The sequence below is a fragment of the Silvimonas terrae genome (genome assembly GCF_014202765.1).
In the GTDB taxonomy this organism is placed as follows: Bacteria; Pseudomonadota; Gammaproteobacteria; order Burkholderiales; family Chitinibacteraceae; genus Silvimonas; species Silvimonas terrae.
This window is the reverse complement of the sequence record NZ_JACHHN010000003.1, coordinates 515,024-571,900: the sequence shown is the minus strand read 5'-3', so window position 1 is coordinate 571,900 and position 56,877 is coordinate 515,024. Positions and strand designations below refer to the sequence as shown.

At 58.7% G+C, this 56,877-nt stretch carries 56 protein-coding genes (2 of these 56 only partly in view); 33 read left to right on the top strand and 23 right to left on the bottom strand.

Annotation, left to right across the window (positions count from 1 at the left end):
* Positions 1-649, top strand: partial view of an Asp-tRNA(Asn)/Glu-tRNA(Gln) amidotransferase subunit GatB gene (gene gatB, locus HNQ50_RS09890; protein WP_184100042.1) — the 3' portion only. The gene continues 779 nt to the left of window position 1, outside the view; only the last 649 of its 1,428 coding nucleotides appear in the window; its start codon lies beyond the left edge, outside the window; its stop codon occupies positions 647-649.
* A 545-nt stretch (positions 650-1,194) separates the two neighbouring features.
* Here gatB and HNQ50_RS09885 read toward each other — a convergent pair.
* From HNQ50_RS09885 to HNQ50_RS09870, 4 genes are read right to left on the bottom strand one after another with little or no spacing between them, the layout of a single operon-like run.
* Positions 1,195-2,487, bottom strand: coding sequence for a dihydroorotase (locus HNQ50_RS09885; protein ID WP_184100040.1), 1,293 nt, complete (start codon positions 2,485-2,487; stop codon positions 1,195-1,197).
* Between the two features lie 11 nt (positions 2,488-2,498).
* Positions 2,499-3,461, bottom strand: coding sequence for an aspartate carbamoyltransferase catalytic subunit (locus HNQ50_RS09880; RefSeq protein WP_184100038.1), 963 nt, complete (start codon positions 3,459-3,461; stop codon positions 2,499-2,501).
* Between the two features lie 31 nt (positions 3,462-3,492).
* The gene (gene ruvX, locus HNQ50_RS09875; protein WP_184100036.1) at positions 3,493-3,942 is read right to left on the bottom strand and encodes a Holliday junction resolvase RuvX; all 450 of its coding nucleotides are present in this window, start codon (positions 3,940-3,942) and stop codon (positions 3,493-3,495) included.
* A 21-nt stretch (positions 3,943-3,963) separates the two neighbouring features.
* A complete protein-coding gene (locus HNQ50_RS09870; RefSeq protein WP_373282228.1) occupies positions 3,964-4,515 on the bottom strand; it encodes a YqgE/AlgH family protein in 552 nt (183 codons plus the stop codon).
* 141 nt (positions 4,516-4,656) lie between these two features.
* On the opposite strand from HNQ50_RS09870, the gene HNQ50_RS09865 reads away from it, so the two are divergent.
* The 3 genes from HNQ50_RS09865 (at position 4,657) to argS (ending at position 10,637) form a co-directional block, all read left to right on the top strand.
* Positions 4,657-6,060 carry a cryptochrome/photolyase family protein gene (locus HNQ50_RS09865; RefSeq protein ID WP_184100032.1) on the top strand — a complete coding sequence of 468 codons (1,404 nt, stop codon included), beginning with the start codon at positions 4,657-4,659 and terminating at the stop codon, positions 6,058-6,060.
* Between the two features lie 194 nt (positions 6,061-6,254).
* The gene (locus HNQ50_RS09860) at positions 6,255-8,759 is read left to right on the top strand and encodes an ATP-binding protein (RefSeq protein WP_184100030.1); all 2,505 of its coding nucleotides are present in this window, start codon (positions 6,255-6,257) and stop codon (positions 8,757-8,759) included.
* Between the two features lie 159 nt (positions 8,760-8,918).
* Entirely contained in the window at positions 8,919-10,637 is a 1,719-nt protein-coding gene (argS, locus tag HNQ50_RS09855) for an arginine--tRNA ligase (RefSeq protein WP_184100028.1), read from the top strand.
* Between the two features lie 66 nt (positions 10,638-10,703).
* On the opposite strand, the gene HNQ50_RS09850 is transcribed toward argS, so the two are convergent.
* The 6 genes from HNQ50_RS09850 to xapA form a co-directional block, all read right to left on the bottom strand.
* A complete protein-coding gene (locus HNQ50_RS09850) occupies positions 10,704-11,957 on the bottom strand; it encodes a nucleoside deaminase (RefSeq protein WP_184100026.1) in 1,254 nt (417 codons plus the stop codon).
* Between the two features lie 72 nt (positions 11,958-12,029).
* Positions 12,030-13,235: an MFS transporter TsgA gene (gene tsgA / locus HNQ50_RS09845; protein WP_184100024.1), complete on the bottom strand. Its 1,206-nt coding sequence runs from the start codon at positions 13,233-13,235 to the stop codon at positions 12,030-12,032.
* A gap of 20 nt (positions 13,236-13,255) precedes the next feature.
* Positions 13,256-14,005: an outer membrane protein OmpK gene (locus tag HNQ50_RS09840; protein WP_184100022.1), complete on the bottom strand. Its 750-nt coding sequence runs from the start codon at positions 14,003-14,005 to the stop codon at positions 13,256-13,258.
* Between the two features lie 78 nt (positions 14,006-14,083).
* Positions 14,084-15,271, bottom strand: coding sequence for a phosphopentomutase (locus HNQ50_RS09835; RefSeq protein WP_184100020.1), 1,188 nt, complete (start codon positions 15,269-15,271; stop codon positions 14,084-14,086).
* A gap of 10 nt (positions 15,272-15,281) precedes the next feature.
* Positions 15,282-16,034 (bottom strand): deoxyribose-phosphate aldolase, encoded by a 753-nt coding sequence (deoC, locus tag HNQ50_RS09830; protein ID WP_184100018.1) that lies wholly within the window; start codon positions 16,032-16,034, stop codon positions 15,282-15,284.
* Between the two features lie 81 nt (positions 16,035-16,115).
* Positions 16,116-16,943 carry a xanthosine phosphorylase gene (gene xapA / locus HNQ50_RS09825; protein WP_184100016.1) on the bottom strand — a complete coding sequence of 276 codons (828 nt, stop codon included), beginning with the start codon at positions 16,941-16,943 and terminating at the stop codon, positions 16,116-16,118.
* Positions 16,944-17,075: 132 nt separating this feature from the next.
* On the opposite strand from xapA, the gene HNQ50_RS09820 reads away from it, so the two are divergent.
* Positions 17,076-17,999 carry a LysR family transcriptional regulator gene (locus HNQ50_RS09820; RefSeq protein ID WP_184100014.1) on the top strand — a complete coding sequence of 308 codons (924 nt, stop codon included), beginning with the start codon at positions 17,076-17,078 and terminating at the stop codon, positions 17,997-17,999.
* Between the two features lie 46 nt (positions 18,000-18,045).
* On the opposite strand, the gene HNQ50_RS09815 is transcribed toward HNQ50_RS09820, so the two are convergent.
* Positions 18,046-18,786: an LOG family protein gene (locus HNQ50_RS09815; RefSeq protein WP_184100012.1), complete on the bottom strand. Its 741-nt coding sequence runs from the start codon at positions 18,784-18,786 to the stop codon at positions 18,046-18,048.
* Between the two features lie 187 nt (positions 18,787-18,973).
* Between HNQ50_RS09815 and HNQ50_RS09810 the strand changes: the two genes are divergently transcribed.
* Positions 18,974-19,690: a hypothetical protein gene (locus tag HNQ50_RS09810; RefSeq protein ID WP_184100010.1), complete on the top strand. Its 717-nt coding sequence runs from the start codon at positions 18,974-18,976 to the stop codon at positions 19,688-19,690.
* A 128-nt stretch (positions 19,691-19,818) separates the two neighbouring features.
* Positions 19,819-20,313: a Fur family transcriptional regulator gene (locus HNQ50_RS09805; protein ID WP_184100008.1), complete on the top strand. Its 495-nt coding sequence runs from the start codon at positions 19,819-19,821 to the stop codon at positions 20,311-20,313.
* 24 nt (positions 20,314-20,337) lie between these two features.
* On the opposite strand, the gene HNQ50_RS09800 is transcribed toward HNQ50_RS09805, so the two are convergent.
* The gene (locus HNQ50_RS09800; RefSeq protein WP_184100005.1) at positions 20,338-20,670 is read right to left on the bottom strand and encodes a YnfA family protein; all 333 of its coding nucleotides are present in this window, start codon (positions 20,668-20,670) and stop codon (positions 20,338-20,340) included.
* 185 nt (positions 20,671-20,855) lie between these two features.
* On the opposite strand from HNQ50_RS09800, the gene HNQ50_RS09795 reads away from it, so the two are divergent.
* The 24 genes from HNQ50_RS09795 (at position 20,856) to HNQ50_RS09680 (ending at position 42,813) form a co-directional block, all read left to right on the top strand.
* Positions 20,856-21,950 (top strand): UDP-glucose--hexose-1-phosphate uridylyltransferase, encoded by a 1,095-nt coding sequence (locus HNQ50_RS09795; RefSeq protein WP_246428648.1) that lies wholly within the window; start codon positions 20,856-20,858, stop codon positions 21,948-21,950.
* Between the two features lie 20 nt (positions 21,951-21,970).
* Entirely contained in the window at positions 21,971-23,101 is a 1,131-nt protein-coding gene (gene galK, locus HNQ50_RS09790) for a galactokinase (RefSeq protein ID WP_308419150.1), read from the top strand.
* Positions 23,064-24,083 carry an aldo/keto reductase gene (locus HNQ50_RS09785; protein WP_281386166.1) on the top strand — a complete coding sequence of 340 codons (1,020 nt, stop codon included), beginning with the start codon at positions 23,064-23,066 and terminating at the stop codon, positions 24,081-24,083. The genes galK and HNQ50_RS09785 overlap by 38 nt, the downstream gene beginning before the upstream one ends.
* Before the next feature lie 131 nt (positions 24,084-24,214).
* Positions 24,215-25,459, top strand: coding sequence for a cation:proton antiporter (locus HNQ50_RS09780; RefSeq protein WP_184100001.1), 1,245 nt, complete (start codon positions 24,215-24,217; stop codon positions 25,457-25,459).
* Positions 25,460-25,581: 122 nt separating this feature from the next.
* Entirely contained in the window at positions 25,582-26,298 is a 717-nt protein-coding gene (locus HNQ50_RS09775) for a beta-ketoacyl synthase chain length factor (RefSeq protein ID WP_184099999.1), read from the top strand.
* Positions 26,295-27,074 (top strand): lysophospholipid acyltransferase family protein, encoded by a 780-nt coding sequence (locus HNQ50_RS09770; RefSeq protein WP_184099998.1) that lies wholly within the window; start codon positions 26,295-26,297, stop codon positions 27,072-27,074. Before HNQ50_RS09775 ends, HNQ50_RS09770 begins: the two co-directional genes overlap by 4 nt.
* The gene (locus tag HNQ50_RS09765) at positions 27,055-27,315 is read left to right on the top strand and encodes a phosphopantetheine-binding protein (protein WP_184099996.1); all 261 of its coding nucleotides are present in this window, start codon (positions 27,055-27,057) and stop codon (positions 27,313-27,315) included. Before HNQ50_RS09770 ends, HNQ50_RS09765 begins: the two co-directional genes overlap by 20 nt.
* A 53-nt stretch (positions 27,316-27,368) precedes the next feature.
* The gene (locus tag HNQ50_RS09760; RefSeq protein WP_184099994.1) at positions 27,369-27,614 is read left to right on the top strand and encodes an acyl carrier protein; all 246 of its coding nucleotides are present in this window, start codon (positions 27,369-27,371) and stop codon (positions 27,612-27,614) included.
* 17 nt (positions 27,615-27,631) lie between these two features.
* Positions 27,632-28,162, top strand: a complete 531-nt coding sequence (locus HNQ50_RS09755; protein WP_246428647.1) for a COG4648 family protein — start codon at positions 27,632-27,634, stop codon at positions 28,160-28,162.
* Positions 28,155-29,849: an ApeI family dehydratase gene (locus HNQ50_RS09750; protein WP_184099992.1), complete on the top strand. Its 1,695-nt coding sequence runs from the start codon at positions 28,155-28,157 to the stop codon at positions 29,847-29,849. The genes HNQ50_RS09755 and HNQ50_RS09750 overlap by 8 nt, the downstream gene beginning before the upstream one ends.
* Positions 29,846-30,598 (top strand): glycosyltransferase family 2 protein, encoded by a 753-nt coding sequence (locus tag HNQ50_RS09745; protein ID WP_184099990.1) that lies wholly within the window; start codon positions 29,846-29,848, stop codon positions 30,596-30,598. Before HNQ50_RS09750 ends, HNQ50_RS09745 begins: the two co-directional genes overlap by 4 nt.
* A complete protein-coding gene (locus tag HNQ50_RS09740) occupies positions 30,595-31,536 on the top strand; it encodes a lysophospholipid acyltransferase family protein (RefSeq protein WP_246428646.1) in 942 nt (313 codons plus the stop codon). The genes HNQ50_RS09745 and HNQ50_RS09740 overlap by 4 nt, the downstream gene beginning before the upstream one ends.
* On the top strand, positions 31,536-33,083 hold the full coding sequence (locus HNQ50_RS09735; protein WP_184099988.1) for an HAL/PAL/TAL family ammonia-lyase: 1,548 nt from the start codon (positions 31,536-31,538) through the stop codon (positions 33,081-33,083). The genes HNQ50_RS09740 and HNQ50_RS09735 overlap by 1 nt, the downstream gene beginning before the upstream one ends.
* Positions 33,064-33,486 (top strand): acyl-CoA thioesterase, encoded by a 423-nt coding sequence (locus HNQ50_RS09730; protein ID WP_184099986.1) that lies wholly within the window; start codon positions 33,064-33,066, stop codon positions 33,484-33,486. Before HNQ50_RS09735 ends, HNQ50_RS09730 begins: the two co-directional genes overlap by 20 nt.
* Positions 33,483-34,085, top strand: coding sequence for a LolA family protein (locus tag HNQ50_RS09725; protein ID WP_184099984.1), 603 nt, complete (start codon positions 33,483-33,485; stop codon positions 34,083-34,085). Before HNQ50_RS09730 ends, HNQ50_RS09725 begins: the two co-directional genes overlap by 4 nt.
* A 30-nt stretch (positions 34,086-34,115) precedes the next feature.
* On the top strand, positions 34,116-36,428 hold the full coding sequence (locus HNQ50_RS09720; protein WP_184099982.1) for an MMPL family transporter: 2,313 nt from the start codon (positions 34,116-34,118) through the stop codon (positions 36,426-36,428).
* 2 nt (positions 36,429-36,430) lie between these two features.
* Positions 36,431-37,672, top strand: a complete 1,242-nt coding sequence (locus HNQ50_RS09715; RefSeq protein ID WP_184099980.1) for an NAD(P)/FAD-dependent oxidoreductase — start codon at positions 36,431-36,433, stop codon at positions 37,670-37,672.
* Entirely contained in the window at positions 37,672-38,202 is a 531-nt protein-coding gene (locus HNQ50_RS09710) for a DUF3261 domain-containing protein (RefSeq protein ID WP_184099977.1), read from the top strand. The genes HNQ50_RS09715 and HNQ50_RS09710 overlap by 1 nt, the downstream gene beginning before the upstream one ends.
* On the top strand, positions 38,199-39,362 hold the full coding sequence (locus HNQ50_RS09705) for a beta-ketoacyl-ACP synthase (protein WP_184099975.1): 1,164 nt from the start codon (positions 38,199-38,201) through the stop codon (positions 39,360-39,362). Before HNQ50_RS09710 ends, HNQ50_RS09705 begins: the two co-directional genes overlap by 4 nt.
* Positions 39,359-39,817, top strand: coding sequence for a hotdog family protein (locus HNQ50_RS09700; RefSeq protein WP_184099973.1), 459 nt, complete (start codon positions 39,359-39,361; stop codon positions 39,815-39,817). The genes HNQ50_RS09705 and HNQ50_RS09700 overlap by 4 nt, the downstream gene beginning before the upstream one ends.
* The gene (fabG, locus tag HNQ50_RS09695; protein ID WP_184099971.1) at positions 39,814-40,536 is read left to right on the top strand and encodes a 3-oxoacyl-ACP reductase FabG; all 723 of its coding nucleotides are present in this window, start codon (positions 39,814-39,816) and stop codon (positions 40,534-40,536) included. Before HNQ50_RS09700 ends, fabG begins: the two co-directional genes overlap by 4 nt.
* Positions 40,533-41,771: a beta-ketoacyl-ACP synthase gene (locus tag HNQ50_RS09690; RefSeq protein WP_184099969.1), complete on the top strand. Its 1,239-nt coding sequence runs from the start codon at positions 40,533-40,535 to the stop codon at positions 41,769-41,771. The genes fabG and HNQ50_RS09690 overlap by 4 nt, the downstream gene beginning before the upstream one ends.
* Before the next feature lie 32 nt (positions 41,772-41,803).
* Entirely contained in the window at positions 41,804-42,232 is a 429-nt protein-coding gene (locus HNQ50_RS09685) for an excinuclease ATPase subunit (protein ID WP_184099966.1), read from the top strand.
* 155 nt (positions 42,233-42,387) lie between these two features.
* Positions 42,388-42,813, top strand: coding sequence for an OsmC family protein (locus tag HNQ50_RS09680; protein ID WP_184099964.1), 426 nt, complete (start codon positions 42,388-42,390; stop codon positions 42,811-42,813).
* Positions 42,814-42,928: 115 nt separating this feature from the next.
* Here the strand turns inward: HNQ50_RS09680 and HNQ50_RS09675 are convergent, their stop codons facing one another.
* Complete coding sequence (locus HNQ50_RS09675; RefSeq protein ID WP_184099962.1) at positions 42,929-43,222, bottom strand: hypothetical protein; 294 nt, start codon at positions 43,220-43,222, stop codon at positions 42,929-42,931.
* Between the two features lie 30 nt (positions 43,223-43,252).
* Between HNQ50_RS09675 and HNQ50_RS09670 the strand changes: the two genes are divergently transcribed.
* A complete protein-coding gene (locus HNQ50_RS09670; protein WP_184099960.1) occupies positions 43,253-43,558 on the top strand; it encodes a hypothetical protein in 306 nt (101 codons plus the stop codon).
* 109 nt (positions 43,559-43,667) lie between these two features.
* Here HNQ50_RS09670 and HNQ50_RS09665 read toward each other — a convergent pair whose 3' ends face one another.
* From HNQ50_RS09665 to HNQ50_RS21915, 7 genes are all read right to left on the bottom strand, one after another.
* Positions 43,668-44,732 (bottom strand): porin, encoded by a 1,065-nt coding sequence (locus HNQ50_RS09665; RefSeq protein ID WP_184099958.1) that lies wholly within the window; start codon positions 44,730-44,732, stop codon positions 43,668-43,670.
* Positions 44,733-45,058: 326 nt separating this feature from the next.
* On the bottom strand, positions 45,059-45,220 hold the full coding sequence (locus HNQ50_RS09660) for a hypothetical protein (protein WP_184099956.1): 162 nt from the start codon (positions 45,218-45,220) through the stop codon (positions 45,059-45,061).
* Positions 45,221-46,052: 832 nt separating this feature from the next.
* Positions 46,053-47,066, bottom strand: a complete 1,014-nt coding sequence (locus tag HNQ50_RS09655) for a hypothetical protein (protein ID WP_184099954.1) — start codon at positions 47,064-47,066, stop codon at positions 46,053-46,055.
* Positions 47,067-47,570: 504 nt separating this feature from the next.
* Positions 47,571-48,278, bottom strand: coding sequence for a hypothetical protein (locus tag HNQ50_RS09650; protein ID WP_184099952.1), 708 nt, complete (start codon positions 48,276-48,278; stop codon positions 47,571-47,573).
* A 366-nt stretch (positions 48,279-48,644) separates the two neighbouring features.
* A complete protein-coding gene (locus HNQ50_RS09645; RefSeq protein ID WP_184099950.1) occupies positions 48,645-48,947 on the bottom strand; it encodes a hypothetical protein in 303 nt (100 codons plus the stop codon).
* A 1,156-nt stretch (positions 48,948-50,103) separates the two neighbouring features.
* Positions 50,104-50,706 (bottom strand): TonB-dependent receptor plug domain-containing protein, encoded by a 603-nt coding sequence (locus HNQ50_RS22095; protein WP_308419151.1) that lies wholly within the window; start codon positions 50,704-50,706, stop codon positions 50,104-50,106.
* The gene (locus HNQ50_RS21915) at positions 50,598-51,734 is read right to left on the bottom strand and encodes an ABC transporter transmembrane domain-containing protein (RefSeq protein ID WP_221303105.1); all 1,137 of its coding nucleotides are present in this window, start codon (positions 51,732-51,734) and stop codon (positions 50,598-50,600) included. Before HNQ50_RS21915 ends, HNQ50_RS22095 begins: the two co-directional genes overlap by 109 nt.
* Before the next feature lie 434 nt (positions 51,735-52,168).
* Here HNQ50_RS21915 and HNQ50_RS09635 point away from each other — a divergent pair, with 434 nt between their 5' ends.
* A complete protein-coding gene (locus HNQ50_RS09635; RefSeq protein WP_184099948.1) occupies positions 52,169-52,909 on the top strand; it encodes an AraC family transcriptional regulator in 741 nt (246 codons plus the stop codon).
* A gap of 130 nt (positions 52,910-53,039) precedes the next feature.
* Here the strand turns inward: HNQ50_RS09635 and HNQ50_RS09630 are convergent, their stop codons facing one another.
* The 3 genes from HNQ50_RS09630 to HNQ50_RS09620 all read right to left on the bottom strand — a co-directional run.
* Entirely contained in the window at positions 53,040-54,017 is a 978-nt protein-coding gene (locus HNQ50_RS09630) for a tyrosine-type recombinase/integrase (protein WP_184099946.1), read from the bottom strand.
* 132 nt (positions 54,018-54,149) lie between these two features.
* Positions 54,150-54,674, bottom strand: a complete 525-nt coding sequence (ssb, locus tag HNQ50_RS09625) for a single-stranded DNA-binding protein (protein ID WP_184099944.1) — start codon at positions 54,672-54,674, stop codon at positions 54,150-54,152.
* A 236-nt stretch (positions 54,675-54,910) separates the two neighbouring features.
* Positions 54,911-56,877 carry the 3' portion of a glycoside hydrolase family 31 protein gene (locus tag HNQ50_RS09620; RefSeq protein WP_184099942.1) on the bottom strand. The gene runs 475 nt beyond the window's last position, so 1,967 of the gene's 2,442 nt are visible here — the last part of the coding sequence; the start codon falls outside the window, past its right edge; its stop codon occupies positions 54,911-54,913.

Below are 56,877 nucleotides of genomic sequence, written 5' to 3'. Positions count from 1 at the left end.
GCGCACCAAGGAAGACGCGCATGATTACCGTTACTTCCCCGATCCGGATCTGCCGCCGCTGGTGATCTCTGAGGACTGGATCAGCCGCGTGCAGGCCGAATTGCCGGAACTGCCGGCCGCCATGCGTGCGCGGTTTGAGTCGCAGTACGGCATTCCGGCGTATGACGCTGGCACGCTGACCGCCAGCAAGGATATGGCTGCGTTCTACGAAGCGACCGTTGCCGCTGGCGCAGATGCCAAGCTGGCTTCCAACTGGATCATGGGTGATATCAGCGCGACGCTGAACCGCGAAGAAAAAGACATCGCCCAAAGCCCGGTATCGGCAGCGGCGCTGGCCGGTTTGATCCGTCGCGTATCAGACAACACCATCAACAATAAAACCGCCAAAGACGTGCTCAAAAAGATGTGGGAGTCTGGCGATGCCGCCGACGCCATCATCGAGCGTGAAGGTCTCAAGCAAGAGACCGACACCGGCGCGCTGGAAGCCATTGTGGATGAGGTGATTGCCAACAACGCCAAGTCGGTTGAAGAGTACAAGGCCGGCAAGGAAAAGGCGCTGAATGCGCTGGTAGGTCAGTGTATGAAGGCCAGCAAGGGCAAGGGTAACCCGGGGGTGTTGACGGAGTTGCTGAAGCAGAAACTGGCATAAGCTGGTTTTGCTTTGCGGGTAAAAAAACGCCGGTGTTGAACCGGCGTTTTTTATTTTATGGAAGTGGATTACCAGTGCCACAAGCGATCTTTGTGGCTAGTCGTCGCTTGTAGCCCGTGGAGGCCGAAGGCCGGGAATCCGGGGGCGATATGTGCCGGATTGTTATTGTAGGCCAGGGTTTGAGACGGCAAGACAGCGATATTGCTTGCGGCGCAACCCCGGATTCTCGCTTTGCTTCATCCGGGCTACGAGCGACGGCGGGGTGTTTGCCCCAGATCGCGGGCGGCGTACTGGCTGATTTTGTTGCGGGACCTAGGGTGGATTCGGCGCGGCAGCGACAATCCACCATTGCGATGCGTGGATTCATTCCCGCGAAAGCGGAAATCCAGCTGCGTCACTGGATTTCGCGTTGCAGCCAGGCCCTTCCGGGAGTCGGGTACCAATGAAAGGGTGAGTTCAAAGTTTATGCAAACATTGCAACTGGATTCCCGCTTTCGCGGGAATGACGAATCAGTGTGCGGGAGGTGTCCCCCCATTTCACCAGTTCAATGCGCCAGCATCGGCACTGCCGTATACACCAGCTTACCCTTCACCAGCGTAAACACCACCTTGCCGCGCATCTCATAGCCGGTAAATGGCGTGTTCTTGCCCTGGCTCTTGAGTGCTTCCGGCGTGACCTGCCAGGTGGCCTTGGGATCAAAGATCGCCAGGTCAGCCCGACTCCCCACAGACAAGCCTGCGGTAAAGCCCAGCATGCTGGCCGGGGCGCTGGTGATCTTGGTCAGCGCCATGGCCAGCGGGATATGCGCTTTCTCAGCCCACGCCAGTGTCAGTGGCAATAACAATTCCATGCCGGTCGCGCCGGGTTCGGCTTCGGCAAAGGGTAATAGCTTGGCGTCGTCATCCACCGGGCTGTGATCGGAGCAGATGGCATCCACGGTGCCATCGACCAATGCAGTCTGGATGGCTTCCCGGTCACGGATACTGCGCAGCGGCGGGGTGACGCGGAACAGGCTGTTAAAGAAGCCAATGTCGATATCCGCCAGATGCACATGGTTGATCGACACATCGCAGGTTAGCGACAAACCTTCACGGCGGGCGGTGCGGATCATGGCCAGGCCGGCCGCGCTGGACACCCGGCACAAATGCACGCGGGCGCCGGTGGCGCGCATCAGCTCCACAATGGTGGCAATGGCGACGGTTTCGGCAATGACCGGAATCCCGGTCAGGCCAAGGCGCGCGGCATATTCACCGTCATGCGCCACGCCGTGACCGGCCAGCGTGGCATCCTGTGCGCGCAAACGCAGCGGAATATCAAACGTGGCGGCGTATTGCATGGCGCGGAACAAGACTTGCAGATCGGTAATCGGATGTTCGGCCTGGGAAAACGCCACGCAACCGGCATCACGCAACTCAGCCAGTTCGGTCAGGTCTTTACCGTTCAGGCCGCGGGTCAGCGCGCCCACGGGGTAAAGGCGGGCCAGATCAAGCTGGCGTGCGCGCTGGCGCAGCATGGTTACAAGGCCGGGTTCATCCAGCGCCGGATCAGTATCGGGCGGGCAGACAATGCTGGTCACACCGCCGGCAACAGCCGCGTTCATTTCCGAGGCCAGCGTGGCTTTGTATTCAAAACCCGGCTCACGCAGGCGGGCGGACAGATCAACCAGCCCCGGGATGACGATCAGGCCGGTCGCATCGATGGTCTGATCAATCTTGAAGCCTTCCGGCTCAGTATCGACGGCGACAATCTTGCCGTGGTCCAGAAAAAGGTCCCCGACTTTATCGGTGCCATGTGCCGGGTCGATCAGGCGGCCATTGCGAATAGCGATTCTTTTCATTGTGGTGATCCTTAGCCGTTCAATGCCTGGTTTTCTGCCACCAGCGCCATCACCGCCATGCGCACGGCAATGCCAAATGTCACTTGCGGCAAGATCACGGCTTGATTGCCGTCTGCCACCGCAGAGTCAATCTCGACGCCCCGATTCATCGGGCCCGGGTGCATGACAATGGCGTCGGGCTTGGCCAGTGCCAGCTTCTCCGGGGTCAGACCGTAGTACTTGAAGAATTCCTGGGTGGACGGCAGATAGGCCCCGGCCATGCGCTCATTTTGCAGGCGCAGCATGGCGACCACATCCACACCTTTCAGCCCTTCGGCCATGTCGTGATAGACATGTACACCCAGTTGTTCCACGCCGACCGGCAACAGCGTCTTGGGGGCGATCACGCGGATTTCCGGGCAGCCCAGAGTAGAGAGCGCGTGAATCTGCGAGCGCGCCACGCGAGAATGCAGCACGTCGCCGACAATGGCGACGGTCAACCCCGTGAAATCGCCCTTGAAGTGGCGGATGGTGTACATGTCCAGCAGCGCCTGCGTTGGGTGCGCGTGGCGCCCGTCGCCCGCGTTGACGACGGCGATACCTGGCTTGACGTGCTCCGCAATCAGATGTGCCGCGCCCGATTGCGCATGGCGCACCACGAACATGTCCGCACCCATGGCTTCCAGGTTATGGATGGTATCGAGCAGCGTTTCACCCTTGGCGGTGGAGGACGCGTTGATATTCAGGTTGATCACATCCGCTGACAGCCGCTTGGCCGCAATCTCGAAGGTGGTGCGGGTGCGGGTGGAATTCTCGAAAAACAGGTTGAACACCGACTTGCCGGTCAGTACCGGAAACTTTTTGTGGCCGGCTTCCATTTCCGCCACGTAGATGGCTGCGCGATCCAGAATCTGCGTCAGGATGGGGCGGGGCAGACCTTCAGTGGTCAACAGGTGGATCAGCGCTTTGTTTTTGTTCAGTTGCGGATTGTGCATGCGCGGTGGGTCCTGGCAGAGGTATTCGGGGTCAGTCTGGCTGGCCGGGCGGATCGGCCGGCGGCTCAATGATGGCGCCATCAAACCAGCCTTGCAGGATTTGCATGGCGGCCACCTGATCGAGCGCGGTTTTTTGCTTGCGGCCTTTTACGCCGGTTTCGTTCAAAGCTTGACTGGCAGCGGCGGAACTGAAGCGTTCATCAACATACACCACCGGCAGATTGAACCGGCCATAGAGGCGCTGGCCGAATTTGCGGGCCAGAAAACTGACCTTGTGCGGCTCGCCATCCAGCGAGAGCGGCATGCCGACGACCAGCACGTCTGGCTGCCATTCTTTGATGACGGCGGCAATGCGGGCAAAGCGGGTGTCGTTATCCACCGCCGCAATGGTGCAGACCGGGTGGGGAATGCCCAACTCGGACGAGCCTGTGGCGACGCCGATGCGGGCCTCGCCAAAGTCAAACGCCAACGCACTCGTCACGGCTGCACCATGGTGCGCTGATCAGGCATGGCCGGCTTCTTTGCTCAGCATGGCCATGTCGATGCCCATCAGCGCCAGCGCGGCTTCATAGCGCTCTTCTGGCGGCAGATCAAAAATGATCTTGGGGTCGGCCTGGACAGAAATCCAGGCGTTCTGACTGATTTCGTTTTCCAGTTGGCCGGCTTCCCACCCGGCATAGCCCAGAGTGACAAATAATTGTTCCGGCCCGGCGCCTTCACCGACAGCCAGCAAAATGTCTTTGGACGTGGTCAGACCGATTTCGTCAGATACCGTGAGGGTGGACTGCCACTCGCCCAGGGGCTGGTGCAGCACAAAACCACGGTCGGTCTGGACCGGGCCGCCAAAATAAACCGGCAGTTCGATCACATCCGGACGATGCAGTTCGACGTCAATCTGTTCAAACAAGGCAGACAACGGCATGCCCAGCGGTCGGTTCACGATCACGCCCATGGCGCCACGTTCGTTGTGGTCGCAGATGTAGGCCAGCGTGCGTTCAAAAACCGGATCAACCAGATTGGGCATGGCAATCAGGAAATGGCGCGTGAGATTCATGTTCATGCTTCCAATTATCGCACAAAGCGGGCGAATCACTTCGCTTGCGCCCCGTGCTTATTTCAAGACGATGTTCATGACGGTGTATTAAAGCGCTGTGCCTCTCGTACAATAGCCTGCATTCGTCCCCGGAAAATCCTGATGGTTCAACGGACGCTCATCTGGTTTCGCCGCGACCTGCGCCTGTTTGACCAGGCCGCGCTGTACCACGCCCTGAAAGATTCACGTGAAGTGGTGCCCGTGTTCATTTTCGACCGGGACATTCTTGATGATTTACCCGCGCAAGACCGGCGCGTGGCCTTCATTCACGGCAGCATTCTGGAACTGCAACTGGCCTTGCGCCAGGCCGGCGGTGAGCTGGTGGTGCGGCACGCCAGCGCGCCGACGGCCATCGTGCAACTGGCGCGGGAGTTCGGCGTCGACGCGGTCTATACCAATCACGACTACGAACCCGCCGCCGTGGCGCGTGATGAAATGGTCAGAGGCGCACTGGAACAAGCTGGCGTCAGTTTTGCCACGTTCAAGGATCAGGTGATTTTTGAGCGTGATGAAATCCTGACCCAGGCGCGCGGCATGTTCAGCGTGTTCACGCCTTACAAGCGTGCCTGGCTGGCAAAGCTGGATGCTTTTTATTTACGCGCCTACCCGGTGCAGCGCTATATCGGCAGTCTGGCACGGCTGCCACCCCAAACCGTGCCCACGCTAACCCAACTGGGCTTTGCTGAAGATACGCTGGCAGGGTTGCCGATTACACCGGGCATGACCGGCGGTGAATTCCTGGTGGAGGATTTTCGCCAGCGCATCAACCGCTACCACGAAACCCGGGATTTTCCCGGCGTGAAAGGGCCATCTTATCTATCCGTGCATCTGCGCTTTGGCACGGTGTCGATTCGTGAACTGGCCGCGTTTGCTCACGCCCAAGGGGGTATCGGCGCCCAAACCTGGTTGTCCGAGCTGATCTGGAGAGAGTTCTATCAGCAGATCCTCTGGCACCGGCCAGAGGTGGTGTCGCATGCGTTTAAAGCGGAATACGATGCCTTGCCGTTTCCGAACAAGCCGGACTGGTTTGCCGCCTGGTGTGAAGGCCGTACCGGCTACCCGATTGTTGATGCCGCCATGCGCCAGCTTAACCAGACTGGTTATATGCATAACCGCCTGCGCATGATCGCCGCCAGTTTTCTGGTGAAAGACCTGTTGATCGACTGGCGCTGGGGTGAGCGCTATTTTGCGGAAAAACTTATCGATTTTGATCTGGCCGCCAATAACGGCGGCTGGCAATGGGCCGCCAGCACGGGTTGCGATGCCCAGCCGTATTTCCGCATCTTCAACCCGGTAACCCAGTCGCAAAAATTTGATCCGCAAGGGCGCTTTATCCGCCGCTATTGCCCGGAACTGGCGGCGCTCAGTGACAAGGATATTCACGCCCCGTGGCAAGCGCGCGCGGGCGTGTCAGCCGGTAACTACCCTGCACCGTTGGTGGATCACGCGGTACAGCGTGAAGCCGCCCTGGCCTTGTTCAACATCGCCCGCGTGGCCGGACACTGACGGGATTGGCAGTTGTCAGACCAGTCAGGCCGGCTAAATGTGGAAAATGACGTAGATTGAAATAACACGCCTGGCTAAACCGGGGGGATGTCCTTGCGTCGGCTAATGACGCGGGCATAATCTGCCAGCACAAGCACCCGTTACGCCAAATCAAAAACAATCCGCCCTCGCAGGCCGGTTTCACGCAGGACAACATGCCGCAGCAGCCGGTTCGCACATCGCTTGCCCGCCGCGCCCTCACCAGAATGGGGCTGCGCATTGCCGCCGTCATCGTGCTGATCACGCTGGCGGCCTACTGGCATTTCTATCACAGCCTGGAAGAAACCATCGACGAGGGCCTGCGCAACTACGTGCAGGCGCGCGCAGATGGCGAAAGCGAACATTTTCTGCTGGCGGAAACCCAGACCCGCATGCTGGCTGACGAAATGGTGCGCCGGCTCAAACAAGCCGGCGATGAGGACTACAGCGCCCGCTTTGATGCCCTGTTTGCGCCAGGCAAAGATGGCGTGATCCGCATGCGGCCAGAAGTCAGCGATTACCGGCACAAGGCCACCGTGTTCATCCGCAACGATGTGCCGCTGACGCCTGATTTCAAACGCCGTATTGTGGTCGGCTGGGATTTGTTGACGGCCTGGGGGCCGCTGACGACCAACCGGTTTCTGGACAGTTTTATGAACATGCCCGAACAAATGTCGCTGAATTACGCGCCATTTGTAGACTGGAGCCTGTCCGCCACCCCCAAAACCAATATCTACGAATACGAAACCGTGTGGCGTTCCACGCCGCAAAGCAATCCGCTGCGCGCTCCCTTCTGGACCACCGTGTACTTTGACGACGGCGCCCGCAAATGGATGGTGTCGCACGTGACGCCGGCCGATCTGAACGGGCGCTGGGTGGCCACCGCCGGCCAGGATATCGTGATTGACGACCTGGTGCGACGCACTGCCAACGATCACCTGACCGGTACCTACAACCTGATTGTGCGGGCCGACGGCCAACTGATTGCCCACCCGCGCCTGAGCCGCGAAATCCAGCTGGCGGGCGGCAATCTGGATGTCTCCCATCTGCATGATGCGCAACTGGAAACCATTGTGCATACCGCGCTCAAAGTGGGCGATATGGCGGACGTGGTCGAAACACCTGACGAAGCCTTTCACCTGGGGGTCGGGCGCATTCACGGGCCAGACTGGCGCCTGATTGTGGTCTATCCCAGTTCGCACATTGCCGCCGTAGCCCGCGCCAGTGCCCGCTACGTGCTGATTCTGGGGGCAATCTCGCTGCTGCTGGAACTGCTGATCTTGTGGAGCGTACTTAAAAAGCTGGTGTCCGAACCACTGCATGAACTGGTCGAGGCCGAGGCCCGTGTGGGCGATGGCAATTACGATGTTCTGCTGGCAAGCGCCCACCGCCCGGATGAACTGGGCCGGCTGGCGCATGGTTTTGAATTGATGGCGCGGCGCGTGGGCGAGCGGGATCGGCAACTGGTGCAAGCCGCCGGAGAACTCGCGCGCGAGGCGGAAACCGCCCGGATCAATGCCGCCCGGTTGGCGGCCTTGTCGCAAATCCTGCCCGACCCGGTGTTTGTCGTGGCGGCAGATAGCCGGGTGTGCGATGCCTTTGGCAATACCTCGCGCCTGTTTGAAGGTAACCCGACCGGACACTCCATTTTTCATACCATGCCGCCTTCGGTGGTTGACGGCGGCCGCATGGCGCTGGATATCGCCGTGCAATCCGGTCTGGCGCAGCGCATGGTATACGACGCAGAACTCACGGAAGGCGTGCGCTGGTTTGAAGCGCTGATCTTGCCTTTGCCACCGCAAGACACAGAAGGCCCGCAGGTACTGTGGCTGGTGCGGGATATCACGGCGCTCAAGCTGACTGAGGGTGAACTCAGAGACGCACGCGATCATTTACAGGACATTGTCGCCGCGCAGACCGCTGACCTGCGTGGTGCGCGCGATCGCGCCAACGATGCCAACCGCGCCAAAACGCAATTTGTTTCCAATATCTCGCACGAGCTGCGTACGCCCATGCACGCCATCCTCTCCTTTGCCCGCATCGGGCTGGACAAGGTGGAGAGCGCGCGGCCGGACAAGCTCAAGCGTTATTTCGAGAACATCATCATGTCGGGCGAGCGTTTGCTGGGCATGGTCAATGACTTGCTGGATATCGCCAAGCTGGAATCCGGCAAGATGGATTACCACCTGGCCCAACACCGCCTGGGCCGGATTGTGGATGGCGTGGCCTCTGAACTGGAGGCGCTGGCTACCCGCAAACAGGTGACGCTGGCGCGCCAGATTGTCAGCGATGATGAACTGGATTGCGACGCCACGCGCGTGGCGCAGGTGCTGCGTAATCTGATCTCCAACGCCATTCGCTTCAGCCCGGATGCGGGCGTGATCACGATCACGGTCTGGCATGAAGAACCCATGCTGGTGGTGACCGTAGAAAACGATGGCCCGCCGATTGCCTCGGAAGACCTGGAGCGGATTTTTGAAAAATTTGTGCAAGGTAGCGGCCTGAATCCGCCAGGCAGTTCTGGTCTGGGGCTGGCGATCTGTCGGGAGATTGTTGAAGCCCATGGCGGACAGATCAGCGCGGCCAACCGTGAGGGTAGCGGGGCGGTGTTCCGCTTTACCTTGCCGCGGCGGCAGCCGGTGTTGCCTGGGGGGGATTTGTTTGGCGGGGGCGCGGGGTAAGGCGGTGATGGCGTTGTAGCCCGGATGAAGCGAAGCGGGAATCCGGGGTGACGCTGGCGGCAAGTATGGTTGGCCCCACCCACCAGCCCATTCCCGGCAGATCACCGCAGTTTGCTACAATACGACGTTTCGCATTTCATCTTCCCCGGAATCAGCTCCATGACCTTGCTTCAGCTTCTCGCGCAGCGTGCCGCTGCTGCGTTTGCCGCCATTGGCGCGCCAGACGCGCAACCGGCCGTGCAACCGGCTTCCCGGCCGGAATTTGGCGACTACCAGATCAACGGTGTGATGGCCGTTGCCAAGGCCCGGAAAGCCAATCCGCGAGAACTGGCCGCCAGTGTACTGGCGCATCTGGACCTGGCCGGCATTGCCAGCAAGCTGGAGATCGCCGGCCCTGGTTTTATCAACGTCACCCTCTCTGATGAATTTCTGGCTACCCGTGTGATTGCCGGTCAGCAAGATGTTCGTCTGGGCACGGGCGTCGCCCACCCGCAAACCGTGGTGGTGGATTTGTCCTCGCCCAATCTGGCCAAGGAAATGCACGTTGGCCATCTGCGTTCGACCATCATTGGCGATGCGCTGGCACGTGTGCTGGAGTTCATGGGTAACAAGGTGGTGCGCCAGAACCACGTGGGCGACTGGGGCACGCAGTTTGGCATGCTGACCGCCTACCTGTTCGAGCAAGAGTCCAGCAAACCGGCCGAGATGGCGCTGCACGATCTGGAAACCTTCTACCGCGAAGCCAAAACCCGCTTTGATGAAGACCCGGCCTTTGCCGATACCGCGCGCGATTACGTGGTGCGTTTGCAAGCGGGCGACACGCGCGTGCTGGCGCTGTGGGAGCGCTTCCGTGAAATCTCCCTGGCGCATTGCGCCGCCGTGTATGAACAACTGGGCGTCAAGCTGACGGCTGACGACGTGATGGGTGAGTCCGCCTATAACGATGACCTACCCAAAGTCATTGCCGACTTGAAAGCGCAAAACCTGCTGACCACCAGCGAAGGCGCGCAAGTGGTGTTCCTGGAAGAATTCCGCAACAAGGAAGGCGAGCCCGCCGCGTATATTGTCCAGAAACAGGACGGCGGGTATCTGTATTCCACCACCGACCTTGCCGCCGTGCGTTACCGCAATAACGTGCTGCACGCCGACCGCGTGCTGTACGTGGTCGATGCCCGTCAGGGTCTGCATTTCCAGCAAGTGTTTACCGTCTCCCGCAAGGCTGGTTTTGCCCGGCCGGAAATGCAGATGGAACACGTGGCGTTCGGCACCATGATGGGCAAGGACAACAAGCCCTTCAAGACGCGCTCTGGCGGCACCGTCAAACTGGTCGAACTGCTGGAGGAAGCCGAAACCCGCGCTTTTGATCTGGTTAGCAGTAAAAACGCCGACCTGCCCGAAGCCCAGCGTCGCAAGATCGCCCATGCTGTTGGTATTGGCGCAGTACGTTATGCCGATCTGGCCAAACACCGTACCAGTGATTACGTGTTTGACTGGGATAGCATGCTGAGCTTTGAGGGCAATACCGCCCCGTATCTGCAATACGCCTACACGCGGATCGCCAGCATCTTCCGGCAGGCGGGTGAGGTGGACAGCAACGCCGCGCTGCATTTGGCGGACCCGGCGGAGCACGCGCTGGCGCTGGCGCTGGCCCAGTTCCCGGAACTCTTGCAACAGGTAGCCCAGGAAACCGCGCCGCATTTCCTGTGCGCGTATCTGTATACGCTGGCTACCCGTTTCAGCCGCTTTTACGACGCCTGCCCGGTGCTCAAGTCCGAAGGCGCTACCCGCAGCAGCCGCCTGCGTTTGTGTGCCGCCACCGCGCGCACGCTGCAGACCGGTTTGTCGCTGCTGGGTATTGAGGTGCTGGAAGAAATGTAAACGGTTGTCCGTTGCGTTAAAAAAGCCCCGGGCGTGCCTGGGGCTTTTTTGCGGCTGAACATCATCTCAAAGCGTGGGCGTCATTGCTGCGATCAACGCCTGGCTTTGCACCTGCAACGGATTCACCACCACGCAACGACTGTAGAACGGCGGTAATTGCTGGCACCAGGCGGTCAAGGCCGTGGGTGACATGCCGGGTACCACATACTGCAAGGGCACGGGGTTTTCTGAGGGCACGGCACCTTCCATGGTCGAGCCAAAAGCACCCAGCTCCATCAGGCTGCGGGCAGAGTCGTCCGGCCCTTTGGCAAATACCCATGTGCCATGTTTGGGGTGGCCCAGGTAGCGGCGGGTTTTTTCCGCGCCGATCGCCGGGTTGTTGATCAATTGTTCGCGTAACGCAGCATAACTGCGGGTGAGGCGCATAAAGGCTGTTTGTAGCGGGGATACGTGTTCATGGCCCGGCATGCAAAGCAACAGATTGCCGAACGGGTCCAGCAATGCCACCGCATTGCCGCTACCGCCCTGGGTCAAGTCCACTCGTGCAGCAGCTTGCAAATGTGGAGCCAGACCGGCATCGGGCAGGCCCCGTGCAGGGGCGCGGTAGGTGAGTGCGGCGGGGTCTATGGCTTTGAGAGCGAGGATCAACGGGTCATCCGCTGGCAGCGTGGCCGGATCGTGTAATTGGTCCGCAGCTAAATCAGTATTGATGGTGTTTTTGACCTGGTTCACGGTGGCCTGAAAGAGCGCCTGGCACAAGGCGACATCGGCCTGATCCACGGTCTGCCCGGCGGCAAAGGGTGCGCTCAGTGCCGTGCCTGTGGCGGGTCTGGCAAATCCCCGGGCGCTGCCGGTGACGGCCGGATAGGCGTAACGGGTCTGCGCCTGGCGGCGCAAGCCGGGCGAGAGGGATGGAAAGCTGGCCTGCCGGTTGTAGTTGATGCCGGCAAAGTCATCAAAGGCGCCGGACACCACTTTGAAGCCCGCCGCCAGGATGGCGCCCGTACACATACAGCACGGATCCAGCGACGTCACGATGGTCATCTCGGCCGGTGGGGGCAGGGTGATGCCCTGGGCCAGTTGGGCGTAGTACCAGTCAATCAACTGGCGCTCGCCATGGGCGGTCGGGTCATGGGTTAGCCCATTCACCACCACGTTGTTATGGATGGCTTTCAGTTCATTGCCCAAGGGGTCCAGCAGCGTGCCACCGACGCTAAAGGTGCCCTGACCATATGCCTGAGTCGCCATATCGGCGGCCCGCGCTACGGCGTGTGTGACCTGGGTATAAACCGGTCGGGCCGGGAGAGACGAAGAATTCATGTTGAGTACACTCTGGCAGTGAGATGAAAAGCGCCCGACCAGAAAGGCCGGGCGAGAACTGCTTGTGATTTCTCAAGCGCCGTGGATTCTCACCGGAACCCCCAGCTTTTCTGCCTTGCTGGTGATACAGGCCGCAACCAGACTGACCAGCAGCAACACATAGGCCACCGTGGCGGTATTGAGCGCCCAGTGCAGACCCCACTGGCTGTAGACAAAGGCAGACAGGGAGGAGAACACCAGCGTGCCGATCGTGCCGATGGTCAGTAGCGCGGACGTCAGCGTTGGCGGCGAGTTGCGCACTTGCAGGCTGCCGTAGCTCATCAGGCCGGAGAACAAACCAGAGTTACAGAAGCCGAACAGCCCGGCGCAAACCAGAATCAAACCGGGCGCGGCGCTGTTGGCGGCCAGAACAAGGCTGAAGAGGCCGACCACGGTGGAGGCCAGCAGATAGGTACGCAGTTTGATAAAGCGGACCGTGAACTGGTTGACGAACAGGCCAATGGATTTCACCGTCCAGTAGGTGGTGATGTAATACGCAGCCTGATCCGGCGCCATGCCAAACTGTTCTTTCAGCCAGGTGGGCAACCACATGGTGAACACCGGCTCGGCCAGCAAGAAACAGAACAGGGCAAAACAAAGTATCCAGGCCGCAATGCCCCAGGGTTCTTGAGTGCCGCTCACCGGCATATCGCTGGCGGTCTGTTTGACGATGGGAAACTTGACGCCCAGACACAGGATGATCATCAGCACGCTGAGGATACCCATTGCGCCATACATGGCCAGCCAGCTGGCGCCGTGCTTGAACAGATAACCCAACACCAGCGACAGCACCACCCCGGCCAGGGCAAAGAAGAAGTCGGTAAAAATCAGGTTGGCAGAACGGGCTTTGGCGTCATCGTTAATCCGGACCACCAGATAGCTGCCGATCGCCATCATGATGCCGGACGCCGCACCAATCAGAAAAACACCCACACCAAAGGCGGTGATGTTGGCCGGAAAGATAAACAGGGCGGCACAGGTCAGCGCCGAGATCGCGGAGCCCACGATCAACTGCGTGCCCAGGTGGACGTGGCGCATCAGCATGCCGCTGACCATGATGGGTAAGAACAGGCCAATGTTCATCAGCGTAAACATCTGCCCGATAAAAGCCGGGGTTTTGCCAAAGGCCTGGGAGACCGGGAACAAAACAATACCCAGGGTGGAGACGAGCGAGCCGGTAAAGAAATAGCTCAGCCACGAGATCATGTTGATCCGCAGCCGGTTTCTGGCGTTATCCATGATGAGTTCTCTGTGCGCTGTTAGAAGTTGTATTTGGCGGTGGCGATATACGCATCGGTCAGGCCATCAGCCCCAAGCGTATTGACCGCATAGTTGTACTGGCCGCCCACCGACCAGTGCGGGGTAACGTTCCACCACAACGCCAGCACGCCATAGAAGCTCTGCCTTGAGCTGCCCTGGGGGATGTAGGCTTCTTTGCGGTTGAAGTCGAATTCGCTCCAGTTGGTCAGCGCAAAAGACTGGCTTCCCAGGTTGAAGGGCACCCACGCCGCCCAGCCCAACTCATAACCGTTCCAGCCCGCAAAATAAGTGCTGTTGGTGTAATGCGCGCCGATAAAGGGCGTGAAAGAAGCATTGTTCAGCGCCACGTTGTAGCCGACGCCAACCACCTGGTTGAACTCGTGAAAGTTGTGATCGGCCACGATCTTGCTCTGGAAAAAAGCATTCCAGCCGGCGCCGTGGCGTTCGTCGCCCAGGTAATAGCGCAACTGGCCCTTGGCGAACATGCCGTATTCATCACTGGCCTTGTTGAAGTGATTCCAGTCGGTAAAACCGTATAACTCGCCCCAGGTGTACTGACCGCCGCCTTCCAGCTCCAGGTAAGCATCGTTGCTGCGGCCGTTGCTCATGCCGGGCGTATGGTTCCAGTCCAGGTAGTTCACGCTGACGTCGCCAAAACCACCGGTTTGCTCGGCATGGGCCGTGCTCGCGGCCAGCAGGGTGGCCAGAACGCAGGCCCCGGCCAGACTCTTTTTGATTGTTGAACGCATATCGAACTCCTCCTTGTTGTGAATTTCATGCATGCAGCCCGTTGTTCTGTTTTGTTCGGGCGTATCTCCAGGAGGTGTTCAAGCCAGCATGTTGTGACCGTGATCCAGTGCGGCCAGGCCCAGCCATGCCGCCGCAGTCTGGCCCAGGTCGGCAAAGGTGGGGCGCACGCCCAGACTGCGCGGACTAACTGTCGCGCCGTAGAGCAGGATCGGCACGTATTCACGCGTGTGATCGCTGCCGTGCCAGGTGGGGTCGCAACCGTGATCCGCAGTCAGCATCAATAGATCGTCGGAGCGCAGGCCGGCTAGCAGGTTGGGCAGCAGACCGTCCAGTAATTCCAGTTCCTGCGCATAGCCGGTGGCATCACGGCGGTGGCCAAAGCTTTGGTCAAAATCGACCAGATTGGTCATGACAATGCTGTTGTCTGGCGCACTGCGCACTTGTTCGTACGTGGCGGCCATCAGATCGACCGTGCCATGTGCGGCCACGGCCTGACTGATGCCCTGGTGGGCGAAAATGTCAGCAATCTTGCCGATGGAAACCACTGTGCCGCCGGCTTTGACCTGCCGCTCCAGCAGTGTGGGAAAGGGGGGCGGCATGGTGTAGTCATGCCGGTTGGCGGTGCGTTTGAAGCTGGCGGCATCCGCGCCCGCAAACGGTCGCGCAATCACCCGGCCTATACGCAGCGGATCGATTTCTTCCCGGATAATGCGGCACAGGTCATACAGCCGTTCCAGCCCAAAGGCTGTTTCATGACAGGCCACCTGGAAAACAGAATCGGCCGAGGTATAAAAGATGGGCCAGCCGGTCTCGATATGGCGTTCACCCAGACGGGTAATGATATCGGTGCCGGATGCATGGCAATCCCCCAGCCAGCCACTCACCCCGGCCCGTTCGGTAATACGCTGCAACAGGTCCGCTGGAAAACAATGACCATCCGCCTGTTGCGGGAACATGCCCCAAGGCGTCGTGACCGGTACGCCCGCCATTTCCCGATGGCCCGACGGCGTGTCTTTGCCTGCGCTCACTTCCCTGGCGGCAGCCCAGGCGCCGATTGCGGGCGCTTCTTCAATACCCGGCAGCGATTGCCCACACGCTAAGGCCAGGGCCCGGCCCAGACCCAGTTGTCGCAAGACCGGAATCCGTAGCGGTCCGTGCTGGGCGATATGCAACAAGGTATTGGCCCCGCTATCGCCAAAGCGATCTGCATCCGGTAACGCGCCAATACCCAGCGAGTCAATCACCACAATAAATACACGTGTCATGGTGCTGTGCTCAGTAACCGGTTACGGGGGCGCCGGCCAGCAAATTGTTCAGCAGGCTGGAGGTGCCAAAGCGGAAATGGGCAGGCGTCACCCAATCGGCCCCCAGGATGTCTTCCGCCAGGGCCAGATAGATTTCGGCTTCGGCCTGGTTGCGCACGCCGCCAGCCGCCTTGAAGCCGCAGTCGCGATTTCGCTCTGCGATCACTTGCAACATGATGGCGGCGGCCTCCGGGGTGGCGTTGACGGGCACCTTGCCGGTAGAGGTCTTGATGAAGTCCGCCCCGGCATCAATGGCAATTTCGCTGGCGTGGCGGATCAAAGCCGCACTGTGCAATTCACCACTTTCGATGATCACTTTCAGTACCTTGTTGCCACACGCTTGTTTGCAGGCGGCGACCAACTGTGCCCCCACGAGTGGATCACCGGCTTGCAAGGCACGCCACGGGAACACGACATCGACTTCGTCGGCACCCAGGGCAATGGCGCTGGCGGTCTGGGCCTGGGCTTGCGCGATGTCGGCTTCGCCCAGCGGGAAGTTGGTGACAGTGGCAATCTTGACCTGGGGCAGGTTCAGGTTCAGTAACCGGGCGCGGGCACTTTCAATAAATTGCGGGTAGATGCAGAGTGCGGCTGGCGGCGACAGGCTGGCTTGCTCACACAGGGCGGCAATGCTGGCGTGGCTGTCGTTATCCTGGAGCGAGGTCAAATCCATCAGCGAAATAATGCGGGCAACGCCAGGGGCAAGCATGGGGGTAGCGGTCATCGTGAAACTCCGGCAAAAGTAAGCCCCTCGCCCCAGAGGGGCGCCAGGCGAAAAACGGAAGGAGGCGCGCGGTGGTGCGGTTTAACGCGCTACGCGTTGTGCAAAGAAGGCGCGCAGCAAGCGCATGAAATCTTCTGCCGCCATGGCGGCGCACCGCAGGGTTTGCTCGTGCGAGAGCGGAGTGTCAGACAGCCCCTCGGCGTAGTTGGTCATGGCCGATACCGCCAGCACTTTCAGGCCGCAATGCCGCGCAGCCAGAACCTCCGGCACAATGGACATGCCCACCACATCACAGCCCAGCGTCTGCATCATGCGGATTTCAGCGGGGGTTTCGAAATTGGGGCCGGTGTAGCCGGCAAACACGCCCTCGGCCAGATCAATATCCAGGCTCGTGGCGACCGCCGCCAGCTCTGCCCGCAATTCACGGTCATAGGCGTTGGCCAGGCTGAAAAAGCGCGGCCCGAAGCGGTCATCATTGGGCCCGACCAACGGGGATTCCGGCATGAAGTTAATGTGATCTGTCAACGCCACCAGCCGGCCAGGGCCGACTTCTTTGCGCATGGAACCGGCGGCGTTGGTCGCGAGCAGAAACTCACAACCCAGGAGCTTGAAGGCGCGCACGGCGGTCATCATCACCGGCATGCCGCGCCCCTCGTAAAAATGGCCGCGCCCCTTCATGCACAGCACCGGTACCCCCTCCAGCCAACCGGCGACCAGCTGCCCGGCATGGCCGACCACGCTGCTGACCGGAAATCCAGGCAGCTCGGTGTAGTCAATGGATACCGCATGGGTCATGGTGTCGGCCAGTGCGCCCAGGCCAGAGCCAAGAATCAGGGCGGCGTGGGGCTGAAAACCGGGCATACGCTGGCGAATCAGCTCGGCGGCGGCATACGGGGCTTGATCAAGCATGGAGCGGTTCCTGGTGGGTCATTAAAAGTAGTGCTCATCGTAGCGACTACATAAATAGTCAGTCCAATACAATAACTGGCTTAATTGATAGCCATTAATGTATAAATGGCGTGCCGACGACGAGCCCCATTCATGAAGACACCTGATCTGATTCATCCCGATTTCGCCCGTATTAATTTCCGGCTGTTGCACTATTTTCGGGTGGTGGCGCAGGAGTTGAGCTTTAGCAAGGCGGCCCAGCGGCTGAATATGTCGCAGCCGCCGCTCAGCTTGCACGTCAAGGAGCTGGAAGCCACGCTGGACACCCAGTTGTTTGTGCGGACCACGCGTTCAGTGGCGCTGACCCCTGCCGGGCGGGCGCTGCTGCGTGATGTGGAAAAGCTGCTGGATCAGGCCAGTAGTTCGCTCTGGCACGTGCGCCAGCTTGGGCGCGGCGCGGCGGGGCATATGGTCATCGGTGCGGTGGGTACGGCGGTGTGGGGCGCCTTGTTGCCCTCGCTCCGGCATTTTGTCGCGCAAGTACCCGGCGCAACGTGGTCATTGAATGAACTCTCACCCACCCGCCAGATTGAAGCTTTGCAACAGCACCGCATTGACCTGGGCATCTGGCGAGAGGCCCAGAGCGGCTTGCCGCCCGATCTGTCCTGCCAGTTGCTGGGTAAAGAAAATATTGTGCTGGCGGTGTCCAGCGAACACCCGCTGGCACAAACGCCCCATGTGCCGCTGGCTACCCTGGCACAAGAAGACATGGTGCTGTTACCCGCCCAGGCCTCCAGCCTGGGCGCTTACCTGCACAATGCCTGCCGCCAGCAGGGGTTTGTACCGCGGATCAGCCATCAGGTGAATGAACCGCAGACCGCGCTGGCGCTGGTGGCCGATGGTTATGGCGTGACGCTGTTACCAGAAAGTTGTGCCCGCATCGCCTGGCCGGGCGTGTCCTTTTGCGCGCTGGCAGAACCGCTCCCGGCCAATTTGTACGCGGTGTATGACGCCCACACGGTGACGCCGGTGGTGCAGGGCTTTCTGGATATGCTCAGGGATGAGCAGGGCGCATAAAAAAACGGCCGGGTGATCCGGCCGTTTTTGGGGCGTAGCGGAAGGCTCAAGGCGTATGTGCCGAGATCGGTTCCAGCGCCTTGCCCACTTCCTGCCAGTTGGCGTGGTGTTCGCGAATCAGTTGTACGGCATCTTCAATGCTGTCGACCACCACCGGAATCTGCATGTCCCGCTCACCCGCCAGGCCCGCGCCGTTGTTCACCATGTTCAGATTGGCCCAATCCACCAGGCCGTGCCACATGTCGCCGATCAGGATCAGCGGGGTGTCGTACAGCTTGCGTACCTGCAAGAGCTGCCAGACCATGGAGAGTTCCAGCAGGGTACCGATGCCGCCTTCGGTCACAATAAAGGCGTTGGAGCGCGCAACAAAGTGATGCAGGCGTGAGAAAAACGTCTTGTGTTCATACACACGGCCGACAAAGTCATTCACGTGCTGTTCAAAATCCAGATCCACACGGATGCCCACCGAGGCGTCCGGATCATCCGGTTTGGCCTGACGCGCGCCTTCGTTGGCGGCCTGCATCAGGCCCGGGCCACCACCTGTCACAATACGGCAGCCCATGGCGGCCAGTTGCGAGGCCAGTTGTTTGACGGCCTCATACGAGGGGGTGTCTTCCTGAATACGGGCCGAGCCAAAAATGGTGACGTGGTATTGATCCGTATGGGCCGGGCGCAGACGGGAGAGGTCGTCCACCGTGTCCCACAGCTTGAGCACGGCGTCCGACACAATGCGCAAGGCTTCGGCGTCATCGACCACGCCGACGGGTTTGTTGTTGGGATTAATCATGATGTCCTGTAACGATCTGCGCCGGCGTCACCCGGTCTGTTGACCTGCGGGCGGATACCGGCAGGGAAGGGGCAGTCTAGCGGCATCGGCCCGGCTTTCAAAGGGCTTTCAAGGTCGGCCGTGGTGTCTCGGGAAAATGTCACCATTTTTGCAAATGGGTTTAGCGATATCTGCGCGATACAATGACATGACAATAACCGCTCTGACGAGACTGACCATGAAGATCCGCCCGCTGTGTGTCTTGCCTTTTTTGTTGTTGCCTCTGGCCGCGCAGGCCGCAGATGTGGGGGTACAGCGCCTGCGTTGCGATGTACTCAACCCGGATAAATCGCCCCGGACCAGTTATCTGACGGTACAAACCGTGGACCTGGGCAATTACTGGTTCTGGCGTGCCGATGGAGATTGCGCCACGTTCCTGTTTGACAGCCCGCGCTCCAGCACCACCGCGCCAACGTTGTTCCCCAAAGTGCTGCCGGGCGACGACTGGAAAGACAAACTGGTCGTCAACTTCAGTGGCAAGGATGGCTATGGTGTTGGCCCCGCCCAGTTCCGCTATCACGCCATGCCACAAGGCAGGACATCGGGTGGGCAGGATATGGATGTCGATATCAAGATCAAACACCAGGTGACCGGTGCGCAAAGCGCGAACGAGTATGAGGAAGAATCGGCGCTGACTTATGTCCCGGCCACGGGCGCACTCTTGCGCATGAGCGGCAAGGTCAAAGGCGTGGATAAAAACCGCAATTCCTTTACCTTGATCAACTGCAATATCGAGGGGGTCAATTGCCCCGGCGGCGCGCCTTCTGCTGCGGCGACACCGGCAGAATCAGCCGCGGCATCCGAGCCGGTGTATGACAAGGGCGGCGGCGCGGCGGACGTACAGATCAAGCCGCTGGCGCAATAAGCGTCGCGCCTTGTCAAAGTAATGCGCAAGCCGGGCCGCATGCGGTGGCGGCCCGGTTTGGCTGCAACCTGGGTTAGAATCAAGCTTCAACAGGCGTACCGGTGCGCCTGTTCTGGTCTGGCAGGCTTATGAATACACAAGAATTTCTGGATTTTGCTGAGGCGCAGTGCCGCGTGCATGGCACCCGGCTGACCACCATTCGCCGTCAGGTGCTGGAGCATATTGCCGAGCAGCCTGGCTACAGCAAGGCCTATGACGTGCTTGAGGCATTGCGCCCGGAGACCGCGTCGCTTACGCCGCCCACCATTTACCGCGCGCTGGAGTTCCTGGAAGCCGAGGGCTTTGTCCACCGGCTGGAAGTGGTCAATGGTTACGTGGCTTGCCAGCAGCACGATCACGCGCACGAAACGCTGTTTATCATTTGTCCGTGTTGCGGCAAGGTGGCCGAAGCCAAGGGCGACAAGTACGCCTATTTCTTTAAGGATATCCTGGGGGAAAACGGCTTTGGCGCAGTCCCGCAGCACCTTGAAGTCAAAGCGTATTGCAATGAGTGCCAGGCCACTGGCGCCACTTGCGTGCATGAAAACATGGCCTCATCCCACCGCCATCAGCACGACCACTAAGCCAGGATTTGCAGCCCGACCGCGCTACGCGGTGCGCGGAGCAAAAAAGATGATGGCCATGCCGGCCAGTGTCACCAGTGCGCCGATGACGTCCCAGCGATCCGGGCGCACGCCTTCTACCGCCCACATCCAGCCAAGCGCCACGCTCACATACACGCCGCCGTAAGCGGCGTAGGTGCGTCCTGCGCCGGTCGGGTGCAGGGTGAGTAACCACGCAAACAGGGCCAGACTCAACAGCGCGGGCAAGTACAGCCATGCGCTGGCGCCTTTGCGCAGCACCAGCCAGGGGAGATAGCAACCGGCAATCTCCGCCAGTGCCGTGAGCACGAACAGGCCCAGCGTTTTCAGTACCAACATGACGATCTTGTCCCGGTGGGGGTATGGTTTATGAGCATGTAAACCGGTTTGGTACATTTGGTTGTAGCCATTTTATCCATATATGCGCATGACCGTATCCATACGCGCACTAATTTATTAGTAATAATATCAATGACGGTCTGGAAGGCGCTACAATGCCAGTCCGGTCATGCCCCGAGCATGGCATGATGAATGATTCTGCCGTGATCCGCCTGGCGGTGCCGGCAGCCCAAAGCTCAGGAGTGTTGATGTTTGATCCCGTCGATCACCCGCACCGTCGTTTTAATCCGCTGACCGGGCGGTGGGTGCTGGTTTCCCCTCATCGCGCCAAACGGCCCTGGCAGGGCCAGATGGACGCCCCGGTGACCCAGGCGCAACCCGCGCATGATCCCACATGTTATCTGTGCGCCGGCAATCAGCGCGTGTCTGGTGAACATAACCCGGACTACCCGCACACCTGGGTGTTTGGTAACGATTTTGCCGCGTTGCTGAGCGATACCCCGGCCCCGCCAGAAAACCACGACCCGCTGTTTCGCGCCAGTACCGCACGCGGGCTGGCGCGGGTGATCTGTTTTTCGCCAGATCACAGCAAGACGCTGCCGCAGCTCTCGCTGCAAGACCTGGCGTATGTGGTGGACACCTGGTGCGACCAGGTGGCAGAACTCTCCAAAGACTGGGCGTGGGTGCAGGTCTTTGAGAACAAGGGCGCGGTGATGGGGTGCTCCAACCCGCATCCGCATGGCCAGTTGTGGGCCAGCAATTTCCTGCCGACCGAAGTCGCGGCGGAAGACGAACACCAGGCCGCGTATTTTGCCGAGCACGGCCGGCCCATGCTGACCGACTATATTGCGCGCGAACAGGCCGATGGCGCGCGCACCGTGGTCGAGACAGAACACTGGATTGCCGTGGTGCCGTACTGGGCGGCCTGGCCGTTTGAGACACTCTTGACGCCCAAGGCGCATGTCACGCACCTGGACAAGCTCTCCGCCGCACAAAAAACCGATCTTGCGCTGATCATCAAAAAGCTGACCACGCGTTACGACAACCTGTTTCAGACCTCTTTCCCGTATTCCATGGGCTGGCACGGTGCGGATGACCCGCACTGGCAACTGCACGCCCATTTCTACCCGCCCTTGCTGCGCTCGGCCTCCGTGCGCAAATTCATGGTCGGCTACGAAATGATGGCGGAAACCCAGCGGGACATTACCCCTGAACAAGCGGCTGCACGCTTGCAGCAATTATCTGAAGTGCACTATCTGCAAAATGAGAAGGGGCTGTGATGTCGGGTCCGGATACACGAGTGAATGCACGCTTTATTGATACCTTTGGGGTGCTGCCGCGACACATTGTGCAAGCGCCTGGGCGCGTCAACCTGATTGGCGAACACACCGATTACAACGACGGTTTTGTGCTGCCGTGCGCCATCAATCACTTTACGGCGATTGCCTGCACCCCGCGGGATGACAACACCGTGCGCGTGGTGGCGGCTGATTACGACAACCAGGTGGATATTTTCTCGCTGGATGGCGAGGTCGAGCCCAACAAAGACATGCTCTGGGCCACCTACGTGCGTGGCGCGGTGGTGTACCTGAAAAAGCTGGGCCATCAGTTTGGTGGCATGGATATGGTGATCGGTGGCGATATCCCGCAAGGCGCCGGTTTGTCGTCATCGGCTTCTTTGATGGTCGCAGTGGGTCAGGCGTTCAAGACGGCGTATGCACTGTCGTTGTCTCCGGCCGACAATGCGCTCAACGCGCAAAAGGCCGAGAACGAGTTTGTGGGTTGCCATTGCGGCATCATGGATCAACTGATCTCCGCCAGCGGCCAGCCGGATCACGCGCTGCTGATTGATTGCCGCTCGCTGGAAACCCGCTCGGTGTCCATGCCCGCCGGCTACACCGTGCTGATTCTGAATTCCCGCATCCAGCGTGGTCTGGTGGGCAGTGAATACAACACCCGCCGCCGCCAGTGCGAAGAAGCCGCCGCGTTCTTTGGCGTAAAAGCGCTGCGGGATGTCACCTTGCCGCAATTGCAGGCGGCCGTCGGCAAGCTGGACCCGGTGGTATTCCGCCGCGCCCACCACATCGTCACGGAAAACCAGCGCACGCTGGATGCCGCCGAGGCCCTGGCCAGCGGTGACATGGCGCGTATGGCGGTACTGATGGCGCAATCGCATGTCTCCATGCGGGATGACTTTGAAATCACCGTGCCGCTGATCGATGAACTGGTCGATATCGTCAAACTGGTCGTGGGCCCGGCTGGCGGTGTACGCATGACCGGTGGCGGCTTTGGTGGCTGCGTGGTCTCGCTGGTGCCCGATGCCATGGTTGAAGACGTCAAAGCCGCCGTGGCGGAGCACTATCGCAATGCCCATGGTGAACAGGCCGAGCCGTATGTCTGCCACGCCAGCGCTGGCGCAGGCGAACTGTGAGCCGGTCATGAGCGCAAGCCCGGAACTGTTGTACCGGCGCTGTGGCGCCAGTGGCGTCAAGCTGCCTGCCATCTCGCTAGGGTTGTGGCACAACTTTGGCGATAACCGCGCCATGGTCGATATCCGGGCCATGCTGCACCGCGCGCTTGATCTGGGCGTGGTGCATTTTGACCTCGCCAATAACTATGGCCCGCCGCCGGGCAGCGCGGAAACCCGCTTTGGCGATGTACTGGCGACCAGCCTGCGGGGTCATCGGCACGAACTGTTTATCAGCAGCAAGGCGGGCTATGTGATGTGGCCCGGCCCGTATGGTAACTGGGGCAGCCGCAAGAGCGTGCTGGCTAGCCTGGATCAAAGCCTCAAGCGCATGCGGCTGGACCACGTTGACCTGTTCTATTCGCATCGGCCCGATCCGGAAACGCCAATTGAAGAAACCATGAGCGCGCTTGATACCGCCGTGCGCCAGGGCAAGGCGCGCTATGTCGGGCTTTCCAATTACACCTTGCCGCAGACCATGGCGGCCGTGACCGCACTCAAACAACTGGGCACGCCCTGCCTGATTCACCAGGCGCGTTATTCCATGTTCGAGCGTTGGGTAGAAGACGGCTTGCTGGATTACCTGGATCAGCAAGGCATCGGCGCCATTGCGTTTAGCCCGCTGGCGCAAGGTGTGTTGACAGATCGCTACCTGAACGGTTTGCCCGAGGGCTCGCGCGCGCTGGATCCGGATAGCCCGTTCCTCACCCCGGAGAAAGTCCTGCAGCGGGTGGCCAAGGCCCGGCAACTCAACGAACTGGCACTGCTGCGCGGGCAATCTTTGGCACAAATGGCACTGGCCTGGGTGCTGCGCAAGACCACCTCGGCCATTATCGGGGCCAGTCGGGTGACCCAGATTGAACACAATCTGGCCGCCCTGGCGCGGGCTACATTCAGTGGGGAAGAACTCGCACAGATCGAGGCGATTCTGGCGCAACCGGAGTGAGGCGGTGTAAGAATAGTCGTTTGATGGCGTCGCAACAGACCTCTGTCAGGGCGCCAAACAGGGGTTGGCAAGCGCCGAGTCAGACATGGATATCCTTCTGATATACTGCGGCGCTTTCGGGCGCCATCGGCGTGCCCATTGACTCTGGTGGCCCGGCCATGTTCCTCATTTTGCCTTTGCAAATCATCGTTGTGATTGCGGCTTGTCTTGCCGCAGGCTGGTTGGCGCGCCGGTGCGGGCAACCGCGCGTGGTGGGGGAAATGGCTGCCGGTTTGTTATTGGGGCCATCGGTGTTTGGCGCTTTGCTGCCCGCCGTGTCTGGCTGGTTGTTCCCGCCGCATGGCCTGGCCGCGCTGGGCTGGATCAGCCAGATCGCCATTGCGGTATTCATGTTTTCTCTGGGGCTGGAGCAAGAGTCCGCCGTGCTGCGCCGGCAGAAATGGACGGTGCTGGCGGTGAGCCTGGGCGGCATTGCCTTGCCCTTTGCGCTGGGCTGTCTGGTGGGCCAATGGCTGTACCCGCAATACGCGCAAGGCCAGGTGCCGCAACTGTCTTTTGTGCTTTTCACTGGCACCGCGCTGAGTATGACGGCCTTGCCGGTCCTGGCGCGCATCCTGCGTGAGAAAGACCTGCTGGGCACCCAGGCCGGCGCCATTGCCATGGCCGCGGCGGTGCTGAGCGATGTCTGCATGTGGGTGCTGCTGGCCGCCGTGCTGATTTTCTGCAAACCAGGTGCTGGTCAATTACCCACTATTTTGCTCGGCCTGTCGTGGGTGGTGTTCATGCTCTGGCTGGTACGCCCGGCCCTGGCGCGGGTGGTGCAGTGGCGCCCGACTCTGCCCGTGTATCTGGTGCTGGCCGTGGCCTTGTTGCTGGGTTGTAGCTGGCTGGCGGACCACCTGGGTTTGCATATGTTGCTGGGGGCATTCCTGGCAGGGCTGGTGATGCCGCGTCACGCGGAATTGGCCCGGCGTACCCTGCGTCTGAGCGCACGGCCCATGATCTGGGCCTTACCGTTGTTTTTTGCCTACACCGGTCTGCGCACGCATTTGCAGCTGGGCGGCGTAGCTGACGTCATGCTGATCGGATCGGTCATTGTTTCGGCATGTATCGGCAAGGCCGGCGGGGCTTATCTGGGGGCCCGGCTGACCGGCACCCAGCATGACACCGCCGCGCTGATCGCCGTGCTGATGAACGCACGCGGGCTGATGGAACTGGTGATTCTCAATATTGGTATGGACCTGGGTTTGCTGACACCGCCGGTTTTCGCCGCGCTGGTATTGATGGCGTTTGTAACCACCCTGATGACCGGACCACTTGTCAATTTCCTGCACCTGCTTTCCCGCCGGAAGCTGCAAGATGGCCTGCAGTATTGAGTTGAGCAAATGAGTATGGCAGCATGGGCGCCGCCATTTTGATGGCAGCGCTATGTTTTTAAATGAATTTTCCGGATTTTGGTCGGAATCGGCCGACAACACGGTTGGTGGATGGAGTGGTGGTGGATTCTTTGCGATTTAGCCTTGAAAGCTGGGCAGCGTGGGCGCCGGACCTGGTCACGCCTGACGCCTGGCAAAACTGGGCTGCGCAACCGGCATCAAGCCGCGCCGCTGCCGGGGCTGATCCTGCCGTTGCGGCCATGCCGCCCATGTTGCGCCGGCGCGCCCAACGCTTGGGCCGGATGGCGCTGGAGGTCTTGTACAGCCAGCAACCGGACGCGGCCGCACCGATTGTCTTTGCCTCACGCTTTGGCGAAATCGGCCAGGCCACGGCCTTGCTGCGCGAGTTGGCCCATAGCCACACCGTCTCGCCCCAGGCGTTCAGCATGTCGGTGCATAACGCGGTGGCCGGCCTCTACACTATCGCCCGTAAAGAGCCTGCCAGCGTGATGGCACTGGCTGCGGGTACCCGTACTGCGCAAGCCGGCCTGTTTGAAGCCGCAATGCAATTGGCCGATGGCGCACCCCGTGTACGCCTGTTGTTTTGTGACGAGCCACTGCCAGAGGCCTATCAATGCTTTGGCGAGGTGGTTGAGCCGGCGTATGCCCTGATGCTCACGCTGGTGCCCGGCGCGGATTACACGCTGGCTTGGCAACCCGGGCACACGGCATCGCACAACGCCAGCCCGCTGGATGTGCTGCGGTTTGTGCTGGCGGGGGCGAGTGCCGCTTTGCCGCTGGATCGGGCCGGCTGGGCGTTGCAAAGGATTGCCGCATGAGCGAACTGACCCGTTCCCTGCGCGCCTGCAAATTTGGCTTTTGTTTTGCCATGTTCGGGCTGGGCGGCTTGTTGATCCGTGGCGTGGTTTTTCCCGGCATGATGCTGGTGCCGCGTGGGCAGCGCCGTGAACAAATGGCCAAGAACCTGATCGGCCGCGCCATGGCACTGTTTGTCTGGTTGATGCGGGTCACAGGTGCGGTCAGCGTGTCGATTGAAGGCGCAGAAAAACTGGACCGGGAAGGATTGTTGATTCTGGCAAATCATCCCTCGCTGATTGACGTGGTGATTCTGATGTCGTTAATTACGCGCCCCGATTGCATCGTCAAGGCGGCGCTCTGGCGCAACCCGTTCACGGCGGGTCCGGTGCGTGTCGCCGGGTATATCAGCAATGCCACGGGCCCGGAACTGGTCAGTGATGCCATCGACTCACTGACGCGGGGCAATAACCTGATCGTGTTTCCGGAAGGAACCCGCACCGGCCCGGCCGGCGAAATGCAATTTCAACGTGGTGCTGCCAATATCGCAGTCCGCGGCAAACGGCCAGTCACCCCGGTGGTGATTACCGTTTCAGAGCAAACGCTGACCAAGAGCAGCAAGTGGTATCGACCCCCGGCCAGAAAGCCGCATTTTCGCATTCACGTGCTTGACGACGTGGCGGTCGAACCGTTGATTGCGGGGCACGGCGAGCCCGCAATGCAGGCACGCTGGTTAACCACGTGGCTGGAACAGTTTTTTGAGAGAGAGATAGCGAGACATGGACCCACTGGTCAATGAGATCAAGGCACTGATCATCGAGAGCCTGAATCTTGAAGAAGTCACACCGGATGATATCGACGCCGCCGCACCGCTGTTTGTCGACGGCCTGGGTCTGGATTCCATCGACGCGCTGGAACTGGGCGTGGCGCTGCAAAAAAAGTATGGCCTGAGCTTTGTCGCTGACTCCGAGCAGACACGCCTGCATTTTGCCTCGGTCAATGCGCTGGCGACGTTTGTGGGCAGTCACCGCACCCGCTGAGCCCAGCCCGTACAGCCGCGCTTGCCGCGCGATACCGCATGAAGGATGCAGACATGACCAAAGATGAAATCTATAACTGGATCGCCAAAGATCTGGTCGAATCGTTTGAAATCAGCCCGGAACGCATCACGCCCGAGGCCCGCCTGTACGAAGACCTGGATATCGACAGCATCGACGCCGTCGACCTGATCGTGAAACTCAAGCAAGTGACGGGCAAACGCATGCAGCCAGAGGCGTTCAAGTCCGTACGCACGATCAACGACGTGGTCGAAGCCGTCTACGGCCTGATCCACACTTAAGCCGGCTGTACGCTCCAATGCCTGCCTGGCTTGCCGCGCTTGCCGGCCTGATCATTCCCGCGCTGTTCTGGTTGTTTCATGCACTGGGCTGGCCGCTGTGGCTGATTGGCCTCACGCTGATCCCGTTTGCCTGGCGCCGGCGCGCCTTGCTGCCGGGCCTGTCCTGGCTGGCGCCCGCCGCCGCCGTGTTCGGCGTGCTGGCCGTACTGCTGCGCTCAGACCTGCCGGTGCGTCTGTATCCGGTGCTGGTCAACCTTGCCATGCTGATTGTCTTTGCGCTGAGCCTGAAAGCGCCCCAAACCATGATTGAACGGATTGCCCGATTGACTGAACCTGACCTGCCCGAGTCCGGCGTGCGTTATACCCGCCGCGTGACCGTGGCCTGGTGCTGTTTTTTTGTTGTGAACGGCACGCTGGCGCTGGCGACCGTGCTATACGGCAATGTGCGCGTGTGGTCCATCTACAACGGCATGATTGCTTATGTCTTGATGGGGCTGATGCTGGGGGGCGAGTGGTTGATTCGCCAGCGGGTGCGTCGTCATGCGTGAGCACTTGAGCAGCTTCAGCCTGGTGAATGGCGCACTGGCCGGCGCGGATGACCTGCCACTGGCGTGGCGTGGCGCAGAGATCATTTGTCGGGGTCAATGGCGGCAGGATGTCGCCCGCGCGGCCGGGGCGATTGCCGCCTTGCCGGCTGGCGATATCGCGGTCTACAGCGCAGATTGTTATCAATGTTGTGTCTGGTTACTGGGCGCCTGGCATGCCGGTCGCTGCGTGATTTTGCCAGGGGATAACACCCCGGTGACCACCGCGCGCGTCAAGGCGCTCAGCGTGGCGCTGGCGGGCGATTTTGCCGACGCTGATCTGCCTGGCTGGCAAGAGGCTGCGCCCGTGCCGCTGGCCTCGCTGGACCCGGCCATGCGTGCCGTGGATGTCTTTACGTCGGGCTCGACCGGGGAACCGGGGCGCATCCCGAAAAAGCTGGCTCAACTGGATGATGAAATGCGCGCGCAAGAGAGCGTATTCGGTCAGCACATTGCGCCAGACGCCCTCGTCATTGCCACCGTATCGCAGCAACATCTGTATGGCTTGCTGTTCCGGATTATCTGGCCGCTGGTCAGTGGCCGCCCCTTTGCCGCGCAGATGATGACTTTTCCGGAAGAATTGTCGCGCGCGCCCGGCACCGCACCGCTGGTGCTGGTCAGCAGCCCGGCCTTGCTCAAGCGCCTGCCAGAGCATCTTGATCTGACCGCCTTTGCCGCACGTGGCCAGGCGGTGTTCTCCTCCGGTGGGCCGTTGCCCGCTACGGCCTCGCTGGCCTTGCGTGAACGCACGGGGCTGGCCACGCGCGAGATTTTTGGTAGCTCGGAAACCGGCGGCATTGCCTGGCGGGATCACCCGGAGCACCCCTGGCTGCCCTTGCCGGGGGTCGAAGTTGCGCCGACTGAAGACGGTCTGCTGCAATTGCGCTCCCCTTATTTGCCTGATCACGCCTGGTTTGCGACCGCAGACCGCGTGCGCTTTGAGGCTGACGGCCGTTTCTACTTGCTGGGGCGGGCTGACCGGATTGCCAAGATTGAAGAAAAACGCATTTCCCTGACCGCACTGGAAGCCGCCCTGCTGGCGACCGGGCTGGTTGCCGAAGCCCGGGTGGTGGTGCTGGAAGGCGCACGCGTGGAGCTGGGGGCCGCACTGGTCCTGTCAGACGCCGGGCGCGTGCAGCTGCAAGACAGTGGCCGCAACACGCTGGTGCAGCACTTGCGCAGCGTGTTGGCCCAAAGTATTGAACGGGTCGGCTTGCCCCGGCGCTGGCGGTTTATCGACGCCTTGCCGCAAACCCGCATGGGCAAGACGACAGAACAGGATGTCCGCATGTTGTTTGAAAAACCGCGTCTGCCGCAGGTGGCAGCGACGCAGCAACTGGACGACGCCACCGTCCTGACGCTGCTGATTGACCCGGACCTGGCGCATTTTGAAGGGCATTTTCGTCAGGCGGCCGTATTGCCCGGCGTCGCGCAATTACACTGGGCCGTACATTTTGCCCGCACCCTGTTCGAGATGCCGCCCGCCTTCAAAGGCATGGATGCCATCAAGTTCCAGCATGTAATCCTGCCGGATGCCCAGGTCACGCTGACGCTGCGATACCGCGCCGATAAACAGCAGCTTAATTTCAGTTATTCCACCGGCGAGCGCATGCATTCCAGTGGCCGTATCGTATTTGGGGCCGCCGCATGAAACTGTGTGTGGTCATCCCCGTTTACAACCACGAACACGCCATTGGCCATGTGGTCAGCGCCATCCGCCAACTGGCGCTGCCGGTGGTGCTGGTTGATGACGGCAGCACGCCGGCATGCGCAGCGGTGCTGGACGAACTGGCTTTGCAAGCCGGCGTGACCTTGTCCCGGCACGAGATCAATCAAGGCAAGGGCGCGGCGGTCATGACCGGCATGCGGCTGGCGGCTGAACTGGGTTATACCCATGCGCTGCAGATTGATTCAGATGGGCAGCATGACATTGCTGACCTGCCGCCGGTGATTGCGCTGGCGCAGCAACACCCGGAAGCCATCATTGCCGGTTACCCGGTGTATGACGAGTCCGTGCCGCGTTCGCGTTTGTATGGGCGTTACGCCACGCATATCTGGGTGTGGATCAACACGCTCTCGTTGCGCATCAAGGATTCCATGTGCGGCCTGCGCGTGTATCCGCTGGCCCCGACGCTGGCGCTGATCAACCGCGTGCATATCGGCCTGCGCATGGATTTTGATGCAGAAATCCTGGTCCGGCTGGACTGGCGCAACGTGCCCATCATCAACGTGCCGGTGCACGTCAGCTACCCGATCGATGGCGTTTCGCACTTTGATCTGTGGCGCGACAACGTGCTGATCAGTGTTATGCATACCCGCTTGTTCTTTGGCATGTTGCCGCGCCTGCCGGCCTTGCTGTGGCGCCTTGTCACCGGCCGTGCGGCCATGCGGAGAGCATGATGCATTGGGCGCGCATGGGGGAAGCCGGGTTTGTCTCCGGCATGAAATTCCTGTTTACCGTCTATCGCTGGCTGGGCCGCTGGCCGTTCCGGATTGCGCTGTATCCGGTGCTGGCCTGGTATGTTGCTACCCGGGCCATCGCGCGCACCTCCTCGCGGGAATATCTGGCCCAGTTGCATCAGTACACCGGCGGCCAAAGCCCGCAACCCACCCTGCTGAACGTGCTGCGGCACTTTGGCGCGTTTGCCGAGACGCTGCTGGACAAGCTGCTGGTGTGGAGTGCGCCGGAGCGCATTGGCAATGTCGTGGTACAAGGCGGCGAGCCCCTGATCGAGATGCTGGAAGCCGGGCAGGGCGGGGTGATGGTGGCCTCGCACATTGGCAATTTCGAGCTGTGCCGCGCATTGGCCAAACAACGGCGGGCGACCCTTAAACTCACCATTTTTACGCACACCCGGCATGCCCAGCAGTTCAACCGCCTGATGCGGGAGCTGGCACCGGGCAGCCAGGTTGATCTGATCCAGGTAACAGATTTGTCATCGGCCACCGCCGTATTGCTGGCGGAACGTGTGGCGCGTGGCGAATTCATTGTGATCGCCGGGGACCGGATTCCGGTGTCAGACCAGGGCCGCTCCGTGCCGGTTTCGTTTCTCGGCGCACCTGCGCAATTGCCGGTGGGGCCATATATGATTGCCGCCATCCTCAAATGTCCGGTGTTTGCGGTGATTGCCAGCAAGCGTGCCACCGAAACCCATATCACCATTGCCAAAATGGCCGACGCCGTCAGCCTGCCGCGGCAAAACCGCATGGTCATGGTGAGCCAACTGGCGCAACAATACGCGGACCTGCTGGCTCAAGAGTGTCAACTGGCGCCGCTGCAATGGTTCAATTTCTATCCATTCTGGGCACAGGCCCGCACTCAAGAGGCCCACGCCTGATGACGCTTTCTACTCGCACCGTGGTATTTGGTCCGGCCCGGCTTTGTATTGAAGACATCGTGGCGTTGTCCCGCCGCACTGCCGCCGCCCGGCTGGATACCGATGCTGCCTTTACCCAGCGCATCAGCGCGGGCGCGCAGTATCTGGATCGCCTGCTGGAAGAGGAAGGGCAAATCTACGGCGTCACCACCGGCTACGGGGACTCTTGCACCGTGGGTATTCCGATGGATCTGGTGAGCGAACTGCCGCACCATCTGTATACCTACCACGGTTGCGGCCTGGGGGAGTATTTCAATCCGCCGCAAACCCGCGCCATCTTGGCGGCGCGACTGGCCTCGCTGACCCGTGGGTATTCCGGCGTCAGCATGGGTTTGCTGCAACAACTTACCGCGCTGATCACGCACGACATTTTGCCGCGCGTGCCGGCTGAGGGCTCGGTGGGCGCCAGTGGCGATCTGACTCCGCTCTCTTATGTGGTCGCCGCCATGTGTGGCGAGCGCGACGTGGTGGTGCAGGATGAACTGATGAGCGCCGCCACGGCCTTGCAAGCCGCTGGCCTGGAACCGCTCAGGCTGCGCCCCAAAGAAGGCCTGGCCATGATGAATGGCACGGCGGTGATGACCGCGCTGGCCTGTCTGGCGTGGGACAAAGCGCGTTATGTTTCAGACATGGCCACCCGCATCACCGCGCTGGCTGTGGCTACGGCGGCGGGCAATGCTTACCACTTTGACGAAGCGCTGTTTGCTGCCAAGCCGCACCCGGGTCAGCAACGCGTCGCGGCACGTTTGCGTGCAGATATCTCGGACATTGGCAGCGAACAACGCTTGCAAGACCGGTATTCGCTGCGCTGTGCGCCGCACGTGATTGGTGTGCTGGAGGACGCGCTGCCGTTCTTGCGCAGCACCATTGAGAATGAACTCAACAGCGCCAACGACAACCCGCTGATCGATCCGCAGGAAATGCGTTTGCTGCATGGCGGTCATTTCTATGGCGGCCATATTGCGTTTGCCATGGACAGCCTGAAAAACCTGGTCGCCAATGTGGCCGATTTGCTGGATCGCCAGATGGCGCTGCTGGTCGATGCCCGCTACAACCACGGCCTGCCGGCAAATCTTTCTGGCGCCACCGGCCCGCGCGCAGCCATCAATCATGGTTTGAAGGCGCTGCAGATTTCGGTTTCGGCCTGGACGGCGGAGGCACTCAAACTGACCATGCCGGCTTCGGTGTTCTCAAGATCGACCGAATGCCATAACCAGGACAAAGTCAGCATGGGCACGATTGCCGCGCGTGATTGCCTGCGCGTGTTGCAACTGACCGAACAAGTGCTGGCCGCCATGCTGATCACCGTGCGCCAGGGCGTGCAATTGCGTGCACGCGAAGGCGGTGCCACGGTACAACTGGGCGCTGGTGCCGCCGCCTTTGTGCGCGAGCTGGAACAAGACATCGCCTTTATCGATGAAGATGTGGCGCTGGAACCGTTGTTGCGCCAACTCATGCGCAAAATTGATGGGCAAGCATGGAGCATGTATGACCAAGCCCATTCATGAAGCCAGCGTCACGCTGACCATCCCGTTTCATGATCTGGACCCCATGCAGGTGGTCTGGCATGGCAACTACGCGCGTTATTTTGAACACGCCCGTACGGCGTTGTTCCAGTCGTTTGATTTCGATATTCCCGCCATGCGGGAGTCCGGTTTTGTCTGGCCGGTGATCGAACTGAACGTGCGCTATGTCCAGCCTTTGCGCTACCAGCAAAACATCACCATCAGCGCCGCCATAGTCGAGTGGGAAAACCGCATCAAGGTGCGTTATGAAATCCGCGATAGTGCCACTGGCGAGCGCTTGACCCGTGGCCATACCATCCAGGTGGCGGTGGACGTCAGTACACAGGAAATGTGTTTTGTGTCGCCCGCCATCCTGTTCCAGAAACTCGGAGTACCGCACCCGTGAAGCACATCCTGATTTTTGTCGCCTGCCTTGTGGCGGGTGTGGCCCATGCCGATGACGCCCTGTTCAAGGATATTCAGGGCAAGCTGATTGATGCGCCAGTCATTCACGGTCAGTTTACGCAGTCCCGCCAGTTGGTCGGGGTCAAAAAGCCGCTGAATGCCACCGGGTCGTTTCTGGTGGACAAGCAACGCGGTGTGATCTGGAAAGCGGAAAAACCCTTCCCCAGCACCTTGCGTGTCACCCGCGGCGAGATTCTGCAAAAGAATGGCGACCAGGTCATGATGAAGCTGTCTGGCGACAAAGAACCCACGGTCAAGACGGTCAGTAGTTTGTTGTTCTCGCTGTTCTCCGGGGATGTAGCCGCGCTGGGCAAGCTCTTTAATGCTCAGGGCAATGTCAGCGGCAAGAACTGGAAACTGGCGCTGACCCCGAAAGACGCGGCGCTTTCCAAACTGATTTCCGGCATCCAGCTGACCGGCGCGGGCACGGTGGAACATATCCAGCTCAACGCCGCCAGCGGCGACGTGACGCAGATCGATATGCATGACGTCACCACCGCGCAAAGCCTGACCCCGGCCGAGAATGCAAACTTTGAATAACGCCCGCGTTGATTTCCGGCAGAGGGTGGCATGCGACTAAGCCGTGTTCTGGCCGGCCTCTGGCTGCTGATCGTGATCGCACTGGGTGCGGTGTTGCTGCTGCAAAGCGGCACGCTGGGTCAACGCGTCGATACCGATCTGTTTGCGCTGTTGCCGCGTGACCAGCGCAACCCGATGGCGGAAACCGCGCTGCAGTCGCTCTCCAAACAGGGCGAGCGCCATCTGGTGTTCATGATCGGCAGTGCTGATCCAGACCGTGCCGCAGCGGCGGCGCATCAATTTGCGGCAGAGATTGCCCCCTTGCCGTTGACCGCCCAGCCGCTGGGTGAAACCCTCGCCGCCATCAGCCAGTTTTATGCGCCGTATCGCCGCAACTTGCTATCCGCCGCCGATGCCAGCGCCCTGCAACAATCCGGCACGGATTGGCCGCAACGTGCGCTGGCCGCAGCGTACTCGCCCATGGCCGGTGCCACGCTGGCATGGAAAGATGATCCGTTTGGTTTCTATGCGGACTGGCTGCAAAGTCTGGCCGGTGCCAACAAGGTGCGTCCGCAAGAGGGCCAGTTGCGGGCCTCGGCCAATGGCATCACTTACATCGTGTTGCCGTACACCCTCAATGGCAGCGCGTTCTCGTTGGGCTTGCAGGAACAAGTACTGGGTGGGCTGGAGGCGGCGGCCGCCAAACTCAAGACGCGCTATCCGGATATCCAGTTACGCCGCGCCGGCGTGATTTTGCATGCGGCCACAGCGGCACGCAGTGCCAAATCAGAGATGTCCACTATTGGCGCGGGTTCGACCCTGGGCGTGATTTTGCTGGCGCTGCTGGTGTTCCGTGGCGTGCGGCCAGTAGCGCTGGCGGCGCTGTCGGTGCTGGTGGGGAGCCTTGTCAGCGCGGTGCTGGTGCTGCAATGGTTTGGCCATATCCACATGTTGACCCTGGTGTTTGGCACCAGCCTGGTTGGCGTGGCAGTGGATTACAGCTTGCTGGCGCTGGCCTCCGGTATCGATAGTCACGAACCCGTGGCGGCGCGTTATCGCAAGCTGCTGCCCAGCATGTTGCTGGCCGTCACCACCATGTCTTTGGGCTATCTGGGTCTGGCACTGACGCCGTTTCCGGGGCTGGCGCAGATGGCGGCGTTTGCCGTGATCGGCATTATCGGCGCGTGGCTGACGGTGATGCTCTGGTTCCCGCTGCTGGAACGCAAAGGCTTGCATTCCACCGCCATCAGCCGGGCCATTGCCGGCTGGCTGCCGCGCTGGCCGCGTATCGTGGGCAAGCGCTGGTTCTGGCTGGCGCTGCTGGCCGTGCCGGTGGTGTTCGGGCTGAGCCGGCTGCAACAGAATGACGATATCCGCGCGCTCTCGGGCATTGATCCGCAATTGCTGGCAGAACAGATTGATATTGGCCGGGTCATGGGGCTGCCCAGCCCGGCGCAGTTGTTCATTATCAGTGGCGCTACGCCAGAAGAAGTCTTGCAGCGCGAAGAGGCCCTGCGCGACAAACTGGCGCCGTTCATGGTCAGCGGCCATCTGGCGGGGGCTGAGGCAATCTCCCGCTGGATTCCCTCGCAAGCGGCGCAGCAGCGCAATGCAGCGCTGTTTGAACGCCAGATTGCGCAAAAACCAGGCGTGCTGGAGAACATTGCGGATCAGGTTGGCCTGGCGCCGGACTGGCTGCAGGACCAACGCAAGCCGGTGCCCTTGCTGCCGTTTGAGACCTGGTTCAAGTCTCCTGCGGCCGTTGCCGCGGGTTATCTGTGGCTGGGCAAGCAGGATCATGGCTATGCCAGTATGGTGCTGTTGCAAGGGCTCAATGATCGGGTCACCACAGCCCAACTGGGGCAGATTGTCTCGCCAGGCGTAGTGTGGGTCGACAAGGTGTCAGAAATCTCCGCCTTGATGGCGCAATACCGGCAATTGCTCACCCGTGTGCTGATCGGGGCTTATGTGCTGGCGTTTGCGGTGCTCAGCCTGCGCTATCGCCGGCAGACCTGGCGCATCATGTTGCCGCCGGCGCTGGCCACCCTGACCACGCTGGCCATCATGGGCGCGGTGGGGATGCCTTTGCAGTTGCTCAGCATGGTTACCTTCTTGCTGGTGCTGGGCATGGGCATGGACTACGGCATTTTCTTGCTGGAACACCCGGATGATGGTCGGGTGTACCTGGCCGTCACCCTGGCGGCCGTCTGTACCTTGCTGTCTTTTGGCCTGCTGGCACTGAGCCATACGCCAGCGCTGCATGCGTTTGGATTCTCTACCCTGTGCGGCATCGGTCTTGTCTGGCTGTTCGCACCGTTGTTTCGTAAAACTGCATTCCAACCCGTGCCTGAATCTGGAAAATAACTATGCAAACCACGCAACACGCTCAAGTTGTCATCATCGGTGCTGGCCCTTCAGGCGCCATTGCCGCCGCGCTCTTGCGCAAGCAAGGTCGCCAGGTACTGGTGCTGGAACGCGAAACCTTCCCGCGTTTTTCCATCGGCGAGAGCTTGTTGCCGCAAAGCATGGCCTACATCGAAGAAGCCGGCCTGCTGCAAGATGTGGTTGAGGCCGGTTTCCAGTACAAGAACGGTGCGGTGTTTGCTCGCGGGGAAGAAGACAACACCTTCTTTGATTTCCGGGATAAATGGTCCAAAGGCTGGGGTACCACCTACCAGGTACAGCGTGGCCACTTCGACAAGGTACTGGCCGATGGCGCAGCACGCATGGGCGCAGAATTTCGCTACCAGCAAACCGTGCTGGCCGCCGATCTGGATGGCGACACCCCAAGCTTGCGCGTGAAAGACAATGCCAGCGGCGAGGAATACACCGTCACCTGCCGCTTTGTGCTGGATGCCAGCGGCTTTGGCCGCGTGCTGCCGCGCTTGCTGGAACTGGAAACCCCGTCCACCTTCCCGGTGCGCGGTGCGGTGTTTACCCATGTGGAAGACCGGATTCCGGTGGGCGGCGGTTTTGATCGCAATAAAATCCTGATTACTACCCACCCGCAGCACCAGGACGTCTGGTACTGGACGATCCCGTTCTCTAACGGCCATTGCTCGCTGGGCGTGGTGGCAGAACCGGCTTTCCTGGAGCAATACCCCGGTACGGATGTGGAACGCCTGCAAGCGCTGGTGGCTGAAGCGCCCAACCTGAACAAACTGCTGGCGAACGCGCAATGGAACGTGCCAACCCGCCGTATTACCGGTTACTCCGCCAACGTGAAATCGTTGTACGGCAAACACTTTGCGCTGCTGGGTAATGCGGGCGAGTTCCTCGACCCGGTATTCTCATCCGGCGTGACCATTGCCATGACCTCCTCCAGCCTGGCCGCCAGGGCGCTGGGTCGCATGCTGGATGGCGAAACGGTGGACTGGTCTGCCGACTATGCCGTGCCGCTCAAGCGTGGCGTCGATGCCTTCCGGGCGTTTGTGACCGCCTGGTATGACGGGCGTTTCCAGAAACTCATCTATTACAAGAACAAGAACGAAGACGTGCGTCGCATGATTTCCTCTATCCTGGCCGGTTACGCCTGGGATGAATCCAACCCCTGCGTGCGTGCGCCGGAACGCTGGCTGGCCGCGCTGGACGAAGTGGTGTCCATGTAATGCGCAAACTCTTTATCCTGGCCGCCCTGTTGTGCCTGAGCGCCTGCGCCAGCTTGCTGACGCGTGATCTGCCCTTGTTGCAGATTGCGCCGGCCAGCCTGGGTGGAGCGCGCACGGTGCAACAGCAACTGCAGGTCAGCTATCCGGGTGGCAGCGTGGTGATGGAATCCGTGCTGCAACTGGATGCGCAGCAACTGGAAGTCATCAACAGCGCCGTGGGTTTGCGTATGGCGACGCTGGATTACGACGGCCAGAACCTGCACGCCGAGGTGCTGCCGGGCATGAAACTGCCGCCCCAGCGCATTATCAATGACCTGTTGATGGTGTTTGCACCACAGCCGGTTTTGCAACAGGCTTTGCCTGATGGGTGGGTCGTGCATGATGACGGCAATACCCGCAGTATTGTGCGTGGCAAAGACGTGATTGTAGACATCAGCTGGAGCGACCCGGACCACTGGCAACGCCGCGCCGTGCTTAAACATCACCAATTGGGCTATACCCTGACCATTGATTCATCGACCGTAGAATGACTTGTTATATAGAGGCCGTTGGCGCGCTGTGCGCGCTGGGCAATGACCCCGACGAAATCCGGCAGAACCTGTTTGCCGGTATCAGCCCTGGCATGGGTGCAACCAGTGCCTATAGCCCCGGGCCGCTGGTGCTGGGCCAGGTGTGTACGACCATGCTGCCTGACGTCAGCCACTTGCCGCAGCCCATGCGCTCGCGCAATAACGCGGTATTGCTGGCGGCGCTGGCACAAATCCGGGCCCGTTTTGATGCACTGGCCGCCGGCATTGAGCCGCACCGGATTGCGGTGATTCTGGGTACCAGCACGTCGGGGATTTCTGACGGTGAGGCTGCCCTGGCGGCGCTGGAACATCACGGTGCCCTGGCACCCTCGTTCCATGTGCGCCAGCAAGAACTGGGCTCACCCGCCACCATGCTGGCGCATGAACTGGGCGTCACCGGGCCGGCCTACTGTATCTCCACCGCGTGTACGTCGGGCGCCAAAGCACTGGCTGCCGGTGCGCGCCTGATTGAACATGGCCTGGCGGATCTGGTGATTGCCGGCGGCGCCGATACCTTGTCCCGCTTTACGGTGGCCGGATTCAGCGCGATTGATTCGATCTCGCCGCTGCTTTGCCAGCCCTCATCGGCCAACCGGCATGGCATCAACCTGGGCGAGGCCGCCGCGCTGTTTATCCTGGGGCGTGAACCCGCCGCCGTGCGCATTGCCGGCTGGGGTGAAAGCTCGGACGCGCATCATATTTCTGCACCCGCGCCGGATGGCCGTGGCGCGCGGGCGGCCATCGGCCAGGCGCTGGAGCGTGCTGGCATGTCGGCAGCGGCAGTGGGCTACGTCAACCTGCATGGCACGGCCACGCCGCAGAATGACGCCATGGAAAACCACGCGGTTGCTGATCTGTTGCCCGGCGTGCCGGCCAGCTCCACCAAGGCGCTGACCGGGCATTGTCTGGGCACGGCAGGCTCGCTGGAGGCACTGTTTTGCTGGCTGACGCTGACTGACACGGCCCAGCGTTTGCCCCCGCACATCTGGGATGGCGTGCAAGATCCGGCATTGCCGGTATTGCCGCTGGTGAAAACCGGCGACACCGGCCAGGTCAAAGTGGCGCTCAGCAATTCTTTCGCCTTTGGCGGTAACAACATTGCATTGGTATTGGCAGCATGAGTACGTTTGAATGGTCTGTGTCTGATCTGGTGCCGCACGATGGCCCGATGCTGCTGCTCGATGAGGTCGTGGCGGCGGAGGGCGATATGCTGACCACGCGGGTGATTCCGCGTGGTGACGGCATGTTTGATGAAAATGGCCAGGTCGGCGCGTGGGTCGGCCTGGAATATATGGCCCAGACCATGGCCGCGCTGGCCGGATGGGAAGGCCGTCAGCGGGGCGAAGCGCCGCGGGTGGGCCTGATGCTGGGTACCCGGCGCTATCACTGTCATGTCCCGTTTTTCAGGGTAGGTGAGCCGCTGCTGGTGACTGCGCAACGCGAATTTGAAGCAGATAACGGCATTGGCGTCATGCAATGCCGGATTGAAACGCCCGATCACACCCTTCTGGCCGAGGCGCTGCTTTCGGCTTATCAACCCGATAATCTCGACGCATTTTTGAAAGAACAAGCATGAGTACAGTTCTGGTAACCGGTTCCAGCCGCGGTATTGGCCGCGCGATTGCCCTGCGCCTGGCGCGTGAAGGCTACGATCTTGTTTTGCATTGCCGCAGCCGCCGCGACGAGGCCGATGCCGTTGCCGCAGAAATCAGCGCGCTGGGCCGCACTGCCCGCGTGCTGCAATTTGATGTGGCTGATCGTGCCGCCGCGCGCGCCGCGCTGGAGTCCGATATCGACACCCACGGCGCCCCTTATGGTGTGGTCTGTAACGCGGGCATTGCCGCAGATGCCGCTTTCCCCGCCATGACCGAAGGCGAGTGGGATGGCGTGATGCGCACCAACCTGGATGGCTTTTACAACATCCTGCATCCGCTGGTCATGCCCATGATCCAGACCCGCCAGCCTGGCCGGATCGTCACGCTTTCATCGGTATCCGGTGTGATTGGCAACCGTGGCCAGGTGAACTACAGCGCCGCCAAAGCCGGCATCATTGGCGCCACCAAAGCACTGGCCGTTGAGCTGGCCAAACGCAAGATCACCGTGAACTGCGTTGCGCCAGGCTTGATTGATACCGACATGGTGGACCCGATTGTGCTGGAAGAGGCCATGAAAATGATCCCGGCCAAACGCATGGGCACGCCCGAAGAAGTGGCGGCCACCGTCAGCTTCTTGCTGTCGGCGGATGCCGGCTATATCACCCGACAAGTGATTTCGGTCAACGGAGGTCTGGCATGACCCGTCGCCGTGTCGTCGTCACCGGTGCCGCCGGGATCAGCCCCATTGGGAATGACTGGGCCACCATCAAGGCACGTTTGCAGGCCATGCAAAACGGCGTGGTCAATCTGGCCGAGTGGGCCGAGTACGAAGGCCTGAACACGCGCCTTGCCGCGCCGGCCGTGCCGTTTGAGTTGCCACGTGAAACCTACAACCGCAAGCGTACCCGCAGCATGGGGCGGGTGGCGCTGATGGCGGTGCGCGCCACAGAACTGGCGCTGGCAGATGCCGGGTTGACGGATCATCCGGTACTCACCAGCGGCCGTACCGGCGTGTCTTATGGCTCCAGCACCGGCTCGCCGGATGCCGTGGCCGATTTCGGCAAGATGTTGCACAGCCGCTCTACCGAAGGCGTCAACGCCAACAGTTATCTGAAAATGATGGGTCACACCACGGCGGTCAACATTGCCGTGTTCTTCGGGCTGACCGGGCGGGTGTACACCACCTCCAGCGCGTGTACTTCTGGCAGCCAGGGCATTGGTTATGCCTTTGAAGCCATCCGCTACGGTCAGGCCAGCGTGATGGTGGCAGGCGGGGCAGAAGAGCTGAACGTGACCGAAGCCGCCGTCTTCGACACCCTGTTTGCCACCAGCACCCGCAATGACACACCGCATCTGTCGCCACGGCCGTATGACGCCCAGCGTGATGGCCTCGTGATCGGGGAAGGGGCGGGTACGCTGATTCTGGAAGAGTACGAACACGCCCTGGCCCGTGGCGCGCGCATTTATGCGGAAATTACCGGCTACGGCAGCAACTGCGACGGTAGCCATATTACCCAGCCCAGCGCCTCGACCATGGCCGTGGCCATGCAACTGGCGCTGGCTGACGCGGGTCTGGCGCCCGAACAGATTGGCTATATCAACGGTCACGGCACCGCCACAGAGCACGGCGATATTGCCGAAACCCAGGCCACTGCGCAGGTGTTTGGCCGCGCTACGCCAATCTCCAGCCTCAAGAGCTATATGGGGCATACCCTGGGCGCCTGCGGGGCGCTGGAGGCCTGGATCAGTATTCAGATGATGAACGAGGGCTGGTTTGCGCCCACGCTTAACCTGGAAGACATTGACCCGCGTTGCGGCAGTCTGGACTACATCAAACAAGCCTGCCGAACCCTGCAATGCGATCACGTCATGAGTAACAACTTCGCCTTTGGCGGCATCAATACATCTCTGGTTTTCAGCAAGCCTGTACGTTGACGTTTTAAAACTCACCAAGGAGAAAACAAAGCATGTTCAAGAAAGTCGCATTGGCTGCAGTGATGATGGGTAGCCTGGTTCAGGTGGTACACGCGCGTGACACTGAATACAAACTGCCGATCCAGGACGTGATCAGCATGCCTGAATATCAGGAAAAAGTAGGCAGCGATGTGAAGTTCTACTTTGCCGACCAGAAGGCCGTGCCCAAGAACAACCTGGGTGAATTTGTCACCAACAAAAAGACCAACTCGTTTGGCAAGAGCGATGAAGCCGCGTGCAAATGGGCCATGCTGTCGGCGCTGATTGAACTGCGTGATCGCGCGCTCAAGGAAGGTGGCACATCGGTGGTCGGTATCACCAGCTATTACAAGAAGAACGAATTTGCCAGCGCCACCCAATACGAATGCCACGCCGGTGGCATTATTGCGGGCGTTGCCCTGAAGGGTTCGGTGGCCAAGTAATCTCCGGCCATCCGTCGCAAGAAAAAGCCGCCTGCATGGCGGCTTTTTTCATGATGCTCCAGGTTGTAGCTTGTCCTGCGCGAACGGACAGAACCCTCGCCGTGTCATGGGGTCTATTCCGCTACGCGCATCGTCAACCCCAAAGGAGAAGCATCATGCAAAAGAGCGGTTCCGCACAATGGCAAGGCGCAATCAAGGATGGGATCGGGTCCATCTCCACTCAAAGCGGCGTACTCAAAGACGCGCCGTATGGGTTCAAAGCCCGGTTTGAAGGAGGACCTGGCACCAATCCGGAAGAATTGATTGGCGCAGCACACGCCGGATGTTTTTCCATGGCGCTCTCCCTGCAATTGACCGAAGCGGGCACCATTGCCGAGCGCATCAATACCAAAGCCACCGTCACGCTGGAAAAAGACGATAGCGGTTTCACCATCACAGCGGTACATCTGGACGTGGTCGCGCGGATTCCGGGGGCAACCCAGGAGAGCTTTGCCAAAGCGGCCAATGCCGCCAAAGACGGCTGCCCGGTATCAAAACTCCTGAACGCCAACATCACCATGGATGCGCGGCTGGAATCCTGAAATAACATAGGTGAACGGCTGGCATCTGTCGCGCGAAGCCAGCCGTTTGTATCATCGATATACACGGGTAGCGTGTAAGGAAACAAAACACGTGCTAGGATAAGTTGATAAAAAATCAGTCTACCCATCTTTCCCGCACATTGTTTATGCCCTGTTCCAGCACTTTTAGAACAATATGCGGGCCGCACTGTCGTTCATTGATCAGCCTTGTCCCACGTATAAATGCGTGTTCGGCTGACTTGATATCGTTTTTCCCGTACCGATATATTGGCAACAGGCGTGCCGGTTCGTTTTGCAAATCCACTGCAAACACCGGCCATTCGCAATGCGGGCGGACCCACACCGTTTCGGCGATCTGGTTTTGATAAAAATGGTCAGTGTTTCCGGCATGCCAAGGCTGCCGTGCCACGCTGGGCCACCGTGCAGATACAAAGAGCAGATGAAAGAAAAAACCACCCGTTCCACCGATTCAGCCGCTGCTGCGCAGTCGCGTATTGCCCTGGCGCAATTGTTTGGTGATAGCGCACCGCACTCTGCAGAACCGGCGGCGCAAGCCACCGCCCGTGCCCAGTCAGAGCCCGATTCTGTGCTGGCCCGCAAAAAAGCGCGGGAAGACGATATTAATTCGCGCTCTGAACTCTTGCGCCGCAAGCGCGAAGCGCGTGACCAGATTCTGGCGCGCGTCGCTGCCGCCGGGTTCACGCCGGAAGAAGTCATGGCTGTGGCCGCGCAGTTGCCCGACTGATCGTCCGGGCAACAATCCATATAAACAATCCGCAAAAAAACCGCAGCACCATGGCTGCGGTTTTTTGTTCAAACGTTTGTATCAAATCGGCTAACCCAGCCAGCCCTGATCAGAAATTGGTGCGCAGGCCCAGCGAGAAAATATTGGCCTTGTCGCCCGCCGTACCGTTGGGCACGCCCGTGGATTGCTCGAACGATGCATTGGCATCGTTATCCAGGCGGGTGTAGGACGCAAACACGCGTGTGGCCTTGCTCAGCTTGTAGTAGCCAGCCAGGTTGAACTGCTTTGCACCACTGGCGGAAATCGGGGTATCACCCTTTACGTCGGCCATGTACAGATAAGAGGCATGGAACGACCACGGCCCGGTCTTGTAGCCCAGCAAAATGGCAGCATCGTCCTGATGCGTATTGCTACCGCCGAAACTGGAGGCCACACGCTCCCACAATGCGTTGACGGTGAAGCCATTCCAGGTGGCGCCACCCCCTACGGCATAATCTTCCAGATAATCACCGGCCTTGTAGGTGGTGGTCGAGAGGGTGCTGGAAAGCAGCGACGACGTATCTTTGTCACGCTTGTACGTCGCACCTGCAGTGAACATGCCGTCATCGTAATAGGCTGTGCCGGCGTATTGCAGCGGATTGGTCGCGCCATTGTTCAGGCCCAGATTGCCAACCGAGGCATTTACCCCGAAATTGCCAAACTTGCTTGATTCAAAGCTGGCGATATTGGCATTGCGCTCTTCCAGGCGGAATAAAAGTTCGCCATTGCCCCAGGCGTCTTCCGAATAGTTGTAGGTGCCATCCAGTTCCGGCACGTAATAGCCGCTGGCGGTATACAACGCATCTTCATTGCGGCCAAACGTCACATTACCAAAGCCACCCTTCACGCCGATAAAGGTGTTGCGGTTACCCCAGGTATCGCCCGCCGTGCCGCCAATATGCAGCTTGTTCTGCACTTGCCAGATGGTGGACAAACCATTGTCCCACTTGTCCTCGCCCACGAATGCAATGCGGCTGCCCTGATCCTCAACCCGGGTCAGGTTGGCCGAAACGCCCGGGCCGGATTGCTGCACATATTCCAGCCCGGTACGGATACTGCCGGTGATGGTCACATCAGCCATGGCGGCCGGGGCTACACACAGGGCGGCAAGCGCGCCCGCGATGATTTTCTGCACGATCTTCTCCAGATTTGAACGGGTAATGTCGGTTCGGCAGACGATCCGTAAATGGTCGTCTATACCGGCCTGTATTCAGGGCGGGCCGGACTATACGTATAGACGTGCGAATGTCTGTTACGGACTGGAGAAGATTTCGTGAAACCTTCGTGGCTGAATTGTTGCCGGCGTGTGTCGGGCGCGTAGAAGGCGCATCCGGCCAAGGTTTGCGGGGTAAAGGGCAAAACAGGATGTATGACAGCAGCGGGCCATACCGGGTGGGCCGCCCAGAAAAAAGCCCCGCAAAGCGGGGCTGGTTCTCTATCTGGCGCAATAGACCACTTGGGTCATTTGCGCTCTGGGGAAGTTTTTTGATCCGGCTTGCCGGTGCCGAGCAGCCAGGCAAAACCAGCCGGATTGCGTTGGGCAAAAGAAGGGCGCAGCTTGATCTGACCGGCATCTGGCTGTGAAGGAACCGCTTTTTGTTCGGGGGTGGCGAAGGCATTCATGATCATGCACTCACTGGTTACGCAAAACCTGCAAACGGCCCTGATTATGGCCCGGCTGACATGAATTGAAATGCACTAATTGGTTGAGAATGGCCACAGATCAATAAAACCATGGCGTAAGCTGATGAGTGGTCAACTTTCGTTTTGCTTTCTTGCGAAAACGGTCGGATGGCGTGGCATTTTGAGATAAGAACTACTGCATTTCACAGATTTTGTCTTTATATGCAATTGTTTTATATGGAAAAAATTTGAGTCGCTTCGGTGTTGTTAGCCGCCGCTGCGGCTACCGCATCTGCTGACCGTGGCCCAGAGACGGGATCGGCAAACCACCAAACCAGTTTCTAGAACAATAAAAAAAGCCCGCGGCATGCGGGCTTTTTATCAGGGTGACGCGCGTCCGGTCAGAACGGTTATGGGGAGTAAATACTGTAAACAGCGCTGTATGCGTATAAAAATAGCCAGTTAGATGAAGGAATTTTTTTTATTGTAAACAACAGACGGCGATTTCGGACTGTGGTTTACATATTGTGTTTCTCACCGGTCGCATTACCCGGGTAAACGGGTCTTTGGATGAAACAGAGCCCCATCGAGGGGCTCTGAGTGGGTACCTTGTCTGTAGGCTAAATCTATCGATTATTTCTTGTGAGCTTTGGCAACACTTTTGGGAGGAGATGGTGCTGCTTTTGACACGTCGCCTGTGAGCGTAGCAGTTCGCATACGGACTTGATCTCGTAGTTGCTGACTAGTGCTGTTAAGCTCTCGTGAAGAAGCTGTCTGGGTTGACGCACTTACAGTACGAAGTCGTTGCGCGATACGCTCCATCAATTGATGTTCAAGTGACTTTGCCATCAGTTGCCTCCTTTAGTGCCATCAACGAGTATTCCAGCTTGATCCGCAGTACGAACGCTTTCATGACGGTTTCATACGAACTCTTAAAGCGGGTCTTGAAAACGTATGGTTGATCAACATGAATGGACACAACAAATATAACCTGTTTTGTTGGGTCGTAAACCACCGGGTAGCAGATCAACGAGCCATCCTCATCAGCCCGACTAGGGTCTGTGACAGCGAACCGCTTCTTAGGTTTCCTTGACTCCTCAAGGATACTGTCGATGATTACAGGCTGCTTTGACTTTATCGCATTCGTGATGGCTGAGTCCTTTTGGTTCAAATCCTCCGGATCAGAACGTACAGGATGGTTATTTGGATAGTGAAAATTTATATCACAGACTTTTTCGTCAAGAATAGTTGCAATATTGACTTTCAATATATATTTTTCGGTACCTCTAACCAACACATCAAATGCCGAATAAATTCCAAAAACCAATTCATTAATTTGTTTCTCAGGCTGGGTAATGTTGCGAAAAACATCAGATGCTTCAACATTTTGTGCGCCTTTAATTCGCTTGAATTCTTTACTGAATCGCTGCTCTTTAGACCCAACAATGTTGTCCATGATCACGAGGATGGTGTCTGATACCTCCTTCCAGCCGGAAGGTGTCTCTTTCATAAGAGACATAAGTCCACGATAGGAAAGCAGTATCAAGTAGACCCATAAACCAGCGATCAAGGTTCCCACGATCACGTGATGATCAAGTATCGCACTTATGACTGGCCAAGAAGCCTTAAAGTCATGAGAAAACTTGTCAGTCTGGTAGTACTGACTAACTAGGTATGGGGGGGCGCCAACAGCAAGGGCGCCAAGGGGATTTAGAAATTTTTTTACTGTTGGCAGATGCCGGTTGATCCATAGCCTCAATTGTGGGGCCGAAAGAAATCTCTTAATTCTTTCTTTCCAATCCGGAGTAGAGGACTTGACTGCTTTTTTCTTGACGGGCAACTTCATTTCCTCGTTTTTTTAAACAACATCATATATTTATAGAAAATTTTTTATTCCATAAAATAATATGTGGTTTGCAGGTCTTATATATATTGGTTGTTCTAAATGGAATTTTTAAATGCTAAGATTATTTTTTTAAAAATGTATGCTGCTTGATGGGACATTCTACCCTAGCCTAAGAAGGCCATCCCAAGCGCAAACTGTTATTGATTTCGAGTGTTGCAATTTTACCATTGCTGTCTGCAATCGACTTTATAGATCAGGGACCTAGACTAACTGCTCCGCAAACTGCCATTTTGCCCGCGCGCACTAATGTTTGAAGCAGGCAGGTAGTTCGATGTGACAGGCACTGTATGGCACTCGGTATGAACAATAATAGAGAGGTGCGTGGGGCCTCAGCTCTCGATGAGATTTTAGGGGGTCAGAGGCGTTGCTTCCCGTACATGTGACCTGAGGTTTGGTTGATGTCATTCCTACCAACTTAAGAAGACACGTACTTTTGTTGCGAGACTAGTCTTTGTTCCATGACTCCGCTTCTTTTTTGAGCTTCTGAATGTCTAGTCTTTTTTGACCGATGTCAGGGATTGCTGCAATCATTTTTTCGGGTATCTCTATTTTTCCATTCTTCGCGAAATAGAGAATTTTTGCTGATGTTATGAGGAACCAGAAGGAATTGAAAAATATACTTAGCTGAATCCAAATTGATTGATAAGGGAGAAACTTTCCGTTGGTGTTTTTTATCGATATCCATGCAGCAAAGATAAGTCCAGTGCAGGACAGTGGCATAAGAATTAATTTCGATAGTGCATTGCTTTTTATCTTTTCTGTTTTTAGTCTTGATAATTTGAAAAAATTAAGAAATGCTATTGCATAAAGGGGGAATCCAAGGCCCGCGATGTCAATTGCGCTCCAGCTGTATGATGGGGAGCTTTCATAGTAAATAAAGATCAATACTATTGCGGATGCAGATAAGCCTACAATTGTCTCGCTCTGGGATTCATAAAATGTTTTCATGTATTCAGAGCGTTGATCTCTCATTGCTTTGTAAAATTCGATGAATTCAAGGTAAAAAATTGGCCAAAAAGGCACGGAAATTAACAAAATATACAGGAGAGCCAAAGTCTGTAGTGGCCCGGCAGTGATTGGGTTGACTCCTATGGTAATTAGGCCCCAAATCAAGCTGCCTGATAATAAAGCAAGAAATAAAATTTTTGTCATTTTGATATGATTTATGAATTACATTTTTTGTTGCTAACATGTGGTTTTTTAGGTGATGTTAAAATAAACCACGGCGAAATTAATTCCAGAGAAACTGGACTAGCTAATCATCATATAACTAATTTTTTCTGTAAGTCATCATTTACTTTCTTTGCAGGCTGCCGTTATGCTAGTTCGATGGTCCGGGCAGCTCGTGCAGTGAAGTAGCACCAGCTGCCACAATCAAGCCGCTGTTCTGCCCGTGAATAGAAAGCGCTTGGTGGGAAGTAGTGCCTGGCTAGTTAGCACAGCCTAGCGCCTACAGATCTGGCGCACCACACCGGCCATTGCACCCTCTGTTTGCAGCGCTCCCGACTTAGCGATATGTCAGTTGCTGAAATAGGTGCTTACGGATTGCGTGAGCATTAAAGCAGTGGGGACTGAGATTGTTATTAGATTTGCAGCATCTTGTACCGCGTTGCGTAGTCTCGTTTCAAGCCCGGACTTAACAATTTCAGGCTTGGCCTCCGGGTAGCGTACGAAACTACCTGTAAGTTTTTCAAGCGACTCAAGGATTTGGTCGTAACCTGTGAGCCAGTATTGATCTATTGCGGAAATAATTCTTCTCAGCGCAGTCATCAAAGCTGCCTTGACTTGGCGTTCCATATCTGATTTTTCGAGGTCAGCCACCAGAAGGACCAGTGTATCGCGACAAGTGCTTAATTCTTCTTCTGTCGGTGCGTCTGAACTCGCGCTCGCATTTGAGTTTGGGGCCACCTCGGTGTTCAAGACGACAAGCGAAACCCAAAGCATCAAGCAGATCGGTGTCGCTACCTACGAAGTCTGCGCGCAGATCATCTTCTACTCGGCAAAAGTGTGGGCCATTGATTTTGGCATCCCGGTATTCCAGGAATTAACCCCTCCGGAGGGCCACCAGGTTGGCGACTGGATTACCTGTGAAGTTTGGTTAGGTGTCGATCCGTTTTTCTATAAAGAACGCCTCCAGTGGCTTTCTGAAATGCCGGACTTGTTCAACAAGTGGCGGGTTGCCGAAATCGACCTTGAGACGACGCCATGGATCGAACACAAACCAGACGCAGGCGGTGTGTATTTGACTCGTGACACCGCTCGCTCATGGCGTACTACCGAGCAAACCGATGCCTGGCAAGATGACGGCGGCCTTGCCAATTACCGGCTCGCCTCTCAAGTCCACTCGGTGCTGGACTACACGGATGGGAAAGGTACCCGGCACGTGCTGGCCATGGCAGACGCGCTGCTTGCCAAGTTGGCTCCCGCAGCATTGGTCGCCAAATACGAAGAGCATATCGACGCTGGGCAGTGGTCCCACGCGGAGAACAGCCTCAAGGCGTATGTCGAGCAGGGCGTGAAAGCTGGCTGGCCGCTCGACGCGCTAATGCGAACGGGCTTGCACCCCGAAGTCGCCGATAAGCTACAACGGCTAGCCCGTAAGGGTGTCGCAGGTGCCGCCGAGCGGCTGAATGTACTCAATACTCACGGGGGATGGGACGTTGGCATGCTGAATCGTGAAGAGCAGGCGGACTCCAGTACAGAGCGGAAGCCCTTTGATAGTGACATTTCATCCTTCGAACCAGAACAACTAAACGCCTTGTTTGATCGCCTATCCGGCGGCGGTTACGACGACCGGGGTGTGCTTCTGGCTTGGTATCAATACTGGGAGGGAATGGATCAGGGAAAGCGGCTACTTGAAGCACTAGATGACCCGCTGCTGTCCGACCGAGGTCAAGGTCGCGATTTGCTTCACTTGTCTAGCCATGCATTCCACACTCAACGAAGGCGGGGCGGCAAGAAGGGAGCCAGAAAGTATTTAGTCAGTGCTCAGATCAACAGTGGTGCTTGGATCGGGTACATGGAGCCGTTGGAGACGACGCTCGCCCGGCTCGATCTGGTGGTCCAGTACTACCCAGAGCACTGTGACGCCTTCGTAACCGAGACTGCCTATGCCATGTTTGGTGATCCGGTACGACCGCGCTTCGCGCCGGGCGAGACGCTCATCTATTTCTATGTGAAGCAGGGACGCATTGATGTTGCAGTGGAGTTCGCGCAAGTCATGGTCAATTGCGTGCTCGAAGACAACCTGGGTGTCCTGGGTGTTGCCGCTACCTGTAATGCGATACAACCACTGGCCTTGCTGGTCGATTTTGCCGCCGACATCAAACCCGGCTTGATACTGACTGTAGCTCCCGACTGTGACGTAGACTTCCTGCTGCTGGTCTGCAGCCGGGCGTTTGGACACCAGATTCACAATCCCCCCCGGCCCTGCCTGACCATAGAGCACAGAGTCCGGACCCTTGATGACTTCTACCCGTTCCAGCAGATACGGATCCCACGCGGGCCGTGACCAGTAGGTAACCGTCGGAAGGCGCAAGCCATCAAGGTATTCATCCGCTTCAAAACCGCGAACAGTGATCGTGTCAAAACGCTGTTTTCTTGCTCCCGGAAATACCGGTGGGTTATCCCGGCCAGTTGCAACGTCTGCAATTTTGGGGTGACGGGACTGGTCGTGGTGAGTTCGGACGGCAAGTCGTGGTTGGCTTTGCGGATACGTTCAAACGCGACCCGCGCATTACCTACGCTGGGCAGCGCCGAAAGCAGCCCTTCAATCGGCATGATCATGTACAGAAACACCACGGCGTAGCCGGAGAGCACCTGGCTGGGTATGGCGTAATAGCGTGTCAGTACAAACAATACACAGCCGATGAAACTGAAAAAAATGAGGCTACCCCAGCTGGCTGCCGCGGCATAAAGCACATAGCCCCGACTTCGTTGCGCGCGCACTGCTTCGACTTCCGGCGCCAGGCTGCGCTCCACAAACATCTCGTTGCGCGGCTGGTGCAGTTTGAGTTCTTTGGCACCATCAAACAGCGCGCGAAAATGCCGAACCAGTTGATCCTCGCGCTGACGCGATCCGCGCAAATGAACCAGCGCCTGGCGATTGACGAGCACATAACCAATTGCGCCCGTCAAAACAGCCACGAGTGCCACGAGCAACACCGGCCAGGACAAACTGCCCAGATACACAAGGCAACCGGCGATGACCGCTCCGTACATCACAAGATTGGGCAGGCTGACAAAGAACACCACAATGCTGTCCAGATCCTGGGTAAGGATGTTCAGCGCCCGCGCGGCACCGTATTGCTCGATCGCCTGAAACGGCGCGGCGGCGATATTGCGGATGGTCTGCATGCGCAGCGTGGCCTTGGCCTGCTGCCCCAGACGCACAAAACACGTCTGTCCCAACGTACGCATCACCAGCACCAGCACCACCAGCCCCAGAAATGGCCAACCCAGCTTGGCCAATTCATCTGTGTTGAGGTGGAGCGCCCGGTTGATCAGCGCGACGAGCGTCGCGTTGGCAAAACCACTGATGACACTGGCAATCAGTGCCAGGGCAAACGTCCAGCGTGAGCCGCGAATCAGTGTGAACAGCAGGGACATGCATTCGTCCTGGATAATGGATCAATCAAAGTGTGGGTCTGCGCCGAACAGGCGCTTGCCTGGCAACATTTCCAGTGGTGAGTGACAGCCTCGGCGATACCACATGGCGCGCTTGCCTTGAGCCAGGTAGCGGATGCTGGAACTCGCGTTTCAAGGCGTCCATTTCTCGCCATTACCGTTACAAGTCAGCTGCTTATCTGCATTGCAGGTGATTTTTTTGTGAGATAATGAGAATCATTACGATATTTGTTGACCACAGGGCGATGGTTGATAGAAGGTAAAAGTGGGGCGTACCTGTCAGAGGCATAGCGTACGCGGCGCACGCCCGTCGGTGTGGACAGCCAGATACGCAAACGCGCCAGGTTATGGCGTGTTTGCAATATTTTTTGAAAAAAAGCCGGAACATGGACAGAGCAAGCTCAATACCAGGTGCGATGCTGCAGCCCGACAATGCCTTGCGCGTACGGATGGATCATTATGCGGATGGCCATATCGAAAGCTGGCACAGCCACCGGCAAGGACAATGGCTGTATGCTCAAAGCGGCATGGTCCGCGTCTATATCGACAACGCCATCTGGACGCTGCCCCCGCTGCGCGCGCTGTGGCTGCCGCCCACCAAGGGGCACGAAGTGCGTGCGATTGGTACGGTCAACATGGCCAGTGTTTATCTCGAGCCAGAGCAAGTACCTTCGCATCTTGCCCGGCACGGCGTGTTCAATGTCAGCGCCATGGTCGATGTACTGCTGAACAATCTGCTGATCGAGCAAAATGAACCTGCGTCAGTGCGGCGGCAAATGATGGCAGATTTGCTACTGCATGAAGTTTGCGCAGCACCCCATGCGCCTGATCTTGCGCTACCTATGCCGCAAGAACGCCGCCTGCGCCGCTTGTGTGAAGCACTGATGCTGGACCCGGCCAATAGCGATGGGCTTGAGTTGTGGGGGGATCGGGTTGGCGCCAGTGCCCGCACGATTGTCCGGCTGTTTAGGGATGAAACCGGGTTGTCATTTGGCCAATGGCGAGATCAGATGCGCGTGTCCGATGCACTGATCCGGCTGGCCCGCAAAGAACCGGTGCACAGCATCGCACGGCAGTTGGGCTATCACTCCAGCAGTGCTTTTATTGCCATGTTCCGCAAGGTTTCCGGCTTTTCTCCTTCCCAGGCGATTCGCTGAAAGACTCAGGGCATTTGGGTTTAGCAGATTATTAGTGGTCGGCACCAATTCACGCAGCCGGCAGTGCCGCAGGCTTCGATTGCTGTTTGAACTTGTCTGTCTGTTTTTTGGCTGACAGCGGTCATCGGCGTTACCCCGTCGATTCGTCCGCTTCGGCCGATAAGCAGTCGAATAACCTCATATGCAGATGAACTGCATATTGCGCATGTTTGAGTTTGCATAAAGCAGGAGATAGAGGCAGTTTCCGATCCCTAGTTTTGGCTCGGGGTTCTGTTTTTCTGGGGTCCTCAGGATCATCGGCTCGCCTCGCAATGATGACCTCCTCGGCTTGGAAGTTAATATCAGAAATCTTGATATTAAGAAGCTCGCCCCGCCTCAGTCCAAGGTCATGGAGCCAACGAATAATCAGGTGGTTTCGTAGTCGAACCCCTTCGCTAAGCCATGGGTTCTCGGTCGACTCGGGCGCGGTCACGGCCAGTAGCCGTTCGCGCACCTCGTTGGGGAGTCCCTCCCGTTGACCGACCTGGTTCCGGTTTTTATGTCGCGGTATTCGGGCGCTCAGCCCATCCTTGCACCGTACCCAGGCAGCCCAAAGAACGGATTCTTCATCCCTGCTCGGAGAGGTATGTCCGATGTGATAGCGAACAAGCCAGTCCAGATAATCGCGGATTACACGGATGCGGTTGGCTGCGGTGTGCCCCTTAACCCCCGGAGCTATCGTTTGCGACTGAACAAGGCGGATCGACTCGGATTTGGCCCGCCGTGGGGAGCGAGCTTGGGAGGGGAAACGATCTGTGGATAATTGTTCAACGATTCTCTGCTTGCAATATCGGACAAGATCATCAAGTTCGTTCAGTGAAAGAATGGTGTTCTGACGGAATCTTTCGTCGAGTTCGATGTTTCGGGCTTGGAGAAATAGGTGAAGAAGCATGATTGATCTGAGCGTCTGATCAATCGTATTACTGGCTTTGTTGGTGGCACGGAGCTCGCTCAACGAATACACCGTGGGTTTGAACAGGGGTTCGCCCGAAGTGCGTTCAATCAGGATAGGCAGTCGTTCACCAGAACGGAGAACAAGGGTCCGGACGGAGTAAGGGTTGACGTACATTTGTTTACACCCTTAAGAGGTGAACACTAATACGTCATAGCAGGTCTACAGGGAAAAACTGTAAACAAGAAAAAAGCGGAGTCAAATCAATGACCCCGCCTTGTTTATTAACGCACTATAAAAAGGTGGACTTCAGAACGGGATGTCATCCTCAAAATCATCAAAGCTGCGGGCCGGGGCCGGTTTTTTCGGTGCTGCGGCCGCAGGGGCCGGGGCGGCCATTTGCGGGCGGGCGGCCGGTGCGGGGGCCGGGGCTGCTGCGTATTCCTGGTTGAAATCTTCGTAACCGCCGCCTTGCTCACCACCACCCATGCCGGCGCCACCACGGCCAGACAGCATTTGCATCTGGTCGGCGATGATTTCGGTGGTGTAACGGTCAGCACCGGTTTGCTTGTCTTGCCACTTGCGGGTCTGGATGCGGCCCTCGATGTACACCGAGCTGCCTTTTTTCAGGTACTGGCCGGCAATTTCGGCCAGGCGGTTGTACATGGTGATGTTGTGCCACTCGGTTTTTTCTTGCTGCTGGCCTTGCTTGTCCTTGAAGCGTTCCGTCGTGGCAATGCTGAAATTGCATACGGCGCCGCCGGAGGGCAGGTAACGGGTTTCCGGGTCGCGGCCCAGGTTGCCGATCAACAGCACTTTGTTGAGCGATGCCATAAGGTGGTGTTTCCTTGAAAATGAATGACAGGCGGTGCGTGCAACGCACCTAGATAACGGGTGAGTATAACGGCGCGGGCGCTCTGGCGCGAGAGGCGGATGCCCCGGCAAACCGGGCCGTTGGCCCGCAAGCCGCATCCGCATTGGCCTGGCGCAGTACACCATGGATGCAACAAAAAAGCCGATGACGCAGCACCGGCTTTTTTGGGGTTGCCATCTGGTCTTGCCAGGCGTGTTTACTGGTCAGACCGGGTTAGTGTGAGCACGCGCCAGGCTGCCGAGACTTCATCCGTCACCAGGCGTGCGCCGGTGAGGGTGACGAGGCGCATCTCGCTGGCGGGCAGGCAGATTTGCAGTTGGTCGCGGGCAAAATGCGTGTTGCCATTAAACGCGATACGAATATGCAAGGTGTCGGCGGCGGCCTCTATGCCCAGTTGCCATTCGCCGCACAGGCCGTGCCGGTAGCCGTAGCTGACCCCGTCGTCCTCAAAACAGCGCACTTCAAACGCGCCTGCCTGACCGGGGTAGAGCAAAAATCCGCGCTCATCGGCTGTGTGGGCAAAGTGCTGGGCGGCGACATTGAGTGGCACGCCGCTGTTTTCGCGGACCAGCAGCATGGCGGCGTCCAGCGGCGCATCCAGCGTCACGGTCTGGCCACCCTCAAAGCTTTGCGTGCCGTCGTAACGCCACCAGCGCGTACCGGCGGGCAGGTAAACGGCGCGGGTGAGGGCGCCTTGTTCTACGACGGCGGCAATGAGCAGGCTTTCACCGATCATCATGTCGTCGTTTTCGGTGTAGCAACGGGCGTCATGCGGGAAGGTGTAATACGTGGGCCGCATGACCGGCTGGTAATGGCTGTGCGAACGCCAGATCAGGTCGTAGTAATACGGCAGCAGGCGATAACGCAGTTTGATCAGGTCGCGAATCTGCGGCGTGATGTCCGGGTACATCCAGGGCTCGGTGACCACCTCGCCACTGTTTTCCGAATGGATAGAGAACCGGGGCAGGAAGATGCCAAATTGTACCCAGCGCAGAAAGAGTTCTGCATCTGGCTGCGGGCCCAGAAAGCCGCCTACATCGTGCCCGGTGTTGGACACGCCGGACATGGCCAGCCCGGTGCCCATGCGGACGTTGTATTTCAGCGTTTGCCAGGAGGTGTAGTTGTCGCCAGACCAGGTTTGCACATAGCGCTGCATGCCGGCGCACCCCGCACGCGATACCGTGAAGGGTCGCAAGGCGGGCGCGTGTTCTGCCTGCGCTTCATACGACGCCTTGCACATCAGCAGTGTTTGCAGCGGCTTGATGGAAATAGCGGGCACCGGATCGCCAAAGTTGGCGGCCAGGGCGCGCGTATCCCAGATTTCAAACTCGTTGTTGTCGTTCCAGGCGGCGCTGATGCCGTAATCAAGCAAGGCCGTTTTGACGCCGTTTTTCCACCAGTCGTAACCCGCTTGTGCGGTGAAATCCACATACGCCGCATCACCACCCCAGAACGCGACGGGTAGCGGGCTGCCGTCCGGTTGGTTGATCAGTGCGCCAGCGGCGGCGGCCTCGGCAAAGCGGGGGTGGGTTTTCAGAAGCGCGGGCTTGATATTGGCGACCAGGTGGACGCCGTGTTGGCGGTAATGCGCGGCAAAGCCTTTGGCATCCGGGAATTTGGATTCATCCCAATTGAATACGTAACGCTTGCCGGCAATGGTGGTGTAGCCCGATGACAGATGGAAGGAGTCACACAGGATGTCGTGCTCGCCGCAATGCGCCAGGAAATCATTCATGCGCACTTGTGCATTGGGGGCGTCGGTGTAACTCATGGTCGAGCCGGAATAACCCAGGCTCCAGCGTGGCGTAAAAGCCGGGCGGCCGGTCAGCCAGGTAAAGCGGCCGACCACATCGCGCACGGTGTCGCCGGCAATAAAGTAGTAATCCAGCGGGCCGGTGTCAGCGACAAACGAGCGGTAAAAGCCATGGTAGTTGTCATGTTCGCGGCCAAAGTCAAAGCGGCAGTCGGCCGGGGTGTCGTAATAGAGGCCAAAGGTGGTGAGTTGGGTGGCGTGGCGGGTGATATAGAAGGGGATGTGCTTGTACAGCGGGTCCGTGCTTTTGGCGTTATAAAACGCCGCATCCAGATTGCACATGCGGTAACTGTTGCCATGGCGATTGGCGTCGCCGGTTTTTTCGCCCAGGCCAAAGTATTGTTCTTCTT

What these genes read in the sequence shown, in the direction of transcription:
- HNQ50_RS09885 (WP_184100040.1), bottom strand. Translation starts at nt 2,487, where the DNA reads ATGAAAAGAATCGCTATTCGCAATGGCCGCCTGATCGACCCGGCACAT.
- HNQ50_RS09880 (WP_184100038.1), bottom strand. Translation starts at nt 3,461, where the DNA reads ATGCACAATCCGCAACTGAACAAAAACAAAGCGCTGATCCACCTGTTG.
- HNQ50_RS09870 (WP_373282228.1), bottom strand. Translation starts at nt 4,515, where the DNA reads ATGAATCTCACGCGCCATTTCCTGATTGCCATGCCCAATCTGGTTGAT.
- HNQ50_RS09865 (WP_184100032.1), top strand. Translation starts at nt 4,657, where the DNA reads ATGGTTCAACGGACGCTCATCTGGTTTCGCCGCGACCTGCGCCTGTTT.
- HNQ50_RS09860 (WP_184100030.1), top strand. Translation starts at nt 6,255, where the DNA reads ATGCCGCAGCAGCCGGTTCGCACATCGCTTGCCCGCCGCGCCCTCACC.
- argS (WP_184100028.1), top strand. Translation starts at nt 8,919, where the DNA reads ATGACCTTGCTTCAGCTTCTCGCGCAGCGTGCCGCTGCTGCGTTTGCC.
- HNQ50_RS09850 (WP_184100026.1), bottom strand. Translation starts at nt 11,957, where the DNA reads ATGAATTCTTCGTCTCTCCCGGCCCGACCGGTTTATACCCAGGTCACA.
- tsgA (WP_184100024.1), bottom strand. Translation starts at nt 13,235, where the DNA reads ATGGATAACGCCAGAAACCGGCTGCGGATCAACATGATCTCGTGGCTG.
- HNQ50_RS09840 (WP_184100022.1), bottom strand. Translation starts at nt 14,005, where the DNA reads ATGCGTTCAACAATCAAAAAGAGTCTGGCCGGGGCCTGCGTTCTGGCC.
- HNQ50_RS09835 (WP_184100020.1), bottom strand. Translation starts at nt 15,271, where the DNA reads ATGACACGTGTATTTATTGTGGTGATTGACTCGCTGGGTATTGGCGCG.
- deoC (WP_184100018.1), bottom strand. Translation starts at nt 16,034, where the DNA reads ATGACCGCTACCCCCATGCTTGCCCCTGGCGTTGCCCGCATTATTTCG.
- xapA (WP_184100016.1), bottom strand. Translation starts at nt 16,943, where the DNA reads ATGCTTGATCAAGCCCCGTATGCCGCCGCCGAGCTGATTCGCCAGCGT.
- HNQ50_RS09820 (WP_184100014.1), top strand. Translation starts at nt 17,076, where the DNA reads ATGAAGACACCTGATCTGATTCATCCCGATTTCGCCCGTATTAATTTC.
- HNQ50_RS09815 (WP_184100012.1), bottom strand. Translation starts at nt 18,786, where the DNA reads ATGATTAATCCCAACAACAAACCCGTCGGCGTGGTCGATGACGCCGAA.
- HNQ50_RS09810 (WP_184100010.1), top strand. Translation starts at nt 18,974, where the DNA reads ATGACAATAACCGCTCTGACGAGACTGACCATGAAGATCCGCCCGCTG.
- HNQ50_RS09805 (WP_184100008.1), top strand. Translation starts at nt 19,819, where the DNA reads ATGAATACACAAGAATTTCTGGATTTTGCTGAGGCGCAGTGCCGCGTG.
- HNQ50_RS09800 (WP_184100005.1), bottom strand. Translation starts at nt 20,670, where the DNA reads ATGTTGGTACTGAAAACGCTGGGCCTGTTCGTGCTCACGGCACTGGCG.
- HNQ50_RS09795 (WP_246428648.1), top strand. Translation starts at nt 20,856, where the DNA reads ATGATGAATGATTCTGCCGTGATCCGCCTGGCGGTGCCGGCAGCCCAA.
- HNQ50_RS09785 (WP_281386166.1), top strand. Translation starts at nt 23,064, where the DNA reads ATGTCTGCCACGCCAGCGCTGGCGCAGGCGAACTGTGAGCCGGTCATG.
- HNQ50_RS09770 (WP_184099998.1), top strand. Translation starts at nt 26,295, where the DNA reads ATGAGCGAACTGACCCGTTCCCTGCGCGCCTGCAAATTTGGCTTTTGT.
- HNQ50_RS09765 (WP_184099996.1), top strand. Translation starts at nt 27,055, where the DNA reads ATGGACCCACTGGTCAATGAGATCAAGGCACTGATCATCGAGAGCCTG.
- HNQ50_RS09760 (WP_184099994.1), top strand. Translation starts at nt 27,369, where the DNA reads ATGACCAAAGATGAAATCTATAACTGGATCGCCAAAGATCTGGTCGAA.
- HNQ50_RS09755 (WP_246428647.1), top strand. Translation starts at nt 27,632, where the DNA reads ATGCCTGCCTGGCTTGCCGCGCTTGCCGGCCTGATCATTCCCGCGCTG.
- HNQ50_RS09750 (WP_184099992.1), top strand. Translation starts at nt 28,155, where the DNA reads ATGCGTGAGCACTTGAGCAGCTTCAGCCTGGTGAATGGCGCACTGGCC.
- HNQ50_RS09745 (WP_184099990.1), top strand. Translation starts at nt 29,846, where the DNA reads ATGAAACTGTGTGTGGTCATCCCCGTTTACAACCACGAACACGCCATT.
- HNQ50_RS09740 (WP_246428646.1), top strand. Translation starts at nt 30,595, where the DNA reads ATGATGCATTGGGCGCGCATGGGGGAAGCCGGGTTTGTCTCCGGCATG.
- HNQ50_RS09735 (WP_184099988.1), top strand. Translation starts at nt 31,536, where the DNA reads ATGACGCTTTCTACTCGCACCGTGGTATTTGGTCCGGCCCGGCTTTGT.
- HNQ50_RS09730 (WP_184099986.1), top strand. Translation starts at nt 33,064, where the DNA reads ATGACCAAGCCCATTCATGAAGCCAGCGTCACGCTGACCATCCCGTTT.
- HNQ50_RS09720 (WP_184099982.1), top strand. Translation starts at nt 34,116, where the DNA reads ATGCGACTAAGCCGTGTTCTGGCCGGCCTCTGGCTGCTGATCGTGATC.
- HNQ50_RS09715 (WP_184099980.1), top strand. Translation starts at nt 36,431, where the DNA reads ATGCAAACCACGCAACACGCTCAAGTTGTCATCATCGGTGCTGGCCCT.
- HNQ50_RS09710 (WP_184099977.1), top strand. Translation starts at nt 37,672, where the DNA reads ATGCGCAAACTCTTTATCCTGGCCGCCCTGTTGTGCCTGAGCGCCTGC.
- HNQ50_RS09705 (WP_184099975.1), top strand. Translation starts at nt 38,199, where the DNA reads ATGACTTGTTATATAGAGGCCGTTGGCGCGCTGTGCGCGCTGGGCAAT.
- HNQ50_RS09700 (WP_184099973.1), top strand. Translation starts at nt 39,359, where the DNA reads ATGAGTACGTTTGAATGGTCTGTGTCTGATCTGGTGCCGCACGATGGC.
- fabG (WP_184099971.1), top strand. Translation starts at nt 39,814, where the DNA reads ATGAGTACAGTTCTGGTAACCGGTTCCAGCCGCGGTATTGGCCGCGCG.
- HNQ50_RS09690 (WP_184099969.1), top strand. Translation starts at nt 40,533, where the DNA reads ATGACCCGTCGCCGTGTCGTCGTCACCGGTGCCGCCGGGATCAGCCCC.
- HNQ50_RS09685 (WP_184099966.1), top strand. Translation starts at nt 41,804, where the DNA reads ATGTTCAAGAAAGTCGCATTGGCTGCAGTGATGATGGGTAGCCTGGTT.
- HNQ50_RS09680 (WP_184099964.1), top strand. Translation starts at nt 42,388, where the DNA reads ATGCAAAAGAGCGGTTCCGCACAATGGCAAGGCGCAATCAAGGATGGG.
- HNQ50_RS09670 (WP_184099960.1), top strand. Translation starts at nt 43,253, where the DNA reads ATGAAAGAAAAAACCACCCGTTCCACCGATTCAGCCGCTGCTGCGCAG.
- HNQ50_RS09660 (WP_184099956.1), bottom strand. Translation starts at nt 45,220, where the DNA reads ATGAATGCCTTCGCCACCCCCGAACAAAAAGCGGTTCCTTCACAGCCA.
- HNQ50_RS09655 (WP_184099954.1), bottom strand. Translation starts at nt 47,066, where the DNA reads ATGAAGTTGCCCGTCAAGAAAAAAGCAGTCAAGTCCTCTACTCCGGAT.
- HNQ50_RS09650 (WP_184099952.1), bottom strand. Translation starts at nt 48,278, where the DNA reads ATGACAAAAATTTTATTTCTTGCTTTATTATCAGGCAGCTTGATTTGG.
- HNQ50_RS21915 (WP_221303105.1), bottom strand. Translation starts at nt 51,734, where the DNA reads ATGTCCCTGCTGTTCACACTGATTCGCGGCTCACGCTGGACGTTTGCC.
- HNQ50_RS09635 (WP_184099948.1), top strand. Translation starts at nt 52,169, where the DNA reads ATGCTGCAGCCCGACAATGCCTTGCGCGTACGGATGGATCATTATGCG.
- HNQ50_RS09630 (WP_184099946.1), bottom strand. Translation starts at nt 54,017, where the DNA reads ATGTACGTCAACCCTTACTCCGTCCGGACCCTTGTTCTCCGTTCTGGT.
- ssb (WP_184099944.1), bottom strand. Translation starts at nt 54,674, where the DNA reads ATGGCATCGCTCAACAAAGTGCTGTTGATCGGCAACCTGGGCCGCGAC.